The following is a 57671-nucleotide window of genomic DNA, read 5'->3' on the forward strand; positions in this document are numbered from 1 at the left end:
ACATTGAATGGAACTGCTTTTACAAGTGGTACGGATGTTATTCAGGATGGAACGTATAAGCTCGTCGTGACGGATGCAGCTGGAAATGCAACAACGGTGAACTTTGTGATTGATAAAGTAGCACCAATCGTAACAGGCGTTGCGGATGGCGGCATGTACAAGGAAAAAGTGACAGTTAGCTTTAATGAAGGAACAGCAAAATTAAATGGAACTGCTTTTACAAGCGGTACGGAGATTACTGTTGACGACAGCTATACACTTGTCGTAACGGATGGAGCGGGTAATGCTACTACGATTATTTTCCTAGTGGATACTACTGCTCCAACGGGTACATTAACCATTGATCAAGGTGGTTCGGAATGGACCAATGTTGCGGATGCAACCCTAACTCTTACTAACGATGACAGTAGTAAAGGAAGTGGCGTTGTCGAGATGCGCTTCTCGGGCAATGGGACGGATTGGAGTAGTTGGGAGCCATCTGCTGCAACGAAGGCATGGAGCTTTGGAGCGGGCGACGGGGAGAAATCAGTATTCGTACAGTTTAAAGACAAGGCAGGCAATGTAAGTCATTCCGTTATTCAAGATAAAATAAAACTTGATCAGACGATACCAACAGGAATGATTACCATCAATAGCGGAGCTACTGTAACGAGTAGCAAGGAAGTGAAACTATCTCTAACTTCTTCAGATGGCGATGGTAGTGGTGTTACTGAAATGCGGTTTTCTGCCGATAAGTTGACTTGGTCAGCTTGGGAGAATGTATTGCCCACCAAAAATTGGGTTTTGGATGGAGATTATGGATCTAAGCAGCTATACGTTCAATACCGAGATGCAGCAGGTAATAGTAGTGTGGCACATGCAGCATCTATTGAATACCAAACAAGCAGCGGTTCCAGCAATGGCGGTGGTAATACAGAAACGTATTCAGATATCACAGTTAGCATAGGAAACAAGTCAGAACAAATGATTAAGGCAACTATAAGGACAATAGAAGGTAAAAAAGTAACGACGGTGGTCTTTGAGGAGGCTCAGCTTAAAGAGCTTTTGAAGGGAGCAGGCAATAAACCTGTTATTACGATTACGGTCCATAATCAATCTGATATCGTGAATTGGGAAATAAATGCTGGGCTTCTTTCAGTCTTAGAAAGCAGTAACGCTGTTATTCAACTAATGTCTGAAAAAGCGTCTTATAGCTTTCCGATGAATCAAGTTCATATTGATGAATGGCTTAACCAATTCGGATCTAATGTTTCACTGAAGGATATAACTCTCAAGATGGAAATCATTCATGCTCCTAACTCAGAATTTGTTTATAAGGATAGGGATAACGGACAAATTACACTTATCGCTCCTCCTGTGAGATTTTCAGTGAAAGCATACTTTGGGGGCAAGGAAATAGAGCTGAATCAATTTGATACTTTTGTAGAGAGACGCATTGCATTGCCTGAAGGATTAGATCCTAAGCGTATTACGACGGGAGTAAAGTTAATTGCGGACGGATCGCTCATTCATATTCCTACTAAGGTAATAAAAGAAGATGGACGTTATTACGCTGTCCTGAGCAGCATGACTAACAGCATGTACGGTCTCATTTATCATCAAAAATCATTTAGCGATGTCGCAGCGCATTGGGCCAAAACAAGCATCAATGATCTGGCATCAAGACTTATCATTAATGGTTCTGACGAGCAGCGTTTTTTACCGGATAACGAAATAACTCGAGCAGAATTCACAGCTATAATGATAAGGGCATTAGGTTTAAGCTCTGCTGCTAAATCTGTAAGCTTTACAGATATATCAGAAAAGGATTGGTATCATTCAGCAGCTCAAATCGCATATTCGTACGGATTGGTTGATGGATACAGCGACGGTTCATTCAAGCCTAACGAGAAGATTACTAGACAGGAAGCAATGGTTATTTTATCGAGAGCAATGAAGCTGGCAGATTTGTATAATAAGCTTGGCAATGTACAGCAGCAAAATCTGCTACATGGTTTTAAAGATAATACAAAAATAGCAGCATGGGCTCGCCAAGCCGCGGCATTAACGATTCAATTCGGTGTTATCGGCGGATATAATGGGGAGCTGCAGCCTCAGAAAAATATAACTAGGGCTGAAACAGCAACCATTATCCAAAGGCTGCTTCAAAAAGCTAAATTCATTTAAGCATTACCTAAAGAGGCTGCGAATTCCGCAGCCTCTTTATCGATTAGAAGCCGGAAAATACCTATTAGATAAATTAGGTGTATTCCGTTTTTTTATGTTCAATAGGGGCTTACAGAAAAGAGAAACAAAATCTGAACAAACGACATCTTTTTAGAGTGAAAAAACACATGTATGCTCCATCGTGGATGTGCTATTATGATAGATACTCTTTTGTAAACGTTAACATCATTTTGTCTATGGAGGGCCGAATGTATAAACGAATAATCGCATACACCCTGAAATATCGGCTCAGTTACCTTATGATCGTGACCAATATTTGTATCGCTGTATTGCCTATTATCCTTTTAGGGACGATTGGGTATTTTGGTTATATTAAAGTGATGAAGGAGAATGCACTGGAAAACATGGAGCAATTCGTTGTCCAGACAAACAATCGCTTCGATGAATATTTTAATCGCGTTGATCAATTATCGAAGTCTATATTTTACAACCGCGGCATTCAGCAGATCACAGTTGCAAATAAATCGTGGCAGGAATCCGATGCTTTGCTAAAAAATTTAAACTCTTTTATGTCGATAGATCCTACGATTAAGTCCATTGGCCTCGTCAATGCCGAGGATCTGCGGGTTATCTCAACCGGGCAGTTAATTGGTGCGAAGGAGTTAGAATATATTTATACAAAAAATTATCAAAAAGCGATTACGACTAAAATACAAATTTCTCCCCCGCTGGACGGTTCAGATAAGAAAAAGGGATTGCTTGCCTATAGGCAAATTAAATCGATTAATGAGAATAGATATTTGCAAGAGATTTATATTGGTATTATGCTGCTTGATACTCAGTGGATTCAACAGATTTTGCAGACGGGTAATTTGGGCAACAAGGCAAATTTGTATATTGTGAATGAAGTCGGCGATCTTATCGGCTCCTCTACTAATCAGCTGGATTTTGCCAAAATTCAAACGCTTATTAAGGATCGGCCAGACAACAGTGTATCGGATATTCGCTTGAACAAAGTAAACTACCTCTATCAGTCCATCCCGATTAAAAGCTTAAATTGGAAGTTCGTAGCCCTAATAAATAAAGACAAGCTGTTGGAAAAAGCAACCGATATTCAGTATCTGGTCATTGCATTTGTTGCCATTATGATTTTAATTGTGGTGTGGATTGCAGCTGTCTTTAATTTCCGACTGACGCACCCTATTACCAGACTAGTGGATGCATTTGACTGGGCGGCAAGCGGAGATTTGGATGCCAAGTTGAAATTTACCTACAAGAACGAAATTACCGTCATTCAGGATCATTTTAACAATATGCTTAACCAAATTAAGAAGCTGACAGAAAATTTGCTTCAGTCGCAGCAGCAGCTGCATCAGACGGAGATGGATAAGCAGCTTTTTCAGCTGAATGGGCTGCAAAGCCAGATTAACGCTCATTTTCTGTATAACGTACTTCACTCTATCAGGGGCATGTCGCTCTCCAATGCGAAGAAGGAAGTTGCCATGGCCATTGATAATTTAGTGTCCTACTTCCGCTATATTACCCGTACCGATGAATATGTCCTACTGAACAAAGAGCTGGAGCATTTGGAGAGATATATCGCCATTCAAAAAATCAGGTTTGGGGATCGCCTGCAATTCAAGGTGGCTATGGACCCGTCGCTGAACATCCATTCGATCGTTAAGCTGATTTTGCAGCCATTAGTTGAGAATTCGCTCGTCCATGGACTTGAAGAGAAAAGCGGACGCTGGATTATTCAAATTAGGGCTATTGTGGAGGATGATCGGCTGCGCATTAAGGTTATGGATAACGGAGCGGGCATGGATGAGGAGAAACTAGCCGGTCTGCGTGCCGAGCTTGCTGGTCTCTCTAGTTCAGTTACCAAAGATAATAACTCAATCGGTCAAGGCATCGGGCTTGTTAATATTCACAAGCGAATTCAAATCTATTACGGCGAGCCTTACGGATTATCGATCAAAAGCTGGAAAGACACAGGTACGATAGTTACCATTACGGTCCCTCTAAGGACCAAGGAGGCCACTCGCAATGTATAACTTGCTTCTTGTAGACGACGAGCCTTGGATTCTGAAAGATATGGAGCAAATTATTGACTGGGACAAGGCTGGATTTCGTATTGTGGCCAAAGCTCATGACGTGAACATAGCGGAGAGCTTGTTGCGTCGCCAGTCTATCGACGTTGTAATCAGCGATATCCGAATGCCGGGCAAGACTGGGCTTGATCTTCTGTCGTTCGTGAACCGGGTATCGCCGCGTACATTGGTCGTATTTATGAGTGCATACAGTGAGTTTGCGTATGCCAAGCAAGCGATTGAGCAGGGCTGTTTTAATTATTTGCTAAAGCCGGTTAATGAAGAGGAGCTGCTGCAAACGCTTGAAAAGTGCTCAAAGCGCTTGGAGGAGCGGGAACGGGAACGCAGTTTGCAGCAAGCCTACGACCAATCCATGATGCTGCTCGAATGGGTGGAGAGCGACGTCGCTATTCGGAAAATTTCAAATCGGCTAGCGTCCACTGGAGCTGCATTTCAGACTGGGAAGCACTATGCCTTTGCAACCGTAAAGAGTACAGAGTCATTGGCGGATGAAGATTTGCTTTCGATTGACCAGCTGCTTACGTCATATAGGCTTTCTTATTTTAAATGCCGGATTAGTCCTTTCAAATGGACCTATCTCTTGGGCTTCCCTGCAATAATGGGCAGAGCCGCTGGAAGGCTGTATAGGGAAGTAAGGCGGGAGGCAGCTGCTCACGGGTGGGATGTCGGCATTAGCAGCATGGGATCAGCCGATGATCGGATATACTTTTTATATCACCAATCGAATAGAATGGCAGACACGTCCAGCTTGAACGGAAGGCGTGGCGTCTATCGGCATAAGGCTCATGTGAATGCTGCGGTTCCGGCGTTAAAAGCGCAAATAGGCAGTGCGTCGAGAATGGAGCACTTGGAAGCAGCGTTGTACGATATGCATAAAGGAATACAAAAGGGACGTATCCATCTCAGTGGCCTTGCCGAGCTCTATAATTTATTCGTTATCTCTATGAACAACTTAACCTCGTCGCACGGGGCTCCAGATACAGAGGATTTTATTACAGCTCAGGATCTCATTGTCTATTACAATAAACCACATGATTTGTTGGAAGAAATGGCTATGCGAATAGAAGAGCACAAGAGGAAGCCTAGTGAATTGAATGCACTTCTAATTGTGGATGAGATTACGCGAGACCTCGACCGTATGTTTGCGCATCGTATTTCATTGAAGGAGATGGCGCAGAAGTATTTTATCAGTCCGAACTATTTAAGTCATTTATTTAAGCAGGAGAAGGGGAAAAGCTTCATCAATTACCTCATCCATAAAAGGCTTGAAGCTGCGGTTTCCTTGCTGGACAAGGATATTTCGCTTTATGAGGTGGGCAAGCTGGTCGGGTACGATGACTATGCCCATTTTAGCAAATTGTTTAAGAAGCATCTCGGCATGTCTCCCTTGGAATATAAGCAGCAGAAGAAAGCGTGAGAATATTTCAGCTTTTCTGTATGCGGTTCCACCTTGTTCATTCGTACTATACGATGAAGTCCCGTTGTTTGGTTAGCGGGGCTTTTTTCTGTGCTGTTTAAACATCGTAACAAACTACATCTAAGCTTCCAATGTGAGTACATATAACCCTTCGCCAGCATGTGGCACAATGAAACAAAGCAGGATGACGCCGCTCGAAATAGGACCCGAGTTGTTGGACATCCGCGTGTTTCTTAACATCAAAAGAGAGCAGGTGAAGCGAGCTATGGAAGCAAGCGTGGTAAAATCAAACACGGTCAAATTAAGCGCTAGGCGCGAGCTGCGAAAACGGATATTTAGTTACAAAATGCTCTATGTCATGCTGCTCCCCTCCATCGTGTTCCTCATCATTTTTAGTTACATTCCGATGTATGGGGCAACGATTGCATTTAAGGATTTTTGGATTACAAAGGGGATTATGGGAAGCCCATGGGTCGGCTTTGTACATTTTGAGAAGCTGTTCGAGACCAATAAATTTTGGCAGGTGTTTCGCAATACGATTGAAATCAACCTGTTGAAGCTGTTATTTGGGTTCCCGGCTCCGATTATATTGGCTATCTTACTGAATGAAGTACGCCAAAAGTTTTTTAAGCGCTCCATTCAGACGATTATTTATTTGCCGCATTTTATTTCATGGGTAACGATAGCGGGCATTTTATTTTCTATTCTCTCGCTTGAAGGGCCGATCAATAAAATGGTTGCACTCTTTGGGGCAGATCCCGTTAATTTCTTGACTAGCAATGGGATGTTCCGACCGCTTCTGATAATCTCTAGCATATGGAAGGAAGTTGGCTGGGGTACGATTATTTTCCTCGCAGCGCTATCGGGCATTAACCCGGATCAGTACGAAGCGGCAACTGTCGATGGAGCCAATCGGTTTAAGCAAATCATTCATATTACATTGCCAGGTTTGCTGCCGATTATATCTATTTTGCTCATATTGAATTTTGGCAGTATGATGAACGGCGGCTTCGACCAAGTCTTCAACCTATATAACACAATGGTTTACGAGAGCGGCGACGTTATCGATACCTATGTCTATCGGATTGGATTAACGCAAGGCCAATATAGCGTTGCTACTGCAATCGGGCTGTTCCTAAACATCATTAACTTTGTTCTATTAATTGTAGTGAACTATACGGCGAAGAAATTGAGCGGCCAAGGCATTTATTAAAGGTGGTGAACCAACGATGAAATCAACTAGTATTTCCGGCAAAATTTTTGATACAGCGAACATCGTGTTTCTTCTATTTTTGGCACTTATTACGCTATACCCTTTCTGGCATGTGCTTGTAGGTTCTATCCTGCCTTACGAAGAAGCGATCAAATCAAGCTTTAACTTGATTCCCAAAAAAGTTTCCTTTGAGGCGTACGAGTACGTGTTCAATAAAAATACGATTGTGCAATCGCTGCTTGTTTCCGTGTTCGTTACCATTGCGGGTTCTTTGTACCAATTGTTCATTACGGCAATTACAGCCTATCCGCTAATCAAGCAGGATCTCCCAGGCAGGACGACCATTTTTCTGTTTATTATTTTTACAATGTTCTTTTCGGGAGGCCTCATTCCCTATTATCTGTTGATCAAAAACTTGGGGCTCGTGAATAATCTTGCAGTTATGATCATTCCAGCTGCGCTTAGCACGTACAACATGATCGTGTTAAAGACGTTCTTTCAAAATATCCCGATTGAACTGGAAGAGTCGGCCAAAATGGACGGCGCAGGATATATGACCATTTTCTTTCGCATTATTTTGCCGCTATCCATTCCTCCGCTTGCTACCATTGGCTTGTTTATTGCTGTAGGGCAATGGAACAACTGGTACCAGCCCATGCTGTTTCTGAACGATAAAGAGCTGTGGCCACTGGCAATGGTGCTAAGAGATATCCTTATAAACAATAATATGGCTTTGATGCATGGTGTGAGCTATGTCAGCGAAGACTTCATGTTAGCGGATACGATTAAAAATGCAGTGGTCATGGTTTCCGTCGTTCCTATCATTATTGTTTATCCATTCATTCAGAAACATTTTGTGAAAGGGGTGATGATCGGGTCTATTAAAAGTTGACCCTGTTGTCCGTACGATTTAATCTATTAAAAACTAGGGGAGTTGGACGTACATGTTTGGAAGAAAAAAACTTATCTTCTTGCTGGCAGTCGTTTCGTTGCTTGCAAGCGTTCTATCTGGCTGTGGAAATAATAATAGCGAGACGCCTGCCAAAAATAGCGAAAAAGAACCTAATAAAGCAGCAGAGCCGGTTGAGCTTTCCGTATTCAGTTGGATGTGGGAGGGTGCGGACGCGCCAGATTCGTTAATTTACAAGAGGCTGCAAGAGAAATTGAATATTCGGATTAAGCCGATTACTTCTTCATGGAACGACTGGGAAGAGAAGCTTAACGTTATGATTGCTTCTGGCGAAATGCCGGACTTGTTTGTCTCGAACGGTATCGGTAAACCGATTCAGTATCGCCAGTGGATTAAGGAAGGATTAATTCTTCCGCTTTCGGATTACGCTGATCAGTATCCTAATATTCAAAATTCGCTTGCGAATTTCGAGATGATTGCCAAAACAACAGGCGGCAAGCACTATGCACTACCTATTTATAATGAGTCCGGCAACAACAAGGAATCCATTAATGGGCATAACATTTTGGTTCGCAAGGATTGGCTGGAAAAGCTCGGCTTGGAAGTGCCAAAGACAATCGATGATTTTTATGCGGTAGCCAAAGCTTTTACAGAAAATGATCCAGACGGCAATGGGAAGAAAGATACTTATGGCTACACATCCAGCTCCGGCGGCGTGTGGTGGCAATATCCGATTTTCAATGCTTTTGATACAAGTACGGAGCGTTGGGAGAAGAAGGACGGCAAGTGGATGCCGGAGGTTATCTCAGATGAGACGAAGCAAACCTTAGTCTTCTTGAACCAAATGTACAAAGAGAAAATTCTTGATCCTGAATTTATGCTCAATACCGATGAGAAGAAGTTTGAAAAGTTCGTTACGGGTAAAGTCGGCATCATGGTTCATAATGTTAATGCAGCTGCTTATAAGGATCTTTCCACGAAGCTTCAGCAAGCGTATCCAAATAAGGACCCTAAATCGATGTTCACTTGGGTAGGTACGCTGAAGGGCAAGACAGGAATCCAGCGTATGGACGGCTCCAATAACTTCTGGTGCCAAACGGCTATCAACGCTAATCTCTCCGAAGAAAAACGGACAAAAGCGCTGGAGCTGATGGACTACTTGCTGTCCCCTGAAGGTCAGGACCTCATGCTAAATGGTATCGAGGGAGTGCATTACAAGAAAGAGGGAGACAAGATTGTCCCGCTTATGAGCGAAGAGGAAAGATCTAAGGACAAAGGCTTTACACTCAGAACGCTGGTATCGTGGAATAGCGATTATTTGCCTGACAATACGCCTAACAAAGAAGATATTTTGGCTATCGCCAAATCAACGGGTGATTATGCTGTTCCTAATCCTTTGGATTTCTTAAATGTTAGCGAGGAAGCGCTTGATCCAAGCCTTACTGGCCAGCTTAACGATTTTGTTAATGAGCAGGTCATTGAAATGATCGTCAACTCCAAAAATGTCACAGCAGATTTTGACAAGTTCAAAGAAACTTGGATGAGCAAAGGCGGCACAAAAGTCATCGAAGAAACGAACAAGCAAGCTACAGTAGAAGGTCGTTAAGCATGAGATTTTAATGCTGCTTGAAAAGAAAATGTGCAGGCAATGGTCTAATAAACCATTGCCTGTGAGCAAAAAAAAGACGATCGGATTCTGCTATATGCAGAATACCGATCGTCTTTCATTCTAAGTATGGTGAGCTAGTCCCATGAAATGTTTTGGAATGTTCTTGTCTCAGCGGATTGCTTCGCTTTCAGACATTGAAGTGCGCTAAGCAGACCGCCCTCAATTGGACTGATGGATGTATTCGTTCCTTGCATAACTTCAATAAAGTTGCGGGCAAGCACCATATCGCCGCCAAAGTGGCTAGCATCAGATTTGATTTCATAGGTTTCTACTCGCTGCGTATGATGCATAAATACTTTCACCGTTTCGGTGTAAAAATCAAATTCAACTGTGCCCTTGTAGCCAAGAAAACGTGCGCCGCGTGCAGCAGCACCTTTGCGGGCATAGAAGTTTTGGGAGTAGGAGACATGCATACCGCTGTCATAGTAGACTAAGGCGCTTCCGGAATCCTCATTCCCGGTATCCGTACCAAATACGCATTGCGAGGATTCATCGAAGGCGTGGCTGTCAGGGCAGGTTTTGTTCTCCGTGCAGTCGACGCATTTCAGCCCTGCAGGCTTATCGCCTTTATAAATTTGTTTGGATGTCATCGCGCAGACGCTGATGGGCGCGAGCTGCAGAACATGATTAATATAATCGAAATCATGCGTTGCTTTTTGCAAGAACAAACCTCCGGTCAGCTTCTCATCGCGATACCAGTTGTGGTAGTAAACGGAGCCGTAAGGAACGTTATTAACAGCCTGTACATGCTCGATGGTGCCAATTTTACCTGAATCAACGATTTCCTTAACGAGCTGAACGATCATGGATACTCGCAGAGGAAAAGAGACCGTGACAGGTGCATTTGTCTTGTCTGCGGAAGCTTTTAACCGAAGCAAATCCTCCATCGACGTAGCGACTGGTTTTTCCAAAAACAACGGAATACGTGTGGGGAGCACCTTTACAGCCATTTCCGTATGGAGATGGCATCTTGTGCCAATGAGTATACCGTTAAGACTGGCGGAAGCAAGCATCTCCTCCGGTGTTCCATAAAACGCCGTATCCTTTACCTGCTGCTGGTGCTTCTCCTGTATCATTTGACTTTGCGGGTCAACAATGGCGGATACGTTGCAGGTTGGATCAATTTTTATCATTTCATTAATAACATGCTGAATGCGAGACCCATAACCAATGACGCCAAGCTTCATGATCAATGCCCCTTTCGTGGTTGTTGAACTGGTTACATTATAAATAACAACGACCACCTATGGCTTTGTTCTCATAGACGCATTATTTGTCATTTAGAGAAGGTGAAGATGACATGCTTAAAGGAGATGAGATCGACATGATGATTGATTTAGAGCGAACTCATTTGAATTTAGTTTTGGATATACGCAGCATCATTACGATGTTTTATTTTGAGTTTGGCAAGGATTATTATTTTCCCGGTGAGAGGCATAACTTCTGGGAGCTGGTTTACGTCGACAAAGGCGAAATCGAGGTGCGGGCTGATAATAAGCGTCATAGCTTGAAGCAGGGCAGCCTTATTTTTCATCAGCCGAATGAGTTTCATAGCTTAACGGCGCTGCATGGCAAAGCTCCGAATGTGATCGTCATTACGTTTGATTGTGATTCCAATGCGATGAAGAGCTTTGCGGACAAGGTGTTTCAGCTTGATCATGAGCAACGAAACCAAATGGCTCGTATTATTAGCGAGGGCGCTAACGCCTTCACTTTTCCATTTCATTATCCGCTCGTTCGCAACCTTCGCCAGCCCATTGGCTGTGAGCAGCTGGTCAAATGTTATTTAGAGACCTTTCTCATTCTGCTCCTGCGCGAGGGTGCATCGATTGACAATGGACGTGCCCCGTTGCTGCTGCCTAAGGAGAAGGATGAGGACAAGCTGGTGTCCGCCATTGTCGCTCTGATGGAGGAACGGCTATCCACGCAGCTATCGCTAACAGAAATCAGCCATGCCCTGCATATCGCGAGTACAAAGCTGAAGGAGCTCTTTAAGCGGAACACTGGGAAGACGATTATGGAGTACTACGCGCATATGAAAATTGAAAAAGCTAAGCTATCGATTCGCGAGGACCATTATAACTTTACCGAAATATCGCGGCAGCTAGGCTTTAGCAGCGTCCACTATTTCTCTAAAGCCTTTAAGCGCGCAAGCGGAATGAACCCGTCTGAATACGCGAAATCGGTGAAAGCTAGGAGCCGAATTGAGCAGGGGGTGTATTAGGGTAGGGAATGGTGTAGAAGTTTTCATTCATGGAACAAAAAAACGGCCATTGCTTGCATCGTTTGCGGCAGGGCTGTCTTTTGATTGAATTTATTACTGAATGTATCAGATCTTTCTTTTTTGTATATACATATGTATATACAGTGTAAGGAGGAGGTGTTAAAATTGAAGCATAAAACACCTAAGGAGTTGATTCATGTGTCGATACCCGCTGCTCCTATCGCTAAAGCTACTTTTCGTCCGTGGGGAAACAGCCTTGCGCTTAGATTTCCAACTGAAGTATTAAAACTCGCTGCGTTAAGCGAAGGCGTAGAAGTTGGATTCCATATTTCAGGTGAAGGAGAAGTTGTGCTTCGACCATTATACCCTGCAGCTGATGATCAAGAGGGGCTTCGTGCATTATTTCTATCGCTTCGCGGCTCTGCTTCAGATGGTGTAAAGAGTCAAGAAGAAGAGCTCTACGAGCCAATGGGGGATGAAATGATTTAATGGCTATTACAGGAACTGTTGCACGCGGGAGCGTAGTCTGGTTGAACTTCTATCCTCAAAGCGGAAACGAACAGGCTGGTTATCGCCCAGCAATTGTAATATCTGATGGACTCATTGATCCAACACACTCTAACTTAGCCCTTGTCGTTCCTGTTACAAGTCCAATAAAGCCGGGTTATCCCTTCCATATACCTGTACCTGCCGGAATTGCTATCGACGGTTCCTTAGCTGGAGTACCATATACAACCTTGAACGGTGTTGTTTTGACTGATCACATGAAGTCACTAGACCTAAGCGCGAGGAATGCCGTTGTCATAGGAGAGATTTCTCTCGGCTCCCCGTTTTATAAACAAGTGGTTACCTACCTACGAGCTATTCTCGCCTAACAGCGTGATATAGCTTTTTTTTGTTTTCCTCGTTGCTAGCCTTCCTCAATGGCCAGCTGTTTGATATTCTATTCTCCTTCGTTTCCTGACCCATCGATAATAGCTAAACTCACCTATTCGCATCGTTCACAGGCGTGTGGCGATATTGGTTTGGCGAAAGTCCGGCCCATTTGCGGAATTGTCTGGAGAAATGATTGACGGAGCGGAAGCCGAGCTGCTCGGAGATCGCATAGACGGTTAAGTTGGAGGTGACAAGCAGCTCCTTTGCTTTTGTCCATTTTCTCCTGCTTATATATTGACGCGGGGATACGCCATATACTTTGGCAAAAATTTTAGAGAGCTGGCTGCGGCTTATATTCATTTCGGATGCGATGGCGGTAATAGACGGGTTGGCTGCAAAATCGACAGTGAGCCGTTCCTCGATGGAGTGTGCCACGTCGGCTTCATAGGCGGAAACTTGGTTGCGCGGGTAAACGTCATCCGCAGCCGCAGGAACTTCCAGCATGAGCAGGATTTCCTGAATGATCAGCAATACGTAAGCTTGAAGACCAAGCCTTTGGTGAAGCGGCAAAGAGATTTGTATAACGTCGGGAGAAAACAAGGTACTATCGGAAAGCAGCTCCTGCTGCATCAATTGCTCCAGCTCTGGAACCAGATGGGGCAGCTTGCTTTCTTTTGCCCGAGCTGCGGGAATCAACTGAAAGGGCGCGACTCCCAGCCTGCTTCGAATATCGAGGTCGTCCAAGTCAAAGTGGATATTGAAAAAAGCATATGGCGATGGGTACGGATTGGCGATAGTGTGATTAACCCCTGGTTTCAGCAGGATCCAGTCGCCTTGGTTTAGAACGGCTTTTTCCCCGTTAATCTCTTGCACTGCCGCCCCTTCCATACAGTAAAGCAATTCGTATAGAGGATGATGGTGCTTCTTATACGACCAAGCCGCCGGCTTAATGCCGAAATGACAGCCGACAATTTGCAGCGTGTTGATCATATTTTGAAAGTTGATTATCATGTCCATTGTTACTGCCCCCGCCCTATAATTAATGTGGTTAGATTATAGCACAAGCTCCCAGCTTCAAACGTCTCTTTTGGCACAAAAGGTTAAGTATATGAGGATTTTGTGCATTGTCCGAAAGATGACGCAGCCGCTACTATTAGAAGCATAACAAGTTGATTTGGGAGGTTTTTATGATGAGCCAACTTTCTATTCAAGGCAAAGAGCTTATGCTGGGCGAGCATCCTTTTCGGATTATATCCGGGGCGATTCATTATTTTAGAGTTGTACCTGAGTATTGGCGTGACCGTTTGCAAAAGCTGAAGGCTTGCGGATTTAATACGGTTGAAACCTACGTGCCTTGGAATTTTCATGAGCCGGACGAGGGGCGTTTTGTATTTGAAGGAATGGCCAATATTGAGCAGTTTATCACCATTGCTGGAGAGCTTGGCCTTTATGTTATTGTGCGCCCAAGTCCATATATTTGCGCAGAATGGGAGTTTGGCGGACTTCCTGCGTGGCTGCTTGCTGATCCGGGAATGCGGCTGCGGTGTTATCACAAGCCCTTTTTGGACAAAGTCGATGCATACTATGATGAGCTGATTCCACGGTTAACGCCACTTTTATCGACAAATGGCGGTCCGATTATCGCTATGCAAATCGAGAACGAGTACGGCAGCTACGGCAATGATAAAGCGTATTTGATCTATTTGCAGCAAGCGCTAATCCAGCGCGGGGTAAATGTACTGTTGTTTACATCGGATGGGCCGGAGGACTTTATGCTTCAGGGAGGCATGGTTCCGGGCGTATGGGCTACCGTTAACTTTGGGTCCCGCCCGACGGAAGCTTTTGAGAAGCTAAATGAGTATCAGCCGGATCAGCCGTTGATGTGCATGGAATACTGGAATGGTTGGTTCGATCACTGGGGGACAGCGCATCATACCAGAGACGCAGCGGATGTAGCGAATGTGCTGGACGAAATGTTTGCTGCCGGCGCATCGGTCAATTTTTATATGTTCCACGGCGGCACCAATTTTGGTTTTTACAATGGTGCGAACTTTCAGGACAAATTGGGTCCGACCATTACAAGCTATGATTATGATGTGCCGGTTAGTGAATGCGGCGATATTACGGAGAAATTCCATGCGGTGAGAGAAGTCATTGGTAAATATACAGATTTGGGTCCGCTGGAGCTGCCTGCCCCCATCGCCAAAAAAAGGTATGGAACGGTTAATATGACTGCTCAGGCTAAGCTGTTCGCTTCGCTCGACAAGCTGTCAACGTCAGTGCAAAGCACATGCCCAGAGGCGATGGAGCAGCTCGGACAAAACTACGGCTTTATTATGTATTCGACAAAGCTGACGGGACCAAGGCTGGAAAGCAGATTGAATTTACAAGAAGTGCATGACCGCGCGCTGATCTTTGTTGACGGGGTGTATAAAGGGGTTATCGATCGTTCGGACAAAGAGCATGATATTCAGTTTTCCGTTCCGACGGAGGGTGTAGTTGTAAGCATACTGGTTGAAAATATGGGGCGGATAAATTATGGACCGCATATGAAGGATTGCAAGGGGATTACGGAAGGCGTTCGATTTGGTCAACAGTTTCTGTACGATTGGGTGATCCATCCGCTCCCGCTAAATGATTTATCTAAGCTTTCATTCGGTCCTCTTGATGAAACGGGAGATGTTCAGCCAGCCTTTTACTCCGGTGAATTCATGATCGATGAACCTGCTGATACCTTCCTAAATATGAAGGGCTGGACCAAGGGCGTTGCCTTTATTAATGGCTTCAACTTAGGGCGCTATTGGGAAATCGGTCCACAAGGGACAATGTATATTCCCGGTCCGCTGCTGCGAAAAGGGAAAAATGAAATTATTTTATTCGAACTGCATGGCTGTAAAGACCCAAGCGTCTTGCTGCAGGATTACCCAGTTCTAAATATTTCAGTTGAAAAATAAGCTTTTGTTGCAAAATGATGATGCAAAGGTCTGCGTTGCTCCTTTAGGAGCCGCAGGCCTTTTATATTTCGTAATTAGCATATCAGAAAAATTTAAAAACACATGATATGTTAAATGGTTAATACATGTCCTAGTAAAAGTTCGAGGTGCTATATTGGTGAAAGTAAAAAAGCATAATTTTAATTACACTTTGAATGGAGGAAAATGAAGATGCAGAGCGCAATCAAACATCGATTTATTTTGATCGTGATGGCTTTTTTGCTGGCGATGATGAGCGTTCCACAGGTTATGACGGTTACGTCGGCCGCAGAATCCAATCGGGTTCTACTACAAGAGGATTTCGAGGGTACAGACAACCTGCCATGGACTTCGGTCAGCGGTACATGGAACAAGGTGAATGAGGAAAGTGTGGAATTATTTTTTGAAGATTTTGAAAATGAAAACGCTGTCAGATGGGCGAACAACGCCGGATCATGGTCTAGTGTTCAAAACGGATCATCGCATAGCTACAAGCAGAGCAATGACAACAATGCTTCCGATCTGATAACAGGAGATGCTTCTTGGTCGGATTATTTCTTAGAAGCGGATGTTAAGTTAATAAGCGGTACAGGGGCCATGCTGAAGTTTCGTTATATGGACGGCCAGCATTATTACTTCCTGTATATGAGTGATAACTATATTAAAATCATGAAGCAGGATGGTTCCAACCAGGTATGGTTGAAGCAATATAATGGCCCAAGCCTTTCTCCTTCGAATTTTGTCCGCATTAAGGTTGAAACAACAGGCAATCAAATTAAGGTTTACCGGGAAGGTGAAGAGGTGTTGTCTACTACAGATGAAGATGGGTCTGATCCCTATCTGACGGGTAAAATCGGACTTGCTACATGGGCAACTGTCGTGGAATTTGACAACATTAAGGTAACGAAACCTGCATCGAATCAGGTTTATAGCCAATTGGATGCGAATGGCGGGGAATCGTATGCTGGTGACAATGCTTGGTCGTCGTATTCTATGCAAGCGCTAGTGAGACCAACTGCGATTGAAGAAACAAGCACAGTCGGTATTTCTTTGCGTCGACAAGATAACGGAGATGGCTATGTCATGCGTTATAATGGCAACGGAAATATTCAAATTGTAAAAAAGGAGGGCGAGAATGAGGCGATTCTTGCGGAAGCTCCTTATCAAATAGAACCCGGAAAATCCTATACCCTTAAAGGGGTTGCAGGCGGAAACGACTTAGAGCTTTATATTAATGCTTCCAAGTTGCTGTCAGCAGTGGATAATACATTCTCCACGGGTCATATTTCATTGCTAGCAACCGCAGCGACGGCAAGCTTCGACAACGTGGTCGTAACCCGCATTGCCATGCCGGTTGTGTCTCCCGGAAATACGACTTATTACGTCAGCTCCAGCACAGGTGATGACGACAACGATGGTTTAAGTGAAGCTGCTGCGTGGAAAACGCTGAGCTTTGTCAATGCAGCAACGTTCCTGCCCGGAGATCGTATTCTTTTGAAATCGGGAGACAGCTGGAATGAGCAGTTAATCTTGAGGGGTTCGGGTACCGAGGAGGAGCCTATTCAGATTACTTCTTATGGAACCGGAAACAAGCCAGTTATTTCATGGAATGCGCCAACAGGCGGCGGTGTCGTAACGGGTTACAACTTGAGCCACTGGCTTATTCAAGGGTTAGCGGTCGAAGCTATACCTTCAGCAACGCTTTCTTGGGGCAACATTACGAACGGCATCATTGTACAATACGATAACTCGCGGCTTCATACGGGACTGACGATTGACGGCAATGAAGTGTACAGCTCGAGTCCAAACACCAATACGAACGGGATCGTTATTTCATCACATGTTCCTGGGACGGATTACAAAGAAGTAGCAAAGGACATTGTCATATCCAACAATGATGTGCATGATTTAGGCTGGTATGGCATAACGACATCAGGCTGGGATATCGCAAAGCAAGAAGAGCTGCGCTCTCAATTAACTTACGACAACCTGAATGTGCTCAGCAATAAGGTCTATAATATGGGCAGTCAAGGGATTGTCGTGCAAAATGCTCATAACTCAGCTATTCAATGGAACGTTGTTCATGACGGTGGCCAAGCGTCCTCCGACTATGGACCAGGCGGCTTGTGGTATATTTCCTCGCGGGACTCCGTTATTCGCTTCAACGAGGTGTATAACATGAAGGATTCCAGTTCCGGCTATGACGGAGCGGGCATCAATATCGACTGGTATTGCGACAACATCACGGCCGAATACAATTATGCTCATGATAATAAAGGAAATGGCTTCACCACCATGAGCAATTACGGCTCTAAAATACTGAGCAACAAAGTGAAAGGCAATAAGGGAGAGCAAGGAAATGGAAGAGGGCAAATTGCTCTAGGAAGCTTCACAGGCAGACCGGATCTATCGACGGGACTTCACGATATAGAAGTAGCGAAAAACACGATCATCGTAGATGTTGAAGGTACTTCCGGCATTAACAGCGCTTCAAATCCATATGGGACATGGACAGGAAATAGCATTCATGACAACAACATTGTGCTGAAAGCGGGAGTTCCGAACACCTCTGTGTTCAATATCGGCAACGATACGCTGCTGGATGTAATGAATAACAACCGCGTATTCAGTGAACAAGCTGACTTCCGTGCGAGTCTCTATGGTACAGCATATACCAGCTTGGCGTCTTGGCAGGCGGGTACGAATTACGATCAGCAATCTCAGGTGCATGCTCTGGATACTGCTTCACCAATGCTTGTTCAAAACGTCATGGCCACATTTACAAATGATGTTCAGCTAACTTGGCCAGCCGCAGCCGATCAAGGCGGCACCATTGCACACTACAATGTTTATCGCAGCACAACTGCCGAGTTTACTCCTTCTTATGCAAATATGATAGGCGAGTCCGAGCAGACATCCTTTACGGATCGGGAGCGGGTGCAGTCGAACACGATCTACTATTATAAAGTAGAGGCCGAAGACCAAAGCGGCAACACAGGTGCTGCATCAGCACCCGCTGCGGTCACAACGGGAACAGTCTTGTCGGCACCAGTAAATTATAAGAAGGTTGATTTTACTATTTTGCGTGATGGGAATCAGTTAAGCGTGGCCGACTTGCCGGTAGTTCCTTTTTTAGCCGGGTTTACGAATATTCAAAAGGTTGAGTTGTATGTGGATGACGTTAAGGTGCAAGAAATGACTACGCATCCTTACGCGACTACAGTGACAGGGCTAAGCAATGGGGAACATCGCTTAAAATATCGTGTTTACGAGCAGTCTGGAGCCGTAACGGAGTCCAGTGTGGCGCGAATCGTTAAGCAAGTTAACGCATTGCGAAGTGTACTAACAACGAATAGTCCGACTATTGACGGCAATCTTGCCGATTGGTCCTCACCGGATTTTCGAATGGATCAGCTGGCTCAGGTTAGAGGCATTGTGAGCGGGTTTGAAGAGGGATGGTCGGCTCAAAAACTATCAGGCGCAGGGTATACAAGATGGGATCATGATAACCTGTATTTTGCCATGGAGGTAACGGAGGATCAGCACAACCTGCCGATTACGGATGCGGCTGACTTGTGGAAGGGCTCCAGCATTCAGCTTGCGATTGATCCGCAAAGAAATAGTGCTCCCGGTGCTAAAGGCTACACCGAGCTTGCATTTGGTCTGACCAACGAGGGCCAAATGCTTGGTTATCGCTACAATGCCGTCGCTGGACGAGCTGCGGGTCCGTTTACGGCGGGTTCCTTCGTCATTACACGCGATGAAGCGACTAAGAAAACCAGTTATGAGATTGCTATACCGTGGACGGAGCTTTTGCCAGAGGGTGTCTCCATTCAGGCAGGCTCTGCACTAGGCTTGTCTGCTTTGGCTAACTATAGCGATGGCACTCGTCCGACCTCAGGGAACAGCGATGCCCGAAACGGATTGATTGAGTACAATAGCGGTATTGGCTCAGTCAAAGACCCTGTTCAATTCGGCTATTTGATATTAGGCGAGCAGCCATTCACGATGTCGAACCTAAGCCATACGATTTCCAATCAAAAGGTGAAGCTGAACTGGTCTGCTGCGGCAGGTGCAACAGGGTACAGCGTTCAATATGGTACACAAAGCGGTGTGTATACGAAACAATTAAACGCTGGAAATGTAACGGAATTTAACGTTGCTGGGCTTGCGGCGGGAACTTATTATTTTGTGGTAAAGGCGTACAATTCCTACGGTGAAAGCCACCTTTCGCAAGAGCTGTCTGTGGTAGTGCCTTCGGATAGTGGCAACGGAAATGGCAACGGAAACGGAAATCCGAACCCAAGCATAGAGCCGGAGTCTTCCATTGTACGGACAGTACAGATGAAGGATGGAGTTGCTTATGCGGAGCTAGGTGCTGATCATAAGAAAGCAGTCATTTTGCTGAGTAGTGTGAGTAGTGCACCGCTTCGCGTACAACGAGACAATGCTTCGGTTACAATTAGCAAGGAGATATGGGACGCACTGAAGGCGCAGGCTGGAAACGCTGCAGGCGCTTCGGTCGAGGTGCTGTTAAACCCGATTGCGCTTTCGGAGCAAGCTCCTCTTACAACTGGTAAGCAGAACGTTCAATTAAAAGCTGCAGGCTCGCAGTACGAAGTTGGCATCTATTTGCTAACTGCTGACAAACGAACTGCGGTAACAGAGCAAGGTTCAAAAGGTGTAACGCTTTCGCTTCCTTACAATTCCGGCGAAGTTGATCAGGAGCTTATCGGAATATATACCTACGATGAGGCTGCTAAGCAGTGGAAGTACGTTGGCGGAAAAGTAAGCCGAGCCAATAAACAAGTAAACTTTGCCATGGATAAGCTGGGGACGTATGCTGTACTCGAATACAAAAAGGCATTTACTGATGTCCCTTCAGGACATTGGGCAGCGCTTACGCTGCAAATTCTTGCAGCTAAGCACATCATTAATGGAACAACAGACTTGTTGTTCTATCCAGAACGCAAAACGACCCGTGCGGAGTTCGCTGCTTTGCTAGTCGCTGCGCTGCAGCTTAAGACGGACGGTGCAAAGTCAACATTTGATGACGTTGCTTCAGATGCTTGGTATGCAGACTCCATAGCAGCAGCCGTTAAGGCAGGAATCGTATCGGGACGAGGCTCAAACCGCTTTGCACCGAATGAAACCATTACCCGTGCAGAAATGGCTGTTATGGCTGTCCGTGCTCTAGGGCAATCCATCAAGGAGGGCTCGAATAGCTCATTCGCGGATAAGGATCAAATCCCAACGTGGGCATTGCCTTATGTTGCTGCAGCGTCCGAAGCTTCGCTTATGAAAGGATTAGGCAATAACCGCTTTGCCCCTGTGCGGGAGGCATCTCGCGCGGAGGCCGCTCAGCTTGTGCTCAATTTGTTCAACAATTTAGAGGGAAATTAGGAATCGCAGTAGTTGTAAAAGCAGAGCGCTGCCCTTGGGCGGTGCTCTTTTTTGTGCACCCAGCCTGATCTCTGTCTTAGAGTTCATGCCCTAAATGCTTGTCGCTCAATAGATCATAGAGTATTATTGGGAATAATTAAGCAATGAATAGTTTTGTGGAAAATCTACTAATTATCCCGAAGGTTTGACGTCAGTTGGATTGCATTTCGTACTATTATTCAGGAGGGCTTCGCATGAAGAACATGAATAACTATGATGTAGCTGCTTATGTCTGGCCGGCTTATACAGGGGACGAACCAAGAACTAGGATGTTCTGGCCGGAGGGGATGGGGGAGTGGCAATCTGTCAAGAACGCCGTCAAGAAGTTTCCTGAACATAATTGGCCGCGCAAGCCGCTGTGGGGCTACTGCAACGAAGCGGACCCTTATGTGATGGAGATGCAGATCAACGCGGCGGCGGACCACGGCGTCAATGTATTCATTTACGATTGGTACTGGTACGACAAGCGCCCTTTTTTGGAAAATTGCCTCAACGATGGCTATCTGAAGGCAAGAAACAACGATAAAGTGAAATTTTATTTGATGTGGGCGAACCATAGCGTGAATAATACATGGGATATCCGCTTGTCGCATGATATGGAAGGCGCCATGATCTGGGATGGCGCGGTCGACCGAAAAGAATTCGAGATCATCGCCGATCGCGTGATCAATCAATATTTTAAGCATCCGTCTTACTACACGATTGATGGCAAACCAATATTTAATATTTACGATCTTGCCAATCTGATGAGAGGTTTGGGCGGTGCGGAAGAAACGAAGGATGCATTCACTTGGTTCAGAGCCAAATGCGTCGAAGAAGGCTTGCCTGGCTTACACCTGCAGCTCACTTTGTGGGGAGAGCAGAACTTCAATCTCAGCGGCGTTGACGGCGGGGAAAAGGTAACGGCAAAAGAGATCGTGAAGCTGCTTGGCTTCGACAGCTTGACCCACTATCAGTACGTTCATTTCGTGAACGTAGACCGTGATTACAACGAAATCATGGTGGATGTCGTTCAAGAGTGGTCCCGCATTGACGCAGCATACGACATTCCGTATTATCCGCACATCTCGGTTGGCTGGGATAATAATCCGAGATTTAAGGAACGTGTTCCGCTTGTTGTTCAGAACAATACGCCAGACAACGTTCAGAGGGCGTTTGAACAAGCGAAGCAATATGCGGACACACATCCAGAGCAACCTCCGCTCATTACGGTGAACAGCTGGAATGAGTGGACGGAGACGAGTTATTTGTTGCCGGACGATTTGTACGGGTACGGGTATTTAGAGGCGATAAAGAAAACATTCGTCAAATCGTAAGCGCGGAGAGCTCTTTGAGGTAATCAGACCCACTCGGAGTGGGTCTCTTCTCCGATTTCAAATCATGTCTGCTGGAAGCTTGTCGCTGATAACTGGCAACTACGGCATAGGAAAGTGTAGTAAATACCTTCACTATTTCCGACTTGTTCCATATCCAGCTGGGCAATGAACACCATTGTTTGCGCGCAGCTAGGGCAAGACGGGTATTCAGCATCCTGAATCCAAGTCGGATGCCCTCCAATCTGTGTGGCAGGTACTTCAAGGGCCCAGTAAGAAGCTTCATAACTGCCGCTGGGCTGGTCTGCCATGTGTAGCAAATGGACAGGCTCTGTATCCTCATAAATCTCTCGAGAAAAATGCTTCGGCAGCTGATTATAGGAACTCCAGCTCAAATGACCCTGATAATCAATTTCCATAAACTGCACACCATAATAAGCAGCGCACCGCATACATGCAGCCAATCGCAAGCGTTCACCTTCAAGATTCAGAAATTGCAGAACCGGGTCGAGGAGATTGCAATCAAATAGTACTTCTATTGGGCCGTCGCACCATGGGCAGGTGTGATTACTGTCCTTAAGCGCAAGCACTGCTTTATTTTCAGTAAATTGATCTTCAGCCTTAAATGCATAGCGAACCGAATAGAATAATGTTATCTTATTTCCCTCATCATCCAGCTCCCAACCAGCTTCATGAGTATAGCTTTCAGGGGATACATAAAGTTCGCTAGCCCAGTGTGGAGTTGATTTCGCCCAGCTATCAAACTGACATACAATCTCTTCATCTCCTATCCAAGCAAGGGCTGACAGTAGATGGTTGCGATTCTCCTTATCGTGATGAATCCGTTCCATGATTTTGTTTCTAGTGGAAGGCAGAGCATCTTTGAAAAGAATCCCTGGATAAAAACATTCTTTTTGTATTAACGCATCCAAGCCAAGATGGATGGTTGCCTGAGCGAAGCAAACGAGCGATAACAAAATTTCTTCGGCCTGATCAAGTTCCCCCTCTTCAATAAGTTGTACAGCATACGCCTCCATTTGAGCGACTTCCTTTGGAGTGAGGTTATGATAGAGTTCCTGTTCGCTTTTTGGGTAGGAGAGAAGGACCTCGAGCGGATCATGTTTTTTAGGTGTATGCATGATTTTAAGAATTTCAACGGGTTCGGTAACATCTTTATAAGGATCGACAAATCTACGATTGCGGGCAATATAGTCTTCCTTTTCCAATCGAAGCTTTTTTTGTTGGCAGGGCATACATATTCCGCCTGTCTTGGCTGCGGTAGCTGGTAAAATAGTTGCTACGCAGCCTTCTGTTTGGCAGGGCAGACGTTCCGTCATTAGCTCACCTCTAGTAAAATGAAATTTTGCTTTCTATTTTTATTATCCTTGTCATTGAAAAGGTTGTCACTAGCATTTAATCGAATTATAAACGAGAAGAAGCATTAGTAATTATCGAATAATGATGGGAGGATTATGATGAGAGTCAAACGGATCGTCACGAATATTGAAACGCAGCATATTACCGCTGCAAAACGCTTTTACGAGGATGTACTCGGTCTTGAGTTATTAATGGATCATGGTTGGATTAGAACTTATGGTTCGAGCGAAGAGATGGACATACAAATTAGTTTTGCCACACAAGGGGGATCTGACACGCCTGTGCCTGATATGTCGATTGAAGTCGATGATCTCCAAGCTGCATTTGATGGCATGAAAAATGCTGGGTTTCCAATCGAATATGGCATCGCTGTGGAGCCCTGGGGTGTTCGGCGTTTCTATGTACGCGACCCATTCGGTAAGCTTATCAACATTCTTTCTCATGAGCATTGAGGCAAGGTAAAATTTATTGTTTACATCATGAGACAAACGGATGAAGCCCGCCGACCAACAGGTCAGTGGGCTTTATTTTTATGTGGTGCATAGATGGAAATAACGTTTATTCTTCTACTGAATTACTGACCGTGAGCGGGTGCTTCTTTAAGCTGCGCAAGTATGATTTCTATCGTATTATCAATAAATGATTGTTCGGGACGTGCTTTCAATATTACCGTTAGCCCAATTAACGATACGATTAGCGACTGCGATAAAGCTTTCGCGTTTACTGAAATTTCGAGCTCACCCGATTGTATGCCCCGTTCAATGGTCTCTAGAAATATGACGGACAGGTACATTTGATGTTCTCTTGTGAGAATTTCGAATTTTTCATCATGCGGCGCGAGCTCGACTATCGTATTGATGCTAAAGCATCCACGGTTGCGATTTTCTCCATATTCCTCAGCAACAACCCCTTCAAAATAATGGCGAAAGGCTTCCTTAACAGAGGAATAGCTCTGAAGCTTGGTTCGAACGAGAGCAGCACGCGACATCGTATATTTGCGCAGTGCAGCTTCGAATAATTCTTTTTTGTCACCAAAAGCTGAGTATAGGCTAGGTCGTTGAATACCCATTCTGGAAGTTAAATCGCTTAGTGAGGTAGCCTCATAGCCCTTCTCCCAAAACAGCTGCATAGCTGCATCCAATGCTTTTTCTTCGTCAAATTCGCGGGTTCTTCCCATAGTCAAACCTCTCGGTACTCTTTATTTTCTAGTGAATGAATCAAATGCAAAAGACAATCGCGTCTATTTACGTACCAAGTGGTATAGTATTATTTTATAATTTGCGATTTATAATGTCAAATGAAAGATCTGTTAATCACAATATAAACTTGGTTTTTGACCTAAAACCATGTGAAAACATTTTTACGTTGACAGAGATCGTTTTTATGCGCTATATTTACCGAGCAATATAACGTACCGTTCGGTACAGAATATTATTGTTTTTAAAATGAATAAAGAAAAGGTGTGTTTGAAATGGAGGAGCTTAGAGAAAAAGCAGCAGTTTATAAGAATGTAAGGATGAATTCATCGCAGGGAACAAATAACGATCGCGATTCGGTTCGGGGTTCCTCGATGTCTCGCTTTGTCACACTGTTGTTTGCGGTTGCCTGCGGGATGTCTGTTGCGAATATCTATTTCGCACAGCCGCTGCTCGATAATCTGTCGATAGCGTTTGGCATTGACTATTCAACCATTGGCATTCTGATTACGATCACCCAAATTTTTTATGGATTGGGATTGTTATTGTTGGTACCGCTTGGAGATTTACTGAACCAGCGCCGACTCATTATCGGTCAGATGTTATTTTCCGTAATCGCTCTAGTTATCGTTGGGTTTGCCTCTTCCAGCTTGATGCTTTTCGCAGGCATGGCCTTGGTGGGACTGCTTGCTGTTGTAGCCCAGACGCTAGTAGCATTTGCAACGACCATGGCTGCCCCTGCCGAAAGAGGACGTGTCGTTGGCGTGGTAACAAGTGGAATTGTCATTGGCATCCTTCTTGCACGAACGATTGCAGGAGTATTAACAGATATAGCGGGTTGGCGTTCCGTATATTTATTTTCTGCAGCATTGATGCTTCTTATGGTTTTTGCATTATTTAAAGTTTTGCCAAATGTGAAGCGGGAAAGAAAATCACTGTCCTATCCCGAGCTGCTTAAGTCGGTGTTTATGTTATTCGTACAAGAGAGGGTTCTGCGTATCCGAGCAGTTCTGGCTATGCTGATTTTTACGGCTTTCAGTATATTGTGGACTTCATTAGTGCTGCCCCTGAGCGCACCGCCATGGTCTCTTTCTCACACTGCCATTGGGGCGTTTGGCCTCGTGGGAGCTGTTGGAGCGTTAGCTGCTGCAAGGGCGGGAAAGCTTGCCGATCAAGGTTATGGACAGAAAACGACGGGTATAGCTCTGATTCTATTGCTCCTATCATGGTTGTTAATCAGCTATACAGATCAGTCGCTATTCGCCTTGGTTATTGGCATTGTTCTTCTTGATTTGGCTGTGCAGGCGGTACATGTCACGAATCAAAGCATGATTTTTGCATTGCAAGCGGAGGCTCGCAGCCGGCTTGCAGCGGGATACATGGTTTTTTACTCCATTGGAAGTGCCGTTGGTTCGATCTCATCGACGCTTACCTATGCCCATTACGGCTGGGACGGAGTATGTTTGCTCGGAGCATCGGTTAGTACACTCGCTCTTCTGTTTTGGGCAATGACGAGGCGTACTGCCCCTGCCGCATGAAAATAAATAATATAAACAGGAGAGATTGACCATGGAAATAGGAATAACTTCGTTTGTAGAAACAAAGCCGGATATTCATACTGGTGCAGTAATAAGTCATGCGCAGCGATTGCGTGAGGTTGTCGAGGAAATTGTCCTTGCCGATCAAGTGGGACTTGATGTATTTGGCGTAGGTGAGCATCATCGGAAGGATTATGCAGCATCTTCACCTGCAGTTGTGCTAGCTGCGGCTGCCTCACAGACGAAACGGATTCAGCTAACGAGTGCAGTAACGGTGCTTTCTTCATCTGACCCGGTACGTGTTTTTCAGGATTTTGCAACGCTCGATGGTATTTCAAATGGACGTGCGGAGATTATGGCTGGTCGGGGTTCCTTTATCGAATCTTTTCCACTGTTTGGCTATGATTTGAATGACTATGACGAGCTGTTCGAGGAACATCTGGAATTGCTCTTAAAAATACGAGGGTCCGAAAAAGTAACCTGGAAGGGCGGGCATCGGCCTGCCATTCATGATTTAGGCGTATATCCTCGGCCTGTTCAAAATTCGTTGCCGATATGGGTAGGCAGCGGAGGCAATCGGGACTCTGCAATCCGTGCTGGACTGCTCGGGCTGCCATTGATGCTTGCGATCATTGGTGGAAGCCCGATGCAATTTGAACCACTTGTACAGCTTTATAAGAAAGCGGCTGCGCATGCCGGCCATGATGAATCGCGACTTAAAGTGGGGTCTCATTCCATAGGTTTTGTTGCAGAAAATACGGATCTAGCAGCAGATACATTTTTTCCTTCCACGCAAGCAGGCATGAATAAACTTGGGAAAGAGCGAGGCTGGGCTCATTATGACCGTTCCAGCTTTGATGCTGCGCGCAGCTTTGAAGGAGCACTTTATGTGGGTGATCCGGAAACCGTTGCCCAAAAAATAATTCATCTTCGGAAACATGTAGGCGTTACGCGTTTTATGATGTACGTGCCTTTAAGTACTATGCCGCATGATCAAGTGATGAGAGCCATTGAGCTGTTAGGAACAGAGGTTGCGCCGCGGGTCCGAGAGGAAATTGCCAAGTGGGAAGCGGAGACGGAAAAAGAATCATAATTCAGCTGCAGTTATTAAACAAAAAGGAATCAACAAATTGGAAGGAAATGTAGAGTTATAACAGCGCGTGCCGATCTCAATCGGTGCGCGCTGTTTCAGTTAAGCTTAAAAATGGTGCAAGAGTTGCTCCCCCACAAACAGCTATAATGAATCATTACCTTGCCTGCATCCATCCCAATTTTTTATACTAAAAACAAACAGATGTCATGGTGGGCTTCGGCCTCACATCGAAAGGAGGCTTCGGCTATGCAAAGGACGAGTTGGGAAAAGTGGAATGGTCATAATAGTTCTATTTTCTGGTTAACGGGGTTGTCCGGTTCAGGAAAAACGACGCTTGCTTGCGGAGCGGAGAGTGAGCTGCTGAGGCGTGGGATCAGATGCGTCATCATTGACGGCGATCGATTACGGCAAGGCTTGAATCGGGATCTTGGGTTTACGGAAGAGGCACGACTGGAAAATATGCGCCGTGCAATGGAGATTGCAGATATGTTTCTAGAGAAAGGTTTTGTTGTCCTTGTACCGATGATTTCCCCTTATGAATCGTACCGAAAGCAGATCAAGCAGCGGTTTGGGCCGGATGATTTTGCTGAAGTGTATGTGAAATGCTCACTGGAGGCATGCGAACAACGTGATCCCAAGGGCTTGTATCGCAAAGCGAGAGCAGGAGAAATAAAGGATTTTACGGGCATTGATTCCCCTTACGAGACGCCGATACAACCTAATATGATCATAGACACGGAGAAATTTGGCGAAGCGGATGCTATAAATGCGCTTGTTGCGTACATCGAATCCCGATTAAACAATATTTAAACAAGAGAGGGGGGATATATAAATGAGACCGGAAAAAAGCTATACGATATGGTTTTCACAGCGTACAGGGAGTACCCTGCTGAACGAAGCTCTTTCATCAACTGGAGTGGCCGGAGATCCTGGGGAATGGCTGCTCTCTAAGGACCCCAAGACGATGACGCTGGAGCAAATGGAGCAGATGTGGCGGGAAGGTACTTCGTCAAATGGTGTTTTTGGCTTGAAAACAAGTATGAATAGCGAATGGATTACTGCATTTCGGAACATCTTTCAATTGCCAGAAACGGCGACAAAAGCAAGCGTATGGCGTGCAGCTTTTCCGAATTGCGATAAACATATTTATATGACGAGAAGAAATAAAGTCCGTTTAGCCGTATCTTGGTGGCGGGCAATCGTATCCGGAGAGTGGCATCGGCAGCATGGCCAAAAACCGCAAGAGCATGATATTGCCGATAATTATAATTTTGATGCAATCAACCATTTGTTCATCGAAAGCTCGCTTCGGGAAGCGGCGATGGAGGACTTTTTTACAGAAGAAGGGATCGTTCCACTTACGATCGTTTACGAAGATTTTATTCTCGATTATGAAGGAACAGTGCTGAGGGTGCTGGATTTTCTGAACATTCAGTCGGAGTCGGTGGAGGTTGCTCCGCCAGCTTTCGATAAGTTAGCAGATGATGTGGCAGAGCAATGGGTGCAGCGTTACCGTCAAGAGCGACAAGCGGGAAGCGAAACAAAAGTGTGGTAATCGCGATTAATTAATGTCTTAGCTCCTAGTATAGGCGCAAGCATTCTCGGTTTTTCCCTAACGCTCGGATACAAGCAACCGCGATATAGCAAGACGGAGCTGCAGCCGCAGCTCCGATTTAAAAATGATTAAGATACCTCTGGAATCTGAGCAATTAACACTTTGACACCTTTGTTCTCAATATCCTCAATAGCAGTTATGCTGGCTTCACTATCGGTAATTAATAGATCCATATCGGTAATGGGGCCTTCTTTGGCAAAAAAATCGACGCCTAGCTTCTCATGAGGAGCTAGACAAATTCGTTTTCTAGAAATTTCGACCGCCGTTCGTCCTAATGAAGCTACTTCTGGAGAAGAGGTGCTTACCCCGTTTTTGGAAATTCCGCCCCCAGCAACGAAGCACAGATCTAAAGTGAATTGTCTAAGAAACTGATTAGCGAGTGTATCGGAAATGTTTCCGGAACTCTTCACTTTGCCGCCTATCAAATAAACATCAATTTCTTCACGATCCTTCAACACATCAGCCACTCTGATTGCATTCGTAACCACCGTAAAAGGTACCTCAGGAAGAAACTTTAACATGCCGTAATGGATGCCTGCACTGCCTATAAATACAGTATCCTTTTCTTGTATAAAAGAAGCTGCTAATTTCGATATGGCATCTTGATGCGGTGAAGCCTCTTTATAACGAAGGTCTGGCGGGAGCGGGGCGCTGCGCACTTTAGAAGCTGGTATTGCGCCGCCATGCGTACGTTTGAGCAGCCCTTTCTCCTCCATAATCGATAGATCTCTTCGGATGGAATCAATCGACAATTCAAACATATCCGCTAGTTCCTTGGCGAGTACTCTGCCGTTTTTTTGTAGCAGCTCAATAATCTTGTCACGACGCTCATCGGTAAACAAATCGAATCGCCTCCTCTGGATTTTATAACCAGTTACAATTTCATATTATTCGGTTTTATTCAGTTTTGTCAATCTGTTTTATTCATGTTAATTCTGTTTTATTCGCGTTTTGGTTGAGGGGCCGCTTTTAAGAGTCCAATACAACTCATTCACATAAAATAAGTCTCATTAGGCATACTTTACACAACGTACACCTAAGGAGACTCTGCTCTATGAAAAAAATTATTGTTCTAGTCATTGCCATGGTGATATTAACGCAGCAACCGAGTACCGCTAAGATGGACGAGCGGCCACAAGAGTCGAGAGAGCTTATGTTCCAGGACATGCTAATGCTGTTTTTGCTGCCGCATATCAATATGAAAATTGCTGAGATTTATTCGGATATATTAACGGAATCACCACTGGTGTATCCGTATTTTGTCGAGGTCGAACAGGTACAGCGCGTCAATGGTTTTAGAGGATTTCATTTTTCAATCACACTTGATGTCATTCCTGTAGTTGGTCCGCACATTTCAGTCGGAGAGGACCGATTGACGTTTGATATATCGCCGATGAATCCTGATCAAGTAAAGCTAGTAGGCTGGAAGCATATAAAAGGCCCGCAGAAAGGTGATTTACCGCCAAACTGGGAACATATTTTAAAAAGATAAGGTACAAATTTGAGCTTTATAGATGACTAACTATACCGATAGAGGTGTACTTGCATAGTTTGAAGTAGACCTATTTCAACATTACTAAGAAAAGGAATGTGATTCGAAGTGGAAAGAAGAAAAAGAGCTCGTATAAGCGCAATTCTTCCTACTGTAGATGAACCATTTAATGACTTTAGTCAACCGGTTGATTCTACTTTTGAGCCTGGTTTTGAAAGAGCAGGGTCTATGTTTAGTCGAATCGGCGGTATTGATGGAATCATGTCCATGATGGGAAGAATGCAGCAGTTGTTTGGCTTCGTTCAACAGATCCCTCCTACTTTCAAAGTAGTTGGTTCGTTTTTTGGACCAAAGGCAACCGTCAGCAATCTATCCAGGAAACCAGCAAGAATAAAAAATAAAAAATACGACGCAAAATCACGGACAGCCGCAACTTCGCGTCGCACGACAAAAAACAGATAGTGTAACGTAGAGCAATCCTTTTATTAAAAGCAATAAAAAAAAGTTAATCATAGCGATTTAATCTAATCTCCCATCTAACTTGCGAGTTCGCTTTTTCGCGAGAATAGTTGGGTGTTTTCTTTGATTTAATCCCTAAATCACGGCTAGTGCTTCATTTTGCTCAAATGCTTTGGCTTTAATCTAGCGATGATAGGCAGCGTTAGCAGCAGTACGAAGCTCGAAGTCCCATACACAAAAATTAAAGAGGTCGCTTCTTTCAGAAACCCTGAGCAAAACGTACCGAATAACATAAATCCGATAAAGACAGGAACCATCACACCGTTAACCCGGCCAACGTATTCATCCTGTACGGATTTGATAAATAGCATATTAAGCAGTACTTGCAGCACGGTATAAAATAAACCGACCAGCAGATGGAATGATGCGGTCAACCAAACGTAAGTGGAAAGCGCCTGAACGAGCACTCCCGTCGCCGTTACAATAATAACAACGGTAAATATTTTCCGAGTTTCAAAACGATTGCCAATAGATGCAGCTATTAATCCCCCAGCTAGCATGCCGACTCCGTATAACATACTGAACCATTGCAAATTCTCTTTCGGCAATTGCAGTCTTTCCGTCAATATAAATACATCGAGCGGTTGAATAAGTCCCCAAGACAGGCCATCAATAGCAAACCATACAGCTATAACAACCAATATTCTATTTTGACGAAGGTAGATCATGCCCTCTTTAATTTCTTTCAAAACAGAGCTGTTTTCTTTTTTCTCTTCACGGGTCTGTTTAGGAAGAAACGAAAGAAGGGAGGCAGAAAGGGCGAATAGAATCAATAAGCTGTATAAGGATACCTTAAGTCCAAAATTAACGTAAATAGCGGTACCGATGACAGGCCCAACAATCATGAAAATCGAGTTCATGCTTTGCGTTAAACCAACAGCTGCTCCAACATGCTGCGGTTCGACATAACGTTTAATGAGCTTAATGGATGATGGCTGAGAGAACTGCGTAATAATAGTTGATACGAAAGTGGCTATATAAATAGCTGGCCAGAAGCCTAGATCCAAAACGCCAATGATGAGCAAAATAGATACGATACTTAATAAGTCAGCTATAATCATCGTTTTTTTGGGATTCCACCGATCAACGAGCGCCCCGCCTACAAGGGCAACAGCGAAGATAGGGAAATATTCTATAACCGTCAGCATCGACACAGCGACCGGGTCATTATTTGATTTTTCCAATACAAAAAAGAGCAAAGCAATGTTCCGTATCCATGTACCTATATTTTGCAATAAATCAGAAGCGGTAACTAATAAATAAACGCGATTACTAAATAATGTTTTCATATGGTTTCACCTATTATGTTTCTATAAATTTAATTCCATGACCATTCCGACAACCGGCCCGTCTGCATCAATCTCACCGTTTAAGCGGAATCCAAAATGTTCATATAGCCGTTGTGCACGCGAATTATGTTGATGGAGGCTCAAATAAATGGTTCTGCTTTCATATAAGTGCTGTAAATATTCGAGTAGTATAGGAATAAACCGCTTGGCATATCCGTTTCCTTGGAATCGGTAATCAATCATAAAGCGGTCAAGCCACACACTCTTGTTCACGTTGTTTTGCCAGCCGTACATCGCATAGCCGACTAAAGTTTCGCCATCATATAATGCAAGCGAAGTTGCGTTTTTCTCAAATAAACATTCGGCTAAAGAAAAGGCGTTGCTTTCGATAAATGGTTGCTGCTCCTTGGACACCGATAATGCGGCTACAGCGCGCCAGTTTTCTGTTGTTACTTCATAAAAATGAAGACTCATTCTGTTCACTCTCTTTCTGTTGCAGTAAATTTTAATACTCATGAAACTATTTTTGTTTTTATAGTTTTCTGCTTGTTTAAAAAAAGAATAAAAGCGTTGGCTTTTATTCTCCCTTTGCAGCTCTAGGCACTAGTCCAAATAGAATAATATCAACAATGGTGGATAAAGCTTCGGAAAGCGTAATCTCATTTTTTTGATAAAAGCGTTGATCGAGTGTTGAGTTTGCTGCGTCGATCATTAGCTTCATGATGACAGATATATTTTTGTTAACTATTATACCTTCGTGAATGCCTTGTTCAATGACGCTGCGCAATGCATCCCAGTCATCGGTCAGCGCGTCATCAATTTTTTTCCATTGCTCTGGATAGTAACGCTTCATTTGCTCCAAAATCCGTATATCATATAATTCATAATGTTTTGTCAGAAGGGTTACAATACCTCTGATTTTCTCAATAATCGATAAGTTTGCGTCTTGCGTGATCAGAGCTGTTTTCTCATCAAATTCACCTAAAGTTTGCGCAATGAGTGCTTCCAAAATACTTACTTTAGAAGGGAAATGCTCGTACAATGTCCGTTTGCTAATCCCTAGCCGAGAGGCCAAATCGTCCATTGTAAATTTGATTCCTTTATCATGAATCTCTTCGATAAATGCTTTCATAATTCGATCTATCAAGAACAGACCCCCTGAGAGAGAACTTTTAGACTAGAGAAAACTAAAAAAACTAAAATAGTTTTATGGATCGATTTTACCTGTTTGTTTTTCCATTGTCAATGGCAGGCTAATACTCACGAAGATACTGCCTTATCTGGAATATGGTAAAATAATAGCGGATGATAAGGAAAGTATTGAATCTGGTCGAAAATCATTTAGAAATGAATCCTACATTGAGTTGTAGGGCCTATAACGTTTATAATAATACGATAATATTCCAAAAGAAAAGGTGTCATTCATGAGCATATTAAACGTAGAACGACTAAGCCACGGCTTTGGAGATCGCGCGATCTTCAACGACGTATCCTTCCGCCTGCTTAAAGGCGAGCATATTGGACTCATCGGCGCTAACGGCGAGGGCAAGTCCACTTTTATGAACATTATTACAGGCAAGCTGCAGCCTGACGACGGCAAGGTTGAATGGTCGAAGCGCATGCGCGTAGGTTATCTCGATCAGCATGCGGTTCTCAGCAAAGGAATGACGATGCGGGATGTGCTGAAGGGAGCTTTTCAGTACCTGCTCGATATGGAACAAGAAATGAACGATATGTACGGCAGAATGGGCGATGTGACGCCAGAGGAACTCGAGCAAATGCTTGAGGATGTTGGAACGATTCAGGATACGCTGACGAATCAGGATTTCTATATGATCGACGCGAAAATTGACGAAACGGCTCGTGGTCTTGGCCTTACGGATATTGGTCTTGATAAGGACGTTAATGATTTGAGCGGAGGGCAGCGGACGAAGGTGCTTTTAGCGAAGCTGCTGCTGGAGAAGCCGGACATTTTGCTTCTCGATGAGCCGACGAACTATCTCGATGAGCAGCATATCGAATGGCTGAAGCGTTACTTGCAAGAGTACGAGAATGCATTCATTCTCATTTCACATGATATTCCGTTCCTTAACAGTGTAATTAACCTCATTTATCATATGGAGAATCAAGAGTTGAACCGCTATGTGGGCGACTATGAATACTTCCAACAGGTTCATGAAATGAAAAAGCAGCAGCTTGAATCGGCTTATAAGCGTCAGCAGCAGGAAATAGCTGATCTGAAGGACTTCGTAGCACGCAACAAAGCGAGCGTAGCGACGCGGAACATGGCGATGTCGAGACAGAAGAAGCTCGATAAGATGGAAGTCATTGAAATTGCGAAGGAAAAGCCGAAGCCGCAGTTCAACTTCAAGGACGGAAGAACCTCCGGCAAGCTCATATTCGAGACGAAGGAGCTTGTTATCGGATATGACAGTCCATTGTCGAGACCGCTTGATCTTCGTATGGAACGCGGTCAGAAGATTGCTCTCGTAGGGGCGAACGGTATTGGTAAAACGACGCTGCTTCGCAGTATTTTAGGCGAAATTCCAGCTATATCGGGTACGGTACAGCGCGGTGAGCATCAGCAAATCGGATATTTCCAACAGGAAATTAAGGATGCAAACTACAATACGTGTATTGAGGAAGTGTGGAAGGAATTCCCTTCACTCTCCCAATTTGAAGTACGTGCGGCACTCGCGAAATGCGGGCTGACGACCAAGCATATTGAAAGCAAAATTGCTGTGCTTAGCGGCGGCGAGAAGGCGAAGGTTCGCCTTTGCAAGCTGATCAATAGCGAAACGAACCTGTTAGTCCTGGATGAGCCAACCAATCACTTGGATGTCGATGCAAAGGATGAGCTGAAACGTGCGCTTAAGGCGTATAAAGGCAGCATTTTGCTTATCTCTCACGAACCAGAATTTTACCGCGATGTTGTAACCGATACATGGAACTGTGAATCATGGACGACGAAGGTATTTTAATTCGTCTAATATAGCCAAAAGAGGAGACGAGCCTGCAGGCTCGTCTTCTCTTTCTGTGTATGGCAGGTGAAACCGTTTCGCTGATTCATTAAGGTGAGAGTGGACAAGGCTGCATACAGATGCTAGGTTTAAAGCGGATGGATTTGACCTAGGATATTTGGATAAGGCCAGTTTAATTCTTTTATTACATTAAGCAAAGTAGGTTTAAAAGAATGAATAATAATAGCGATCAGCCGATTTATCGATTTAGCGAAGCGCCGATTTGGGAGCTGCAGCGCGCTTATTTTGAAGAGCAGGGCATCGAGGCATGGCAAAATGATGAAGTGCCGCAGTACATCACGAACAATCCTGTGATTGCGTCTGCTTATGCGGAAATCATATTTGGATTTTTACAGGATAGAGCAAGGTTAGGTGGTATATCGGAGGAACCGGTTACGATCCTTGAGCTTGGAGCAGGCTCGGGTCGTCTAGCCTATCAAGTGTTGACGGCGTTATGTGAGCTGATAGATTTTGCTGGTATGGACCTTCCGCCGTTTCGTTACATCATGAGTGATTTGCCAGTCAAAAATATTGCCTATTGGCAGCAGCATGAACGATTGCAGCCATTTGTCCAGCAAGGAATACTCGATTTCGCTAAGTTTGACGCGGTACGTGATACAGAGCTTCAACTGACGGAATCGGGTGTCACGATAAAGCAGGCAGACCTGAAGGAGCCCCTGCTGCTTGTAGCCAATTATTTTTTTGACAGCATTCCGCAGGAGCTCATTTATGTGGATGAAGGTCATATTTTTGAATGTAAGGTGTCCTTCACGGTACCTGCTGCTGAGGCGGATGGCATAGATGTTTCGGACATGCTGGTAAGCATAGAGCCCGAGTATCATTACCGTAGAGCAGCCGAATATGAAGAGCAATCGTACCCTTATCGGAATGTGATTGAGCTGTATAAGCAGCAGCTTGAGGATTCGCATATCCTCTTCCCGGAGATTGGGATGGATTGTCTTGAAAGACTTGGACGGTTATCACAAGCGGGATTTGTGCTGCTTACATCCGATAAAGGCGATCACCGAATGGAGAACTGGGCATTTGCTGAGCCGCCCGAACTGATTCATCACGGCAGCTTTTCGCTCACGGCCAATTATCATGCGATACAGCATGTTTTTGAACAAAAGGGCGCATCGTCCTATTTTACTAACCATCATTATAAAAATTTGAATGTCGGCTGCATCATCATGCTGGAGAAGCCAGCGACCTATGCGAACACACGCTTAGCTTATCGTCGTTTTGTCGAACGTTTTGGACCGGATGATTTCTTTAGCTTGAAGTTATGGTTTGATGAGCATTTGGAATCGCTAGAGCTTTATTCTATTTTAGCTTTCTGGCGACTCAGCCGCTACGATGCGCAATTGTTCATTCAAAGCGCTGAGCGCATTCAGTCGCTGCTGCCAGATAGCAGCGACGAAGAAGCCGATGATCTTCGGCAGGGCATGCACATGATGTGGGCTGGCTATTATCCGATGAATGAACAGCGCCATTTGGCTTTGACATGCGGAAGTCTACTTTATGAGCTGGAGCTGTATGCGGATGCGAGGATATATTTGGAGCGTTCGATGGAGGCTGGCAAGACGACTGTGGATGCACTCTACAAGCTGGCGATTTGCTGCTATGAAGAGGGCGAAGAGCCAGAAGCATTACAATATGCGCATCAAGTTTTGGCGATGGAGCCCGAACATGAGGAAGCGAAGTCGTTGTTGACCGCCTTCAAATAAGAGGCGTGACAGCCATTTTCGTTGTTGCGCACACGTCGAATTGGCGTAATAAGCACATATGTGTGCTTACGGACGAGCTACATAGGCTATTTTGAGGCTGTAAGCGCAAATATGTGCTTACAGCCATTTTTCGTTGTTGCGCACACGTCTAATTGGCGTAATAAGCACGTATGTGTGCTTACGGACGAGCCACATAGTCTATTTTGAGGCTGTAAGTGCAAATGTGTGCTTACAGCCATTTTTCGTTGTTGCGCACACGTCGAATTGGCGTAATAAGCACGTATGTGTGCTTACGGACGAGCAACATATACTGTTTTGTAGCTGGAAGCACATATACGTGCTTCCAGCTTTTTTTGTTGCTGCACACTGGGGTGGTCATTTCTCTTACTGAGGCTGCATGCGGTAATGCTTTGGGCTGGTGCCATAGAAGGCACTGAAATGGCGTGTAAAAGGATGGATAGAGGCATAACCAAGCTTCTCGGCAATGGCAGTCACGCTCAGCTCGCTTTCGAGCAAAAGATGGGAAGCGCGTCTCATGAGCAGCTTGTGATGGTAGGCTTTTGGCGTGAGTCCGGTTTCTCGTAAAAACAAAGCATGAAAGTAGGTTCGCTTCAGCCCGCAAAATTCCCACCATGTCTCGACGGACTCGCGTTTCTCAGGATGAGCGTTTAGATGCGTGAGCAAGCGGACGATGCGATAATCGGTAGGCTGGTGCGTATGAATCGTATTATACCAGTTCAGAATCCAAGCATAGAGCAAGCTGTTCATCATCTCTGTTCGATAAAATTGCGAATCGTTATACAGCTTAGCGAGCATTAAGAAGGAATCGTACAGCTCTGGATAAGGCTGCAAGGAAAATACGCATGGCAGGCTGTCGAGTTCATCACATGCCATGGAAGGGGCAACGGTATTCAGCTCGAACGGCTCCGGGGCGTAGATGAACGTTCGATTGGTAGAGACGGGATCACTCTGATTCCAAAGATCACAATACAGATTATAGGAGGACAGCGGATGGTCGGATGAAATATGGAAGGCATGAGGCTGCTCTGGCCTAAGAAAGATTAGCGTTCGATTGTTGATGGGGTATTTCTTGCCGTCAATCTCCATTTCTCCGGGACCATCAGTAAATAAATGAAAGGCATAAACGCTGCAAATGCGCAGCTTCTCATTGGAGCTGCCATCATAAAGGTAATACATGGAATCTCCGACATGAGGCGTGATCTCGTTCAGCTTCTTCAAGCGAACACCCTTTTCTTTGGTATATTCATATAAAATTTAGCGGATGAATTGTCAACTTAATGGATGTCTGATCAAATACACGTTCCTGTATAGATGATACAATAACAAAAATATTAGGGAATGAACAGCAATAGCTGATGTGGATCAATTAACAACATAAATCTTTTCTTTAGCTACATTAACGATTACGTGTATATGGAGGAATGCCTTTGAGATTTAAAGATAAGGTTGTGCTTATAACCGGCGGCGGTTCTGGTATCGGCGAGGAAAGCGCACGGTTGTTCGCGGCAGAAGGTGCACAAGTCGTCATAGCGGATTGGAATGAGCATGAAGGGCAGCGCGTGGCTGATGAAATCAATAAACAACAAGGATTTTTGAAAGGGCTTCCATTTATAAGTGCTCGTGCAATTCAGACGGATGTATCGCGTGAGAGTGCGGTTGAAGCGCTTATGAAAGAAACGGTTCAGACATTCGGCAAGCTCGATGTTCTGTATAACAATGCAGCGGTTATACTGCCAAAGCCGCTTGAGGAAATCGATGAGCAGTCATTTGACCATGTTCTTGCGGTAAATGTGAAGGGCGTGTATTTGATGATCAAGCATGCGATTCCGCTATTGCGGCAGACCAAAGGCGCGATTGTGAATATGGCTTCGCTGAACGGTCTTATCGGGCAGCGGAATAATCCGATTTATGCTGCTTCCAAAGGTGCCGTTATTGCGCTGACGAAGTCATTGGCGCTCGATTTTGCAGCGGATGGTGTAAGAGTCAACTGCGTGTGTCCGGCGGGTGTGATGACGCCTTTATTGGAAGATTGGCTGAGACAGCAGCCTGATCAAGCAGCAGCGCTGGATGCGCTGAATGCGATGCATCCGCTTGGCCGATCGGCAACCTCGGAGGAGATCGCGCAGTCGGTACTATATTTGGCTTCGCAGCAAGCGGCTTTCGTAACGGGTGTAGCTCTTCCGGTTGAGGGCGGAGCTTCGCTAGGCTATTAAACAAAAGGAAGGGAGTACAAACGATGAAAATCACAAAAGTGGAAACATTCGTTCTTCATGTCCCCATCGACCCGCCAATAACGGATGCGATTAATGTGGCGACGCATTGGGGGTTGTCTGGCGTTCGGATCTTTACAGATGAAGGTTACGTCGGATACGGCTACACAGGAACCTGCGCCCATGGCGATGATATGATCGTCGACACGATTGAACGTTACTACGCACCGGAGCTGATCGGCAAGGACCCTTTTATGGTAAAGGAGGTTTGGGAGACGCTGCGGTATGGCAAAATGCACTGGATCGGACGGGCAGGCATCACGCATATGGCGCTTGCTGCTGTGGATATTGCGTTATGGGACATTATGTCGAAGGCGTCCAACAAGCCTCTATGGCAGTACCTTGGCGGACATAAATCAAAAGGCATCAAAGCCTATAACACGAACGGCGGCTGGTTGAACTGGTCGAAGGAGCGGTTGCTGAAGGATGTCACGGACATTGTCGAGCAGGGGTTTACGGGGGTGAAGATTAAGGTTGGCAAGTCCGATCCACATGAAGATTATGACCGAGTGAAGGCGGTGCGCAAAGCGATTGGCGATCAGGTGATCTTTATGATCGACGTCAATCAGCAATGGAATATTAATACGGCGATGACCTGGGGCAAGAAGCTGGAGGAATTTGATTTATTTTGGCTGGAGGAGCCGCTTAATCCTGATGATATTCTAGGCCACAAGAAGCTGGCAGATGCACTAAATGTTCCGATTGCACTCGGTGAGCATGTGTACTCGAAATATGCGTTCCGTGATTATATTCATCAAGGCGCTATCGAATATTGTCAGGTTGATGTTACGCGGGTTGCGGGTATTACAGAGTGGCTTCAGGTAGCGGGGCTGGCTGCTTCATACGACATACCAATTTGCCCGCATGTCGGCGATATGGGACAAATTCACCAGCATTTGGTGGCGGCTACGCCGGGGGCAATTATGCTTGAGTATATCCCTTGGATCAGAACGATCTTTGTTGAACCGGCAACCGTCAAGAATGGACAATATGTGCTGCCGGAGCTGCCGGGCGCTTCCACTGAAATCATTCCTAAATATTTTAATGAATTCCGTATTCGATAGATAGCAGGGAGATTGACAAAACATTTGTTATACGAATCTTATAACTGAAGGATGGGGACTGCATGAATCATTCAAAGCTTTGGTATTCAGGGCCAGCAGCCGATTGGAAGCAAGGACTGCCGATAGGGAATGGAAGAATAGGCGCGGTCATTCACGGTGGAATAGAAAGCGAAACGTGGAGCATGACAGAAACTACTTACTGGTCGGGTCAAGTGGAGCGCATTCAAGGAAACGGAAACCCGAAAGCCAATTTGGAGCAGATGAGAGAGCAGTTTTTCAAGGGCAATTATAGCGAGGGAGACCGACTTGCTAAGCAAGGGCTGCAGCCGAAGAAGCAAAACTTTGGCACAAACCTATCTGTGTGCGATATCAATTTACGCTTCGAGCAGCAAGGGGAAGATCTTGTACGTGAGTTAAGCTTGGAAAAGGCAATTGTGCAAACTTCCTATACAAGCTCTGGCGGCAAAATAACACGTGAAACGTTCGCAACGCATGCTGATGGTATTGTTGTATCACGCATAAAGAGTGAGCTAAAAGGGGCAATATCCTTCTCGCTGAGCATTCAAGGAAGAACCGGAGATTTTGCAACATCAGCTGCGGATGACGATGCAATTGGATTCCGCGGGCAAGCGACGGAAGATGTGCACAGCAACGGAAAATGTGGTGTGTTCTGCGAGGGCAAGGTTAAGGTCGTTGCTGTGGGCGGCATTATCGAAACCGCTGGTAATGAAATCAAGGTATCGCAAGCGGATGAGGCGTTTATATATTTCGCGGTGAATACGGATTATGGCAGGACAAATGAGAATTGGGCTTCGGAATGCCATGCGCAAATTAACGATGCTATTGCCAAAGGTTATGAGCGACTAAGAGCGGATCATATTGTAGATTATCGCGATTTGTACGCTCGTGTGACTCTTGATTTAGGCGATACGGCGAGTGCGAAGCTGCCAACAGACGAGCGGATGAAGCAGCTTCGAAACGGGCAGTATGATGATCCGGATTTAGTCGCTTTATTTTTCCAATATGGCCGTTATCTAACGATTGCAGGCTCGCGCGAGGATTCGCCGCTGCCGCTGCATTTGCAAGGCGTGTGGAACGATGGCGAAGCGAATCGCATGGCTTGGAGCTGCGACTACCACTTGGATATCAACACGGAAATGAACTATTACCCGACGGAAATAAGTAATTTGGCAGAATGCCATGTGCCTTTGATGAATTATATTGAACGGTTATCTGTTGCGGGCAGGCAAGCAGCTCAGGATTTCTACGGAAGCGAGGGCTGGGTGGCGCATGTGTTCTCGAATGCTTGGGGTTTCTCGGCTCCGGGCTGGGAGACGGGCTGGGGACTGAATGTAACAGGCGGATTATGGATTGCGATGCATTTGAAGGAGCATTATGAGTATGGGCTGGACCGCGATTTCCTAATGAAGCAGGCGTATCCCGTTATGAAGGAATCGGCGATCTTCTTCCTTGATTATATGACTGTGCACCCTACTTATGGCTGGCTCGTAACCGGACCGTCCAATTCGCCGGAGAATAGCTTTTATCCGAACGGCAGCAAGGATGAAGCTCAGCAGCTGTCGATGGGGTCGACGATGGACCAGCAGCTGATATGGGATTTGTTCACCTTTTGCCTAGAGTCGGCGAAGCTGCTGCAAATGGATTCTGAATTCCAAGAGAAGCTGGAGCAAGCGTTATTGCTGATGCCGCCTCTCATGATCGGGAAAAAAGGACAGCTGCAGGAGTGGCTCGAGGATTATGAGGAGGCGCAGCCGGAGCATCGCCACCTTGCTCATTTATTTGGCTTATACCCGAGCAATCAAATTACGCCGCGGAAGACGCCGGAGCTGAGTGCTGCCGCTAAGCAAACGTTGATTGGCCGAATGCAGACCGATGAGCTGGAGGATATTGAATTTACAGCGGTACTGTTCGCCACCGGCTTCTCTAGATTGTACGAAGGAGATCGCGCGCTAAAGCATATCACTCATTTAATTGGAGAGCTGTGCTTCGATAATATGCTGACCTATTCCAAGGCGGGTGTAGCCGGAGCGGAGACGAATATTTTTGTTATCGACGGCAATTATGGCGGAACTGCGGCGGTAGCGGATCTGCTCCTTCAGAGCCAGCCGGGCGAAATTCACCTGCTTCCAGCGCTTCCCGCTGTCTGGAACAAAGGTTCATACAAAGGACTGCGTGCCAAAGGAAATGTAGAGGTTGACGTCTCATGGGAAAATGGCGTGCTGACTGAAGCGACGATTCAAGCTTTCTCTGCAGGGGAAACGGTCGTAAGATTCGGTGAGCAGGAAGTGCAAGTTTCTTTGATTCCCGGCCGCGTCTATCGATTTGATAAAGACTTGAAAGCTCTAGTACAGCAAGAAGCTTAAACGGAATGTGCCTAGTTAGTGAATAAGACAACTACTTGTTTTTAATAGTAGTTGTCTTTTCGCGTCAGTAAGTTATTATAAATGAGCGAAGCTCTTTTGTTGTTTCTAGGCTTCTGTGCTGCCTATCTTATGTAAGCGTTAACAATCAAAGGAGGTGGGTTGACCGTGCCAAAGTACTCAACCATTTTTCGGAAATTTCTCATTTCATATCTTATTATTTTGGTCATTCCAAGCATAGCGGGTTACGTTTCCTATCGTACTTCAATCTCGGTGACACAATCCATTTCCATTGAGAATAGCGTCACATTGCTGCAGCGGAGCCAAGATATTTTGGAGAGAAGGATGGTTGAGGTTGAGGGCTTCACAAGGCAGCTCGCTTTGAATCCTGATTTAAATAAATTAATGAATGAGCAGAAAAAAGGCGACATCGTCAACGTTTATGGCATTTGGAGCATGGTGAGACAGGTAACGCCGTTTAGCCAGACAAATGATTTTTTGCAAAACTATTTTATCTACTTAAATAACTATGATGTGATCTTTACGCAGGGCTCCGCCTATTTCCGTCCCGAACATTATTATCAGAACTTTCATTATAACGATCTTACGCTCGCGGAATGGAAGGAAACAGTACTGGACAAAACTCACCGAAGTGAAATTATGCCTCTTAGCTCCTTTACTAGCAATGCCAAACAATCCTCCGTCGTTACGTATATGCAGTCGCTCCCTTTGGACAGCTTTAGCGGCTCATCACCTGCCACTGTGGTCGTCATGATTGATGAAGAAAACATATCTAGCCTGCTCGCGGGAGTAGAGGATCGTTACGGCGGCTGGGCTCATATTAGCGATGCGCAAGGGAATACAGTTGGACTGCGCGGAATTAGCGAGGAAAATGCCAAGCTGCTGTCTTCGGATTCACGCCTCATCCAAGACAAAGTTAGTCAATTTTATAATAACGATCTCGTCATTACGATTCATTCCGAAAAAAATGGTTGGACCTATCGAGCGGGAATTCCAAAGCAGGTGCTGATGGAAAACGCAAATCAAATTAAACATATTACTTGGCTGGTGACAGGCATCGCTTTACTTCTCGGCCTGCTGGCTGGTCTGCTCCTGTCCTACCGAAACAGCGCACCAATGAATAGGCTGCTTACGGTGATGAAGGAGCAGTTCGGAAAGGATGGCTTTACGGGCCGAAACGAATATGATTTTTTGCAGGGCAACATATCGAGCATCATTACGAGCAATCGCCACCTGGAGACGGAATTAAAACGCCAGCTTCCTTTAGTTAGAGATGGCTTCTTAAAACGGTTAATTGCTGGGGAGTTTCACACCACTGAGGAAATTACGGCAGCGGCTGTACAGGCGGATACGCGGTTTGATACGAATGAGGGTTATGTCGGTATTTTGCAGATTAATGGATACTCCGGCATGGACAACGTAGAAATACTGAACGAGCTGTATGCAGCAAGACTCATTTTGAAAAAGGCGTTAATCGATCTGGACAGCCAGCTGCATATGACGGATCTTGGCTCGGATCGAATTGTGACGATTATAACGACCATGGAAGGGGAGTATGGAATCGAAGCAGCTAAGCTGCGAATGAGTCATATTCTTGAGAAGCTGTCCGATATCGCCTATAGGGAGTATAAGATTTCGGTCACTGCAGCATTCGGAGATGCGTTCACGACTATTCTTGACGTTAGCCATTCCTATGAGCAAGCGAAACAAACGATCGAGTATGCCGAGTTTAATAGCAAAAAAAGCTTCGTATGGTTTACGGACTCTAGGCTTGAAACAGCGACATATTATTATCCAATGGACATTGAGCAGCGCTTGATTAGCACCATTCGTGCGGGAGATTCGGATGAGGCAAAGCGGATGGTTCATTCGGTTATGAATATTAATATGGAGAATAAGCAGCTCTCTATCGAGATGAAGCAGCAGCTGATCGGCGAGCTGAAGGGTACGCTGCTTAAGCTGCTTGACCAGAAAACGTTCATGGAATCCGATTTGCTGCATGCGTTGAAAAATCAAATCATCGGCATTCAAGCTTCTAATCCAATGGCGGCTATACAGGAGGAGATCATCGAAATTGTAGAAGCATTATGCAGCGTCATCAACAGCAAAAAAAATCATGCTCATATTCAAACCGTCGAGGAAATTAAGCGGTTTATTGCTGAGGCTTATAGCGACTCCGAGATGACCTTATACCGCATTGCAGAGCGGGTGGAGCGGCCGGAGAAATACATTTCACAATTGTTTAAAGAGGTTACGGATATTAATGTTTCTGACTATTTGGAGATGATTCGTATAGAGCAGGCTTCCTCCTTATTACGGACGAACGCTTATACCGTTGATGAAATTGCTGCTCGCGTCGGGTATAACAGCTCTCATTCGTTCCGCAGAGCCTTTAAGCGAGTCATGGGCGTTGCGCCAAGCTCATATCGACAATCGATCGAAGTGTAAGCGTTCAGCGCAGTTACCGATAAGGAGAGGGTTAGAGTGAAGAAAAGAATTGCAGGCCTATCTGCGCTTATATTTCTTGTAGTTTTACTGCTTGCCGCATGCTCGCAGAGCAATGAGCCAGCTCATACGGATGCAGCCTCGCTTGCTTCCATAGACAAGCCGGTCGAGATTAATGTGTTCGCCCAGCAGGATACCAGCATTGATTTGAAAACAAATGATTTTACGAGGCTGCTTGAACATAAATTTAATGTCAAATTTAATTGGGACATTATTTCGATGGACGGCGCAAAGGAGAAGCGGCAAATTTCACTTGCAAGTGGCGATTTTCCTGATGCTTATATTTTAACGGCCTACATTGACCAGTTCACACAATCCGACTTGTTGAAGTATGGCAAGCAAAGCGTATTTCTGCCGTTAAATGAGCTCATAGAGCAATATGCGCCGAACATTAAAGCCGCGATGGAGAAAGATCCGAAGCTTAAAGCTTTGAATACGGCGCCTGATGGCAATATTTATGGGCTTGTTGCTTATAGCGAATGCTTCCACTGCTCCTATCCAAACAAAATGTGGGTAAACACGAAGTGGCTTCAGCGATTAGGGCTTGATATGCCCAAAACGACAGATGAATTCAAAGAGATGCTGAGAGCGTTCAAGCAAAACGACCCGAACGGAAATGGTTTAATGGATGAAGTTCCGCTGAGCGGCTCGACGGAAGATTTTGGCGTTCATATTGTTCCTTATTTGATGAATGGCTTCATTTATGATGACGACCGCAATTATTTATATATGAATAATGGGAAGGTGGATACAGCGGCCAATAAGCCGCAATGGAAGGAAGGGATTGCCTATATTAAATCACTTTATGACGAGGGTTTAATTGATCCGGGAGCCTTTATTCAAAATGCCGAGGCGCTAAAAAAAGCTGGAGACAATGCAAATGCGGACATTCTCGGCGCAGCTGCAGCCATGCATCCTGCTATCTTCGTGAGTGAGCGAACGAAGGATTATGCACCGCTGCCGCCGCTTGCGGGGCCGTATGCTTCCTATGCTACCTTTGCCAGCGGCGGCATATCACCGGGAGCTAAATTTGTCATTACGAATAAGGCGAGCAAAGAAGCGCAAATTGCCTTAATTCGAATGGTTGACTATATGTACACGCCGGAAGGACAAACCCTAGCGCAATCAGGTCTTGAAGGCGTAGGCTGGCGAAAGCCGGTAGCTGGTGAGGCGGCGCTTGGTGAAGGGCTGGAGCCCAAATTTGCAACGCTGATCCCCATCGAAAGCACAGAGCAAAAGAACACCGGCTGGAGCGGGATGGCTCATTTCTATATGCCAAGAGATTATCGAGACAGCTGGGTCGCAAGCAAAGACATATATGCGCCCGACGGCTATGAGCGAAGGCTTATTGAAGCGACACTGCTGTATGAGGGACATGAGCCTGACGAAATGTTTCCGGTGTGGAACATTTGGCTTGATTCGGCACAAGCGGATGAAGTGGGAATGCTGAGCACAAACTTGATGAATTATATTGATCAAAGCATGCTTCAATTTATTACCGGCAACTTGGATTTGGATAGGGATTGGGATACTTACGTAAGCGGACTCGAGAATATGCAGGTTGATCGTTTTATTGAAATCATGCAAAAAGCATATGACCAAAACAAACCTATGCACTAGAAATGCATAAGCAAGAACCCGACTGCTTGGGGCAGTCGGGTTTTTTTGGCGTTTATAAGCAGCAATCCTGAAAATTGTACGCCGCTGCGGCGATTTGCCCCCTGAAAACAGGGGTTATTGTACGTTAAAAGACGCAAATGTACCTGTTTGAATAATGTGGATTTCTACTATGATCATCGTATAGAAAGCGCTGTCATTTCATCGGCCATTAGCTACCTAGGGGGGATTGTTCTGGAAAAAGAGATTGTACTGAATAACAAGCTGTTGAAGCAAAAGAGCAAGCGCAGCCTTGTTGACGAAGCGAGCAGAAGCTTCAAGAAGCATTGGCAGCTGTACCTTATCATTATACCGCCTGTGTTGTTTTTTCTTATTTTTAAATATTACCCGATGCTGAATGCGGTGCTTGCCTTTAAGGATTACAACGTCATCAAAGGCATTTGGGGCAGCGAATGGGTCGGGCTCAAAAACTTTAGGCTTTTCTTTGAAAATCCGATGTTCTGGACGCTGGTCAAGAACACCATATACGTCAGCGGTTATTTATTGCTCGCGGGGTTTCCGATTCCAATTATTTTGACATTGATGCTTAATGAAGTGCGAAATGGCCGTTTCAAACGGCTTGTACAGCTGGTCACCTTCGCTCCTTATTTCATATCTACAGTCGTTATGGTATCGATCATTATGATGTTTCTGGCGCCGCGGCTTGGCTTTGTGAATGTGGCTTTGAACTACTTCGGAATGGAATCGGTCAACTTCCTTGGTGAAGCCAGCATGTTCCGATCGATCTTTGTTTGGTCGGATATTTGGCAGACGGCTGGTTATTCCGCGGTCATTTATTTGGCGGCGCTTGCGGGCATCGATCCTACGCTTTATGAGGCTGCCAAAGTGGATGGCGCTTCGAGATTTCAGAAAATCGTCCACGTAGATTTGCCGGGCATTTTGCCGACGATTACGATCATCCTCATTTTAAATGTAGGAAGCGTAATGGCGATTGGCTTCGAGAAAATCTATTTGCTGCAAAATCAGCTCAATATCGTTAATTCCGAAATAATCGCCACATACGTGTACAAAATTGGGCTCTTAAATGCCAATTACAGCTTCGCTACAGCGGTAGGCTTGTTTAATTCATTCATCAATCTCTTGCTGCTGTTCACGGTCAACGGTTTGGCCAAACGGTTTATGAAATCAAGCATTTGGTAAAAGGGGAGTGCGCCTATGGCATCAACGAAGATAGCATCGCAGGCACCAATCAGACAAACGATTAAGGATTCAACAGGCGATAAGATTTTTTTGTTCATTATTTATGTCATATTGGCGGTTGTGTTGATCGCTGTTATTTATCCGCTCATTTATATTATCAGCAGCTCGATCAGCAGCCCGGCAGCCGTTACTTCCGGCCGTGTTTGGCTGTGGCCCGTTGATATTTCCTTTAAGGGCTTTAAGGTTCTGTTCGATACGCCGGAAATTATGAGAGGGTACGGGAACTCGCTTTTTTATACCGCAGCAGGAACGTTGATCAGCGTAGCGCTTACGGTCATGATTGCGTATCCGATGTCGCGTAAATCCTTTTTTGGCCGCAGCGTCATTATGATGCTCATTACGTTCACCATGCTCTTCAGCGGCGGTTTGATTCCGACGTACATGGTCGTGAAGGAGTTTGGCATGATCGATTCGCGGTGGGCGCTGCTCATTCCGAATGCGGTTTGGGTATGGCAGGTCATTATTGCACGCTCCTTCTTCCAGTCGTCCATTCCAGATGAATTGTTTGAAGCAAGCGAGATTGATGGCTGCAGCGACATCAGATTTATGCGAAGCGTGGTTATTCCGTTATCCAAGCCCATTCTTGCGGTGCTTTTCCTAATGTACGGCGTAGGTCAATGGAATGCCTACTTCGATGCCTTGATCTACCTCAAATCAGCGAAGCTGTTTCCGCTTCAGCTCGTTCTGCGGAGCATCATCATTATGAACAACAGCGCAAGCGTAACGGATGCCTTGAAGCAAGTGGAAAGGCAGCAGCTGTCAGAGCTGCTTAAATATTCGCTGATCGTAGTCGCTACGCTGCCGGTTCTTATTATTTATCCTTTCGTACAGCGTTATTTCGTACAAGGGATGCTTGTTGGCTCAGTCAAAGGCTAACCGGGTTAGTAACTGCGCTGGTTTGCATGAGAGGAGGTGGTTCATTTGTAGTGTAATTGCAATACAAAAGTATGGCACAAATCGAAAAAGGGAGCGATACATTTGAAAAAGAGACTCGTAAGTTTGCTCGCAATCATGCTGATGATCAGCTTGGTGCTTGCCGCGTGCTCGAATAATAAAGGAACCTCCAACACGAATAAGGCAACAAATACGCCAAAGGCACAATCGGAAGAGACGGGAGCAACCGCACCGGTTGAAATTACGATATTTGCGGTACAAGAGCCGAATATCGATATGGCTACGAATAAATTCACCAAATTTGTAGAAGAGAAATTCAACATAAAACTTAAATTTGAAACGACTCCACCGGATGGCGCGAAGGAAAAACGCCAAATTTCATTAGCGAGCGGAGATTACCCGGATGCGTATATGCTTCCTGGCTATATTGATCAATTCACGCAGGCTGATGTTGTGAAGTATGGAAAACAAGGGGTGCTGGTGCCTCTGAACGATCTGATCGAGCAATATGCGCCAAACATCAAAGCAGCCATGGAAAATAACTCTGACTTAAGAGCATTCAACACAGCGCCGGACGGCAATATTTACGGACTTGTCGCTTACAGCCAGTGCTTCCACTGCTCGTATCCGAACAAAATGTGGTTGAATACGAAGTGGCTGGATAAATTGCAGCTGGAAATGCCAAAAACGCCTGAAGAGTTTAAGGCTGTATTGAAAGCGTTCAAAACACAAGATCCAAACGGCAATGGCATTGCCGATGAAGTGCCGCTTAGCGGTTCAATCGAGGACTTTGGCGTACGCGTCATTCCATTCCTCATGAATGGTTTTGTCTATGACGATGACCGCAATTACTTGAATCTAACCAATGGCAAAGTAGAGTCGGCTGCGCTTAAGCCGGAATGGAGAGAAGGCTTAACGTATATTAAATCGTTATACGATGAAGGTTTAATCGATCCGGGCGCCTTTGCACAAAACGCGGAAGCCTTCAAAAAGATTGGCGAAAATGGCGATGCTCAAATTTTGGGCGCTGGCGCCGGCATGCATCCTGCTATCTTCGTAAATATCGATGTAGGCAATAAAAACTCAGCTGATTACAACCCCGTACCTCCGCTTACAGGACCACATGGCTCGTTCGCGACTCATGATGGCGGCGGCGTTGCGCCGGGAGCAAAATTTGTAATCACAAATAAAGCATCTGAAGAACAAAAAATTGCGCTTATTAAATTGGTTGATTACATGTTTACAGAAGAAGGACAAACGAACGGCGCTTCCGGCATGGAAGGCATCGACTGGAGAAAGCCGAAGGAAGGCGAGGTAGCGCTTGGAGAAGGCGTTACACCGAAGGTAGCAACGATTCCTGCGGTTGAAGGTGAAGCCCCTCGTAATGCAGGCTGGAGCGGAACGGCTCACTTCTACATGCCTAGAGAATACCGAGACAGCTGGGTTCAAGGTACGGATATTTATGATTCCGCCAACTATGAGCGCAGATTGTACCAAGCGACGCTTCTGTACCAAGGCCACGAGCCGAAGGAACTTTTTCCATTGTGGGCAATTTGGATTGATTCTGCGGAAATCGATGAGGCAAGCATTTTGCAAACAAACATTAAGTCGTTTATTGAGCAAAATGCGCTTCAATTCATTACCGGAAACAAATCGCTGGAGAAGGATTGGGACGGTTACGTGAAGGGACTCAAGGATCTGAAGATCGATCGTTATCTCGAAATTTTGCAAAAAGCGTACGACCAATCATTTAAATAATAGTGATTTCAAAGGATCAGGTTCTTTATTGCGAGATAAAAGCCTGATCCTATTTCATAAACAAAGGAGCTAAATAATGACGCAAATAATGAAGAAATCACGTTTGTGGCTGCTAATTGTTGTGATGATTACAGCGCAGCTGGGAATCGTGATACCAAAAACAAATGTTGCGGAGGCGGCGAATAATGGATTAGCTGCGAAGCCATATATGGGCTGGAGCAGCTACAGCTTGCAGGTTTATACGGGCAATGGGCAGTGGATTAACGCAGACAATATTAAAGCGCAATCGGATGCCATGCATGAGAAGCTTCAACCATATGGCTACGAGTATATTAATATCGATGCGGCATGGAATGGCGGAATGGACGAGTATGGGCGGCCAATCCCGAGTACAACTTTATATCCAAATGGCTTTCAAGAGGTGATTGATTACGTCCATGCGAATGGGCAAAAGATCGGCTTGTATGGCATTCCAGGTTTATCGCCACAAGCGTATGATCAGGATCTGCCGATCTATGGCGCTCCCGGCTGCTCGATGAAGGACATCGCGGCTCAGCCGATTCAGGAGTCGGATTATTGGGGGCTTGGCTACAAAATAGATTTCAGCCAGCCATGTGCGCAGAGCTACATAAATTCAATTGCCGACCTTTATGGAGAATGGGGCATCGACTTTTTGAAATTTGACAGCGTGACGCCAGGCTCAGGCATTTCTGACCTTTCGCTGGATGCGCGTGACGATGTAAAGGCTTGGTCGCAGGCGCTGGCCCCCCACCAAATTTGGCTGGAGCTTTCCTGGGCGCTTGATATCAAATATATCGATTACTGGAAGCAGTATGCAAACGGATGGCGTGTGGACTGGGACATCGAATGCTACTGCGGCAACGGAGGTTTAACGGCTTGGCCTAATATCGCTAGATTATTCCCGAAAGCAGAGCAGTTCTGGCGTCATGCAGGTCCAGGCGGCTGGAATGATTTTGATTCATTGAATATCGGAAACGGAACAATGGACGGCATCACGAAGGACGAGCGGATGACGGCAATGTCGTTCTGGGCGATTTCATCGGCGCAATTATACATCGGCAATGACATGACAAATTTGGACGATTACGGCATCGAGCTGTTGACGAATGAAGAAGTAATCGCGGTCAATCAGGCTGGCAGGCCGGGGCATCCTGTATCGACAGCGACGGAGCAGCAGGTGTGGTATGCGAATAATGGTGATGGAAGCTATACGGTGGGACTCTTTAATCTCGGCAATTCTGCTGCGACGGTGAACGTGAATTGGAGTGATATTGGCATCACCGGTCCAGCCACTGTCCGTGATCTGTGGAGCCATGAGGATTTGGGCTTATTTGCGACTGGATACAGTGATGAAAATTTGGCCTCGCATGCTTCGAGGTTGTTCAAAGTAGTGGCACAGGATGGAACAGCAGCTGCTAATGACGACGATACCGGAATGAAATATTCGGGCCACTGGGTTCGTGGCGGCGGGCAGGAGCTAGTCGGAGACAAGCAAAATCTCATTATTGATGTAAGGGATAACACAGCGCAAAACAGCAGTATTAGCCCATCTGCGGCAAGCTTTAATAAGAAGGCTTCGGAGCAGGCTGATGCTACGACGGTAATGACGCTGAATGGAAATACACTGAATAGTATCACTAACAATGGAACGGTACTGGTATCTGGTACGGATTACAGCGTATCAGGTGATACCGTTACGATTAAAAAAGAGTACCTAGCAGCAAGACAGGCAGGCATCACGAATTTAACGTTTGCGTTTAGCGGCGGGGCATCACAAACCTTTACTATAACCGTAACCGATACGACGATAAGGGATAGCAGGGTTACCCCTGCAACAGTGAGTTTTGATAAGAAGCTGTCCACTCAAGCTGATATTACGCTGACGACCTCGTTAAACGGCAATGAATTAACGGGCGCTGCGCATGAAGGAAACGCTTTGGCAATCGGCTCGGACTACACCGTATCGGGAAGCCAGCTGACGATTAAGAAGGAGTATTTAGCGGGGCTTCCTACTGGAACGACAGCGTTATCCTTTTCATTCAGTGCAGGAGCGGAGCAGCATGTTTCCTTAGTCGTAAGGGACACCTCTGTAGGCGGGTCGGTTTCCATCAATGATGATCATCCGTCTATTGTCTATACAGGCGGCTGGAACCGCAGCTATAACCGCGGGCTTGGCGATTATATGGATGATGTGCATTATGCGGAAGCGAACAACAACGATTATTTTGAGTATACGTTTACGGGAACGGGCATTGAATTCATTACCGAGCTGGACCCTTCACAAGGTGAAATAGACATCTATGTGGACAACGTATTCCAGCGAACGATCAGCACCTACAACATCGGAAGGCTGGCACAGCAGCCAGTATTCAACATAACAGGACTCAATAACGGAACCCATACGCTTAAAGCTGTGAAAAAGACTGGTTACTTCCTGCTGCTCGATAAGCTGAGAATTAGTGTGCCGGATTTAATTAGCGCGAGCAGTGGAATGTTTGATAAGGCTGATGGGCAGCAGGCTGATTTTACTCTTTCGACAACAGTCGATGGAAGCAGCCTTAGCAGTATTGCAGGCGGTTCGGGAGCCTTGATAGCGGGCACGGATTATACGGTTGATGGCAATGCGGTGACGCTTAAAAAGGAATATTTGGCGGCACAGCCACTTGGAACTGTGAGCTTGATCTTTACCTTTGATGACGGAGCGACGCAGACGCTGGCGATTGCTGTAAGTGATTCATCTGCTGCTAACAGCACAATTAACCCAGTCACAGCCAGTTTCAATAAGAAGGCAGATATGCAGGCAGATATCGAAACAACGTTAACGCTGAATGGAAATACGCTTGTCGGTATTTCGAATGGCATAACGACATTGGCGGCAGGCACCGATTATATCGTTTTGGACGATACAGTCACGATTAATAAAGCGTATCTGGCGTCATTGCCGCTCGGCATGGTGAGTCTAAGCTTTAGCTTTGATCACGGAATGGCACAGACTTTATCCATCTCAGTAAGCGATACGACAGGACAGAACAGCACAATGGTTCCAAGCGTATTAAGCTTCGACAAAAGAGCGAATGCACAAGCAGATATTTGGACGAAGCTTACCTTTAACGGAAACAGCTTGAGCGGTATTGCTGATGGTGCGGCGGCTTTGCAGGCAGGCGTCGATTATCAGTTGTCAGGCGACCAGCTTACGATTAAGAAGGAATTCCTTGCGGCTAAGCCAAATGGAATGACCAATCTGACGTTGTCTTTTAGCGGTGGAGCTGCGCAAATACTGGCTATCGCAGTAAGCGATACGTCTAGAGGTCGCTATGTATCTATTAATAATGATGATAGCGGAATCTCTTATAAGGGTGCATGGCAGCATGGCAGAAATCGTGGATTAGGCGATTACAAGGATGATGTCCATTACACGGAGGCGAACAACGATTATTTTGAATATGCGTTTGAGGGAACAGGCATCGAGATCGTAACGGAGAAGGATTCCTCGCAAGGGGATATCGATGTTTATGTGGATGACGTGTTTAAGCAAACGGTCAGCACGTACAATACTAGCCGACAAATTAGGCAGACGGTCTATAGTATTGAGGGATTGTCTGAAGGAACACATAAAATTAAGGTCGTTAAGAAATCCGGTTATTATATGCTGTTAGACCAATTACTGTTTAGAGTTGCGGATATGATTAGTCCGGATGCTGCAAGCTTTGACAAGACAGCACAAGCAGATGTAACGACAACACTTAGCATTGATGGCAGTAATCTACTCGGTATTGCGAATGTTGCTGCAACGCTTGCAGCGGGCAGTGATTACACGATATCGGGTAGTGTGATTACAGTTAAAAAAGAATATCTTGCCGCACAGCCGGATGGAGTGTTGAGCTTAGCCATTTCCTATAAAGGCGATTATCAAAATGACCTGCACGCTACGGAGACGGATGGCGATTATGTTGAATATTCATTCACCGGAACCGGCATAACATTAATTGCGCCGAAGTCAGCTTCTCAAGGCGACATAGACATTTACGTTGACGATGTATTTAAGGAAACAGTAAGCGCGCATCATGCGAGCAGACTGACCCAGCAAGCGGTATATAGCATATCTGGGCTAGCAAATGGAGTTCATACGATTAAGGCGGTTAAAAAATCCGGCGAATATATGTTGGTGGATGGTGTGAAGTTTGAGGTGAATGCGGCGACGTTGCCATCTGCAACGCCAACAACAGCGCCATCTGCGACGCCAACGGCAACAGCATCACCGTCAGCAACGCCAACGGCAACACCGGAAGAAACAATAGTGCCGACGCCGTCGGCAACGCCATCGATAACACCAACATCGGCACCCGTAACCACGAGTGATCCAGCTAAGGAGCTCATCACGATTGATGTTGAAAATGCTGCTAAGGTTGTAATCACGCGTACGACACAAGCGGATGGCAAGAAAACGGATGATGTACCGATTACTGTTGATCAAGCGCAAAAAGCTGTAGACAGCGTCACAGCAGCGGCACACAATTTGGTTAATATCACGATTCCTGATACGAAGGATGAAGTAACGCTAACTTCTGTCACTCTGCCGAAGGAAGCAAATAAAGTGTTCGCAGATGCAAAAATTGATTTAGGCATATCGACAGAAAACGTTAAGGTAATGGTGTCTAGCGGCTTGCTTCAGTCAATAACGGAAGAGCTGTTCTTTCGTTTTACGCCAGTAAAGGAAGAAGCGAAGAAGCAAGAAATTGCGGGTCGAGCGAATAAAGAAGCGATGTTAAGGATCGTTGCAGGAAATAAAGAGGCATCTATAATAGGCCGTCCGATGAGCATTGAAACGAATATTCCAAAAGGCAATGTAACCCTCATTTTGCCTTTGAAGGATGTGAAGCTGAGCGAAGCAGACAGGAAGGACCTGGCTGTATATATCGAGCACAGCGACGGAACGAAGCAGCTGATGAAGGGCATTATCGTACCGTTTAATGACAAGGGCGAGATGGGCCTTCAATTCACAGTCGATAAATTCAGTCTTTTTTCACTCGTCCATGTGGAGGGCTTAGCCGATTCTAGCTTGGGTGCCGCTTATATGAATGGTTATGAGGATGGTACATTTAGGCCGGAAAAAAAGATTACCCGTGCTGAGATGGCAGTTATTCTGTCTAGAATCGTTACGAAGGAAGCAACTGCAGCGGACATTTCTTATCATGATGTTCTCGCAGGCAATTGGGCGAAGGATGCGATTTCGAAAGTAACAAAAATGGGCTTAATGCAAGGGTATGAAGATGGAACGTTTGGTGCTGAAAAAGCAATGACACGCGCTGAAATGGCTAAGCTGGTGTCATCGCTAATTGGGGATGCTTCCAAAACGGGAGCGGGCTTTACGGATATTTCGGACCATTGGGCAAAAGCAGCCATTCTAAATGTGCAAGCTGCTGGAATCACTAATGGCTATGCGGATGGAAGCTTTAAGCCTAATAACGCGCTGACACGTGCTGAAGCAGTCAGCATGATCAACAAAGTACTCGGCAGAGGCAATCTAGTCGGCGTAACCTCATCCCCGTGGAAGGATGTTACTAGCAAGCACTGGGCTTATGGCGATATTTTAGCGGCGTCGGTTAAGTAGCAGCAAGAGGGTGTCCAAAAAGAGTTAAACTCGCTGAAGAGATATTTCAATTTAATTAAAAATCATAAAAATATTGAAAAAATGGCGTCACAGGAACTAATTCCAGTGCCGCCATTTTTCTATTTTGGTCTATTTATGTTTGCTTAAATAATTGGTAGGCGAGCGAATTTCTACGTCTGCTTGAGGTGGGAAATGGAGCTGTAAGCTCGCATAGGTTCTTACAGGGAGAGAAAAGGCTAGGTTTGTTGCCTATAAGCACAAATATGCGCTTACAGAGTTGCGGCAGCGTTTTTTCGAGGTGGAAATGGAGCAGTAAGCACGCATAGAAAGATGCCATTTTCCAGACTGCCCCTCTAAGCGCAAATAACCTCGTTAACCATCATTTGACGTGGTTTGTCTCGGGTTTTCTTGTTTTTGCACCTTATAGTGGTTTTTGAACAAATGGTAAAGGAGGCGTATAGTGGTTAATAGTGTAAATGACACGGAAATTGCAAAGCAAGGCAGACTGGAGGTTGCCGAGTATGGAACCATGGAAGCGTACCATGTGGATTTTATGGTTCGGCGTTCTTTTTTGCAGCTCAAGCTATACGATGTCCGTACCGTTCCTGCCGCTATTTCTGTTCGATTTGGGGGTGCCGGAAAGCTCCGTCAACCTATGGGCTGGAATTGTGCATTCCTCAGCTTTCCTCGTCGGAGCAGTGATGGCTCCCTTATGGGGGATGCTTGCAGACAAGTATGGGAAGCGAAAAATGGTCATCCGAGCAGGACTCAGCTTAGCTATTATTTATGCGCTGATCGCTTTTGTGCAAACGCCATGGCAACTCGTCGGCGTGAGAATGCTGCATGGCTTTGTGGGTGGATTTGTTCCAGCATCCATGTCGATCGTAGCATCAGTTGCACCGAAGGAGAAGCTTGGCTGGAGCCTTGGCATGATGCAAGCGGGTACGATGACTGGCGGTATTCTCGGACCATTATTCGGCGGGCTGCTGGCTGAAGCATTTGGACTTCGCAGATCCTTTGTTGTTGCTGCGTTTATTATTTTAGCTGCAACAGTAGCGGTTATTGTATG

At 45.4% G+C, this 57671-nt stretch carries 40 protein-coding genes (1 of these 40 running past the window's edge); 31 read left to right on the plus strand and 9 right to left on the minus strand.

Features of this window, described 5'->3' with window-relative positions; all coding sequences use genetic code 11:
- From BK120_RS25465 to BK120_RS25490, 6 genes are all read left to right on the plus strand, one after another.
- Positions 1-2166 (plus strand): S-layer homology domain-containing protein (locus tag BK120_RS25465; protein WP_179089893.1); only part of this gene is annotated, 2166 nt, incomplete at its 5' end.
- A gap of 248 nt (positions 2167-2414) precedes the next feature.
- Positions 2415-4220: a sensor histidine kinase gene (locus BK120_RS25470; RefSeq protein ID WP_076270318.1), complete on the plus strand. Its 1806-nt coding sequence runs from the start codon at positions 2415-2417 to the stop codon at positions 4218-4220.
- Positions 4213-5694, plus strand: a complete 1482-nt coding sequence (locus BK120_RS25475) for a response regulator transcription factor (RefSeq protein WP_076270319.1) — start codon at positions 4213-4215, stop codon at positions 5692-5694. Before BK120_RS25470 ends, BK120_RS25475 begins: the two co-directional genes overlap by 8 nt.
- 169 nt (positions 5695-5863) lie before the next feature.
- Positions 5864-6907 carry an ABC transporter permease gene (locus tag BK120_RS25480; protein WP_256711023.1) on the plus strand — a complete coding sequence of 348 codons (1044 nt, stop codon included), beginning with the start codon at positions 5864-5866 and terminating at the stop codon, positions 6905-6907.
- A 16-nt stretch (positions 6908-6923) separates the two neighbouring features.
- Positions 6924-7799, plus strand: a complete 876-nt coding sequence (locus BK120_RS25485; RefSeq protein ID WP_076270320.1) for a carbohydrate ABC transporter permease — start codon at positions 6924-6926, stop codon at positions 7797-7799.
- A gap of 52 nt (positions 7800-7851) precedes the next feature.
- Entirely contained in the window at positions 7852-9423 is a 1572-nt protein-coding gene (locus BK120_RS25490) for an extracellular solute-binding protein (RefSeq protein WP_076270321.1), read from the plus strand.
- A 137-nt stretch (positions 9424-9560) separates the two neighbouring features.
- Here BK120_RS25490 and BK120_RS25495 read toward each other — a convergent pair whose 3' ends face one another.
- Complete coding sequence (locus BK120_RS25495; protein WP_076270322.1) at positions 9561-10673, minus strand: Gfo/Idh/MocA family protein; 1113 nt, start codon at positions 10671-10673, stop codon at positions 9561-9563.
- 113 nt (positions 10674-10786) lie between these two features.
- On the opposite strand from BK120_RS25495, the gene BK120_RS25500 reads away from it, so the two are divergent.
- The 3 genes from BK120_RS25500 (at position 10787) to BK120_RS25510 (ending at position 12585) form a co-directional block, all read left to right on the plus strand.
- Entirely contained in the window at positions 10787-11710 is a 924-nt protein-coding gene (locus tag BK120_RS25500; protein ID WP_256711024.1) for an AraC family transcriptional regulator, read from the plus strand.
- A 165-nt stretch (positions 11711-11875) separates the two neighbouring features.
- On the plus strand, positions 11876-12199 hold the full coding sequence (locus tag BK120_RS25505; protein ID WP_076270323.1) for an AbrB/MazE/SpoVT family DNA-binding domain-containing protein: 324 nt from the start codon (positions 11876-11878) through the stop codon (positions 12197-12199).
- The gene (locus BK120_RS25510; protein WP_076270324.1) at positions 12199-12585 is read left to right on the plus strand and encodes a type II toxin-antitoxin system PemK/MazF family toxin; all 387 of its coding nucleotides are present in this window, start codon (positions 12199-12201) and stop codon (positions 12583-12585) included. Before BK120_RS25505 ends, BK120_RS25510 begins: the two co-directional genes overlap by 1 nt.
- A 109-nt stretch (positions 12586-12694) precedes the next feature.
- Here the strand turns inward: BK120_RS25510 and BK120_RS25515 are convergent, their stop codons facing one another.
- Positions 12695-13603: an AraC family transcriptional regulator gene (locus tag BK120_RS25515; RefSeq protein ID WP_076270325.1), complete on the minus strand. Its 909-nt coding sequence runs from the start codon at positions 13601-13603 to the stop codon at positions 12695-12697.
- A 173-nt stretch (positions 13604-13776) separates the two neighbouring features.
- On the opposite strand from BK120_RS25515, the gene BK120_RS25520 reads away from it, so the two are divergent.
- From BK120_RS25520 to BK120_RS25530, 3 genes are all read left to right on the plus strand, one after another.
- On the plus strand, positions 13777-15540 hold the full coding sequence (locus BK120_RS25520) for a glycoside hydrolase family 35 protein (RefSeq protein WP_076270326.1): 1764 nt from the start codon (positions 13777-13779) through the stop codon (positions 15538-15540).
- 210 nt (positions 15541-15750) lie between these two features.
- The gene (locus BK120_RS25525) at positions 15751-20961 is read left to right on the plus strand and encodes an S-layer homology domain-containing protein (RefSeq protein WP_076270327.1); all 5211 of its coding nucleotides are present in this window, start codon (positions 15751-15753) and stop codon (positions 20959-20961) included.
- A 233-nt stretch (positions 20962-21194) separates the two neighbouring features.
- Entirely contained in the window at positions 21195-22316 is a 1122-nt protein-coding gene (locus BK120_RS25530) for a glycosyltransferase WbsX family protein (RefSeq protein ID WP_076270328.1), read from the plus strand.
- Positions 22317-22378: 62 nt separating this feature from the next.
- Here BK120_RS25530 and BK120_RS25535 read toward each other — a convergent pair whose 3' ends face one another.
- A complete protein-coding gene (locus BK120_RS25535; protein ID WP_076270329.1) occupies positions 22379-23650 on the minus strand; it encodes a hypothetical protein in 1272 nt (423 codons plus the stop codon).
- 138 nt (positions 23651-23788) lie between these two features.
- On the opposite strand from BK120_RS25535, the gene BK120_RS25540 reads away from it, so the two are divergent.
- Positions 23789-24142: a VOC family protein gene (locus tag BK120_RS25540; protein ID WP_076270330.1), complete on the plus strand. Its 354-nt coding sequence runs from the start codon at positions 23789-23791 to the stop codon at positions 24140-24142.
- Between the two features lie 122 nt (positions 24143-24264).
- On the opposite strand, the gene BK120_RS25545 is transcribed toward BK120_RS25540, so the two are convergent.
- The gene (locus BK120_RS25545; RefSeq protein ID WP_076270331.1) at positions 24265-24867 is read right to left on the minus strand and encodes a TetR/AcrR family transcriptional regulator; all 603 of its coding nucleotides are present in this window, start codon (positions 24865-24867) and stop codon (positions 24265-24267) included.
- A gap of 339 nt (positions 24868-25206) precedes the next feature.
- On the opposite strand from BK120_RS25545, the gene BK120_RS25550 reads away from it, so the two are divergent.
- The 4 genes from BK120_RS25550 (at position 25207) to BK120_RS25565 (ending at position 29072) form a co-directional block, all read left to right on the plus strand.
- Positions 25207-26424, plus strand: a complete 1218-nt coding sequence (locus BK120_RS25550; RefSeq protein WP_076270423.1) for an MFS transporter — start codon at positions 25207-25209, stop codon at positions 26422-26424.
- A 31-nt stretch (positions 26425-26455) separates the two neighbouring features.
- Entirely contained in the window at positions 26456-27517 is a 1062-nt protein-coding gene (locus BK120_RS25555; RefSeq protein ID WP_076270332.1) for an LLM class flavin-dependent oxidoreductase, read from the plus strand.
- Positions 27518-27763: 246 nt separating this feature from the next.
- On the plus strand, positions 27764-28327 hold the full coding sequence (gene cysC, locus BK120_RS25560; RefSeq protein WP_076270333.1) for an adenylyl-sulfate kinase: 564 nt from the start codon (positions 27764-27766) through the stop codon (positions 28325-28327).
- Positions 28328-28349: 22 nt separating this feature from the next.
- Positions 28350-29072 carry a Stf0 family sulfotransferase gene (locus tag BK120_RS25565; RefSeq protein ID WP_076270334.1) on the plus strand — a complete coding sequence of 241 codons (723 nt, stop codon included), beginning with the start codon at positions 28350-28352 and terminating at the stop codon, positions 29070-29072.
- Between the two features lie 128 nt (positions 29073-29200).
- On the opposite strand, the gene BK120_RS25570 is transcribed toward BK120_RS25565, so the two are convergent.
- Positions 29201-29974, minus strand: coding sequence for a DeoR/GlpR family DNA-binding transcription regulator (locus tag BK120_RS25570; RefSeq protein ID WP_076270335.1), 774 nt, complete (start codon positions 29972-29974; stop codon positions 29201-29203).
- 212 nt (positions 29975-30186) lie between these two features.
- Between BK120_RS25570 and BK120_RS25575 the strand changes: the two genes are divergently transcribed.
- Both BK120_RS25575 and BK120_RS25580 read left to right on the plus strand, forming a co-directional pair.
- Positions 30187-30624, plus strand: coding sequence for a DUF3888 domain-containing protein (locus BK120_RS25575; RefSeq protein WP_076270336.1), 438 nt, complete (start codon positions 30187-30189; stop codon positions 30622-30624).
- Positions 30625-30732: 108 nt separating this feature from the next.
- Complete coding sequence (locus tag BK120_RS25580; protein ID WP_076270337.1) at positions 30733-31086, plus strand: hypothetical protein; 354 nt, start codon at positions 30733-30735, stop codon at positions 31084-31086.
- 143 nt (positions 31087-31229) lie between these two features.
- Here the strand turns inward: BK120_RS25580 and BK120_RS25585 are convergent, their stop codons facing one another.
- From BK120_RS25585 to BK120_RS25595, 3 genes are all read right to left on the minus strand, one after another.
- Positions 31230-32432, minus strand: a complete 1203-nt coding sequence (locus tag BK120_RS25585; protein WP_076270338.1) for an MFS transporter — start codon at positions 32430-32432, stop codon at positions 31230-31232.
- Positions 32433-32453: 21 nt separating this feature from the next.
- The gene (locus BK120_RS25590; RefSeq protein ID WP_076270339.1) at positions 32454-32906 is read right to left on the minus strand and encodes a GNAT family N-acetyltransferase; all 453 of its coding nucleotides are present in this window, start codon (positions 32904-32906) and stop codon (positions 32454-32456) included.
- A gap of 103 nt (positions 32907-33009) precedes the next feature.
- Positions 33010-33564 (minus strand): TetR/AcrR family transcriptional regulator, encoded by a 555-nt coding sequence (locus tag BK120_RS25595; protein ID WP_372239027.1) that lies wholly within the window; start codon positions 33562-33564, stop codon positions 33010-33012.
- A 292-nt stretch (positions 33565-33856) separates the two neighbouring features.
- Between BK120_RS25595 and BK120_RS25600 the strand changes: the two genes are divergently transcribed.
- Together BK120_RS25600 and BK120_RS25605 are read left to right on the plus strand one after the other, a co-directional pair.
- The gene (locus tag BK120_RS25600) at positions 33857-35413 is read left to right on the plus strand and encodes an ABC-F family ATP-binding cassette domain-containing protein (RefSeq protein ID WP_076270341.1); all 1557 of its coding nucleotides are present in this window, start codon (positions 33857-33859) and stop codon (positions 35411-35413) included.
- A gap of 212 nt (positions 35414-35625) precedes the next feature.
- Entirely contained in the window at positions 35626-37179 is a 1554-nt protein-coding gene (locus BK120_RS25605) for an SAM-dependent methyltransferase (protein WP_076270342.1), read from the plus strand.
- 384 nt (positions 37180-37563) lie between these two features.
- On the opposite strand, the gene BK120_RS25610 is transcribed toward BK120_RS25605, so the two are convergent.
- Complete coding sequence (locus BK120_RS25610) at positions 37564-38418, minus strand: AraC family transcriptional regulator (RefSeq protein ID WP_076270343.1); 855 nt, start codon at positions 38416-38418, stop codon at positions 37564-37566.
- Positions 38419-38621: 203 nt separating this feature from the next.
- On the opposite strand from BK120_RS25610, the gene BK120_RS25615 reads away from it, so the two are divergent.
- The 10 genes from BK120_RS25615 to BK120_RS25660 form a co-directional block, all read left to right on the plus strand.
- Positions 38622-39413, plus strand: a complete 792-nt coding sequence (locus BK120_RS25615) for an SDR family NAD(P)-dependent oxidoreductase (RefSeq protein WP_083682436.1) — start codon at positions 38622-38624, stop codon at positions 39411-39413.
- A gap of 23 nt (positions 39414-39436) precedes the next feature.
- On the plus strand, positions 39437-40534 hold the full coding sequence (locus BK120_RS25620; RefSeq protein ID WP_076270345.1) for a mandelate racemase/muconate lactonizing enzyme family protein: 1098 nt from the start codon (positions 39437-39439) through the stop codon (positions 40532-40534).
- Positions 40535-40596: 62 nt separating this feature from the next.
- Entirely contained in the window at positions 40597-42918 is a 2322-nt protein-coding gene (locus BK120_RS25625; protein ID WP_076270346.1) for a glycoside hydrolase family 95 protein, read from the plus strand.
- 165 nt (positions 42919-43083) lie between these two features.
- Positions 43084-45384, plus strand: a complete 2301-nt coding sequence (locus tag BK120_RS25630) for an AraC family transcriptional regulator (RefSeq protein WP_076270347.1) — start codon at positions 43084-43086, stop codon at positions 45382-45384.
- A 36-nt stretch (positions 45385-45420) separates the two neighbouring features.
- Positions 45421-47061 (plus strand): extracellular solute-binding protein, encoded by a 1641-nt coding sequence (locus tag BK120_RS25635; protein WP_076270348.1) that lies wholly within the window; start codon positions 45421-45423, stop codon positions 47059-47061.
- A gap of 342 nt (positions 47062-47403) precedes the next feature.
- The gene (locus BK120_RS25640; RefSeq protein ID WP_076270424.1) at positions 47404-48258 is read left to right on the plus strand and encodes an ABC transporter permease; all 855 of its coding nucleotides are present in this window, start codon (positions 47404-47406) and stop codon (positions 48256-48258) included.
- 15 nt (positions 48259-48273) lie between these two features.
- Positions 48274-49194, plus strand: coding sequence for a carbohydrate ABC transporter permease (locus tag BK120_RS25645; protein WP_076270349.1), 921 nt, complete (start codon positions 48274-48276; stop codon positions 49192-49194).
- A gap of 102 nt (positions 49195-49296) precedes the next feature.
- Complete coding sequence (locus tag BK120_RS25650; protein WP_076270350.1) at positions 49297-50970, plus strand: extracellular solute-binding protein; 1674 nt, start codon at positions 49297-49299, stop codon at positions 50968-50970.
- Positions 50971-51046: 76 nt separating this feature from the next.
- Positions 51047-56602 carry a X2-like carbohydrate binding domain-containing protein gene (locus BK120_RS25655; protein ID WP_076270351.1) on the plus strand — a complete coding sequence of 1852 codons (5556 nt, stop codon included), beginning with the start codon at positions 51047-51049 and terminating at the stop codon, positions 56600-56602.
- A gap of 521 nt (positions 56603-57123) precedes the next feature.
- Positions 57124-57671, plus strand: partial view of an MFS transporter gene (locus BK120_RS25660; RefSeq protein ID WP_076270352.1) — the 5' end (the start) only. Its footprint extends 673 nt past the window's final position; 548 of the gene's 1221 nt are visible here — the first part of the coding sequence; its start codon is at positions 57124-57126; the stop codon falls past the right edge of the window.

Source organism: Paenibacillus sp. FSL A5-0031, from assembly GCF_001956295.1.
Taxonomy (GTDB): Bacteria; Bacillota; Bacilli; order Paenibacillales; family Paenibacillaceae; genus Pristimantibacillus.

What these genes read in the sequence shown, in the direction of transcription:
- BK120_RS25470 (WP_076270318.1), top strand. Translation starts at nt 2,415, where the DNA reads ATGTATAAACGAATAATCGCATACACCCTGAAATATCGGCTCAGTTAC.
- BK120_RS25615 (WP_083682436.1), top strand. Translation starts at nt 38,622, where the DNA reads ATGCCTTTGAGATTTAAAGATAAGGTTGTGCTTATAACCGGCGGCGGT.
- BK120_RS25585 (WP_076270338.1), bottom strand. Translation starts at nt 32,432, where the DNA reads ATGAAAACATTATTTAGTAATCGCGTTTATTTATTAGTTACCGCTTCT.
- BK120_RS25480 (WP_256711023.1), top strand. Translation starts at nt 5,864, where the DNA reads ATGAAACAAAGCAGGATGACGCCGCTCGAAATAGGACCCGAGTTGTTG.
- BK120_RS25555 (WP_076270332.1), top strand. Translation starts at nt 26,456, where the DNA reads ATGGAAATAGGAATAACTTCGTTTGTAGAAACAAAGCCGGATATTCAT.
- BK120_RS25550 (WP_076270423.1), top strand. Translation starts at nt 25,207, where the DNA reads ATGAATTCATCGCAGGGAACAAATAACGATCGCGATTCGGTTCGGGGT.
- BK120_RS25600 (WP_076270341.1), top strand. Translation starts at nt 33,857, where the DNA reads ATGAGCATATTAAACGTAGAACGACTAAGCCACGGCTTTGGAGATCGC.
- BK120_RS25590 (WP_076270339.1), bottom strand. Translation starts at nt 32,906, where the DNA reads ATGAGTCTTCATTTTTATGAAGTAACAACAGAAAACTGGCGCGCTGTA.
- BK120_RS25510 (WP_076270324.1), top strand. Translation starts at nt 12,199, where the DNA reads ATGGCTATTACAGGAACTGTTGCACGCGGGAGCGTAGTCTGGTTGAAC.
- BK120_RS25520 (WP_076270326.1), top strand. Translation starts at nt 13,777, where the DNA reads ATGAGCCAACTTTCTATTCAAGGCAAAGAGCTTATGCTGGGCGAGCAT.
- BK120_RS25530 (WP_076270328.1), top strand. Translation starts at nt 21,195, where the DNA reads ATGAAGAACATGAATAACTATGATGTAGCTGCTTATGTCTGGCCGGCT.
- BK120_RS25485 (WP_076270320.1), top strand. Translation starts at nt 6,924, where the DNA reads ATGAAATCAACTAGTATTTCCGGCAAAATTTTTGATACAGCGAACATC.
- BK120_RS25475 (WP_076270319.1), top strand. Translation starts at nt 4,213, where the DNA reads ATGTATAACTTGCTTCTTGTAGACGACGAGCCTTGGATTCTGAAAGAT.
- BK120_RS25540 (WP_076270330.1), top strand. Translation starts at nt 23,789, where the DNA reads ATGAGAGTCAAACGGATCGTCACGAATATTGAAACGCAGCATATTACC.
- BK120_RS25565 (WP_076270334.1), top strand. Translation starts at nt 28,350, where the DNA reads ATGAGACCGGAAAAAAGCTATACGATATGGTTTTCACAGCGTACAGGG.
- BK120_RS25625 (WP_076270346.1), top strand. Translation starts at nt 40,597, where the DNA reads ATGAATCATTCAAAGCTTTGGTATTCAGGGCCAGCAGCCGATTGGAAG.
- BK120_RS25575 (WP_076270336.1), top strand. Translation starts at nt 30,187, where the DNA reads ATGAAAAAAATTATTGTTCTAGTCATTGCCATGGTGATATTAACGCAG.
- BK120_RS25515 (WP_076270325.1), bottom strand. Translation starts at nt 13,603, where the DNA reads ATGGACATGATAATCAACTTTCAAAATATGATCAACACGCTGCAAATT.
- BK120_RS25535 (WP_076270329.1), bottom strand. Translation starts at nt 23,650, where the DNA reads ATGACGGAACGTCTGCCCTGCCAAACAGAAGGCTGCGTAGCAACTATT.
- BK120_RS25525 (WP_076270327.1), top strand. Translation starts at nt 15,751, where the DNA reads ATGCAGAGCGCAATCAAACATCGATTTATTTTGATCGTGATGGCTTTT.
- cysC (WP_076270333.1), top strand. Translation starts at nt 27,764, where the DNA reads ATGCAAAGGACGAGTTGGGAAAAGTGGAATGGTCATAATAGTTCTATT.
- BK120_RS25605 (WP_076270342.1), top strand. Translation starts at nt 35,626, where the DNA reads ATGAATAATAATAGCGATCAGCCGATTTATCGATTTAGCGAAGCGCCG.
- BK120_RS25655 (WP_076270351.1), top strand. Translation starts at nt 51,047, where the DNA reads ATGACGCAAATAATGAAGAAATCACGTTTGTGGCTGCTAATTGTTGTG.
- BK120_RS25545 (WP_076270331.1), bottom strand. Translation starts at nt 24,867, where the DNA reads ATGGGAAGAACCCGCGAATTTGACGAAGAAAAAGCATTGGATGCAGCT.
- BK120_RS25500 (WP_256711024.1), top strand. Translation starts at nt 10,787, where the DNA reads ATGCTTAAAGGAGATGAGATCGACATGATGATTGATTTAGAGCGAACT.
- BK120_RS25595 (WP_372239027.1), bottom strand. Translation starts at nt 33,564, where the DNA reads ATGAAAGCATTTATCGAAGAGATTCATGATAAAGGAATCAAATTTACA.
- BK120_RS25495 (WP_076270322.1), bottom strand. Translation starts at nt 10,673, where the DNA reads ATGAAGCTTGGCGTCATTGGTTATGGGTCTCGCATTCAGCATGTTATT.
- BK120_RS25490 (WP_076270321.1), top strand. Translation starts at nt 7,852, where the DNA reads ATGTTTGGAAGAAAAAAACTTATCTTCTTGCTGGCAGTCGTTTCGTTG.
- BK120_RS25620 (WP_076270345.1), top strand. Translation starts at nt 39,437, where the DNA reads ATGAAAATCACAAAAGTGGAAACATTCGTTCTTCATGTCCCCATCGAC.
- BK120_RS25645 (WP_076270349.1), top strand. Translation starts at nt 48,274, where the DNA reads ATGGCATCAACGAAGATAGCATCGCAGGCACCAATCAGACAAACGATT.